At 63.1% G+C, this 56110-nt stretch carries 58 protein-coding genes and 1 pseudogene (1 of these 59 cut by a window edge); 37 read left to right on the forward strand and 22 right to left on the reverse strand.

Translation table 11 applies throughout. The features are described from left to right. Both CN311_RS05415 and CN311_RS05420 read left to right on the forward strand, forming a co-directional pair. Nucleotides 1-1497: DUF4159 domain-containing protein (locus CN311_RS05415; protein ID WP_133117138.1), on the forward strand; the 1497-nt coding region annotated here is incomplete at its 5' end. A gap of 63 nt (nt 1498-1560) precedes the next feature. Then, entirely contained in the window at nt 1561-3648 is a 2088-nt protein-coding gene (locus tag CN311_RS05420) for a hypothetical protein (protein WP_097572356.1), read from the forward strand. A 25-nt stretch (nt 3649-3673) separates the two neighbouring features. On the opposite strand, the gene CN311_RS33825 is transcribed toward CN311_RS05420, so the two are convergent. The 5 genes from CN311_RS33825 to CN311_RS05445 form a co-directional block, all read right to left on the reverse strand. Next, the gene (locus CN311_RS33825; protein ID WP_425351050.1) at nt 3674-4123 is read right to left on the reverse strand and encodes a GNAT family N-acetyltransferase; all 450 of its coding nucleotides are present in this window, start codon (nt 4121-4123) and stop codon (nt 3674-3676) included. A gap of 195 nt (nt 4124-4318) precedes the next feature. After that, nucleotides 4319-4624 (reverse strand): ATP-dependent Clp protease adapter ClpS, encoded by a 306-nt coding sequence (clpS, locus tag CN311_RS05430; protein WP_097572358.1) that lies wholly within the window; start codon nt 4622-4624, stop codon nt 4319-4321. Between the two features lie 146 nt (nt 4625-4770). Beyond that, nucleotides 4771-5130 carry a hypothetical protein gene (locus CN311_RS05435; protein ID WP_097572359.1) on the reverse strand — a complete coding sequence of 120 codons (360 nt, stop codon included), beginning with the start codon at nt 5128-5130 and terminating at the stop codon, nt 4771-4773. Between the two features lie 178 nt (nt 5131-5308). Beyond that, on the reverse strand, nt 5309-5536 hold the full coding sequence (locus tag CN311_RS05440) for a hypothetical protein (protein WP_097572412.1): 228 nt from the start codon (nt 5534-5536) through the stop codon (nt 5309-5311). A gap of 38 nt (nt 5537-5574) precedes the next feature. After that, nucleotides 5575-5889 (reverse strand): hypothetical protein, encoded by a 315-nt coding sequence (locus CN311_RS05445; protein WP_097572360.1) that lies wholly within the window; start codon nt 5887-5889, stop codon nt 5575-5577. A gap of 237 nt (nt 5890-6126) precedes the next feature. Between CN311_RS05445 and CN311_RS05450 the strand changes: the two genes are divergently transcribed. Together CN311_RS05450 and CN311_RS05455 are read left to right on the forward strand one after the other, a co-directional pair. Continuing rightward, nucleotides 6127-6849 (forward strand): response regulator, encoded by a 723-nt coding sequence (locus CN311_RS05450; RefSeq protein ID WP_097572413.1) that lies wholly within the window; start codon nt 6127-6129, stop codon nt 6847-6849. Beyond that, nucleotides 6846-8255, forward strand: coding sequence for an ATP-binding protein (locus CN311_RS05455; protein ID WP_097572361.1), 1410 nt, complete (start codon nt 6846-6848; stop codon nt 8253-8255). The genes CN311_RS05450 and CN311_RS05455 overlap by 4 nt, the downstream gene beginning before the upstream one ends. A 17-nt stretch (nt 8256-8272) precedes the next feature. Here the strand turns inward: CN311_RS05455 and choV are convergent, their stop codons facing one another. The 4 genes from choV to CN311_RS32460 form a co-directional block, all read right to left on the reverse strand. After that, nucleotides 8273-9454, reverse strand: coding sequence for a choline ABC transporter ATP-binding protein (gene choV / locus CN311_RS05460; RefSeq protein WP_097572362.1), 1182 nt, complete (start codon nt 9452-9454; stop codon nt 8273-8275). Beyond that, nucleotides 9451-10305, reverse strand: a complete 855-nt coding sequence (choW, locus tag CN311_RS05465; protein WP_097572363.1) for a choline ABC transporter permease subunit — start codon at nt 10303-10305, stop codon at nt 9451-9453. The genes choV and choW overlap by 4 nt, the downstream gene beginning before the upstream one ends. Before the next feature lie 122 nt (nt 10306-10427). Continuing rightward, a complete protein-coding gene (locus CN311_RS05470; RefSeq protein ID WP_097572364.1) occupies nt 10428-11363 on the reverse strand; it encodes a choline ABC transporter substrate-binding protein in 936 nt (311 codons plus the stop codon). A 2-nt stretch (nt 11364-11365) separates the two neighbouring features. Further along, a complete protein-coding gene (locus tag CN311_RS32460; protein ID WP_165779598.1) occupies nt 11366-11503 on the reverse strand; it encodes a hypothetical protein in 138 nt (45 codons plus the stop codon). A gap of 249 nt (nt 11504-11752) precedes the next feature. On the opposite strand from CN311_RS32460, the gene CN311_RS05475 reads away from it, so the two are divergent. The 9 genes from CN311_RS05475 to CN311_RS05515 all read left to right on the forward strand — a co-directional run bounded on the left by CN311_RS05475 (nt 11753) and on the right by CN311_RS05515 (nt 22965). After that, complete coding sequence (locus CN311_RS05475; RefSeq protein ID WP_097572365.1) at nt 11753-12364, forward strand: thymidine kinase; 612 nt, start codon at nt 11753-11755, stop codon at nt 12362-12364. Nucleotides 12365-12427: 63 nt separating this feature from the next. Further along, entirely contained in the window at nt 12428-13630 is a 1203-nt protein-coding gene (locus tag CN311_RS05480; RefSeq protein ID WP_097572366.1) for a glycosyltransferase family 4 protein, read from the forward strand. Between the two features lie 73 nt (nt 13631-13703). Further along, nucleotides 13704-14093, forward strand: coding sequence for a c-type cytochrome (locus tag CN311_RS05485; RefSeq protein ID WP_097572367.1), 390 nt, complete (start codon nt 13704-13706; stop codon nt 14091-14093). Nucleotides 14094-14258: 165 nt separating this feature from the next. After that, on the forward strand, nt 14259-15347 hold the full coding sequence (locus tag CN311_RS05490; protein WP_097572414.1) for a hypothetical protein: 1089 nt from the start codon (nt 14259-14261) through the stop codon (nt 15345-15347). A gap of 35 nt (nt 15348-15382) precedes the next feature. Continuing rightward, a complete protein-coding gene (locus CN311_RS05495; protein WP_097572368.1) occupies nt 15383-16528 on the forward strand; it encodes a hypothetical protein in 1146 nt (381 codons plus the stop codon). 24 nt (nt 16529-16552) lie between these two features. After that, nucleotides 16553-18463, forward strand: a complete 1911-nt coding sequence (locus tag CN311_RS05500; RefSeq protein ID WP_097572369.1) for an AAA family ATPase — start codon at nt 16553-16555, stop codon at nt 18461-18463. Nucleotides 18464-18508: 45 nt separating this feature from the next. Further along, nucleotides 18509-19807, forward strand: a complete 1299-nt coding sequence (locus CN311_RS05505) for a DUF6638 family protein (protein WP_165779599.1) — start codon at nt 18509-18511, stop codon at nt 19805-19807. A gap of 34 nt (nt 19808-19841) precedes the next feature. Continuing rightward, on the forward strand, nt 19842-20966 hold the full coding sequence (locus CN311_RS05510; RefSeq protein ID WP_097572371.1) for a DUF2333 family protein: 1125 nt from the start codon (nt 19842-19844) through the stop codon (nt 20964-20966). A gap of 319 nt (nt 20967-21285) precedes the next feature. Further along, nucleotides 21286-22965: a formate--tetrahydrofolate ligase gene (locus tag CN311_RS05515; RefSeq protein ID WP_097572372.1), complete on the forward strand. Its 1680-nt coding sequence runs from the start codon at nt 21286-21288 to the stop codon at nt 22963-22965. 215 nt (nt 22966-23180) lie between these two features. On the opposite strand, the gene CN311_RS05520 is transcribed toward CN311_RS05515, so the two are convergent. Continuing rightward, complete coding sequence (locus CN311_RS05520) at nt 23181-23741, reverse strand: cytochrome b/b6 domain-containing protein (RefSeq protein WP_097572373.1); 561 nt, start codon at nt 23739-23741, stop codon at nt 23181-23183. A gap of 5 nt (nt 23742-23746) precedes the next feature. Beyond that, nucleotides 23747-24013 (reverse strand): PepSY domain-containing protein, encoded by a 267-nt coding sequence (locus CN311_RS05525; protein WP_097572374.1) that lies wholly within the window; start codon nt 24011-24013, stop codon nt 23747-23749. Between the two features lie 161 nt (nt 24014-24174). Between CN311_RS05525 and CN311_RS05530 the strand changes: the two genes are divergently transcribed. Both CN311_RS05530 and CN311_RS05535 read left to right on the forward strand, forming a co-directional pair. Further along, nucleotides 24175-24834, forward strand: coding sequence for a response regulator (locus tag CN311_RS05530; RefSeq protein WP_097572375.1), 660 nt, complete (start codon nt 24175-24177; stop codon nt 24832-24834). Next, the gene (locus CN311_RS05535; RefSeq protein ID WP_097572376.1) at nt 24831-26165 is read left to right on the forward strand and encodes a sensor histidine kinase; all 1335 of its coding nucleotides are present in this window, start codon (nt 24831-24833) and stop codon (nt 26163-26165) included. Before CN311_RS05530 ends, CN311_RS05535 begins: the two co-directional genes overlap by 4 nt. A 3-nt stretch (nt 26166-26168) precedes the next feature. Here CN311_RS05535 and CN311_RS05540 read toward each other — a convergent pair whose 3' ends face one another. Further along, nucleotides 26169-26726, reverse strand: coding sequence for a sugar O-acetyltransferase (locus CN311_RS05540; protein ID WP_097572415.1), 558 nt, complete (start codon nt 26724-26726; stop codon nt 26169-26171). A gap of 144 nt (nt 26727-26870) precedes the next feature. On the opposite strand from CN311_RS05540, the gene CN311_RS05545 reads away from it, so the two are divergent. From CN311_RS05545 to CN311_RS05590, 10 genes and pseudogenes are all read left to right on the forward strand, one after another. Continuing rightward, on the forward strand, nt 26871-27332 hold the full coding sequence (locus CN311_RS05545; RefSeq protein WP_097572377.1) for a DUF4126 domain-containing protein: 462 nt from the start codon (nt 26871-26873) through the stop codon (nt 27330-27332). Then, nucleotides 27329-28705 (forward strand): FAD-containing oxidoreductase, encoded by a 1377-nt coding sequence (locus CN311_RS05550; protein WP_097572378.1) that lies wholly within the window; start codon nt 27329-27331, stop codon nt 28703-28705. The genes CN311_RS05545 and CN311_RS05550 overlap by 4 nt, the downstream gene beginning before the upstream one ends. 161 nt (nt 28706-28866) lie before the next feature. After that, the gene (locus CN311_RS05555; protein WP_097572379.1) at nt 28867-30087 is read left to right on the forward strand and encodes a COG1470 family protein; all 1221 of its coding nucleotides are present in this window, start codon (nt 28867-28869) and stop codon (nt 30085-30087) included. After that, nucleotides 30084-31025 carry an ABC transporter ATP-binding protein gene (locus CN311_RS05560; protein ID WP_097572380.1) on the forward strand — a complete coding sequence of 314 codons (942 nt, stop codon included), beginning with the start codon at nt 30084-30086 and terminating at the stop codon, nt 31023-31025. The genes CN311_RS05555 and CN311_RS05560 overlap by 4 nt, the downstream gene beginning before the upstream one ends. After that, complete coding sequence (locus tag CN311_RS05565) at nt 31009-31968, forward strand: ABC transporter permease (protein ID WP_097572381.1); 960 nt, start codon at nt 31009-31011, stop codon at nt 31966-31968. Before CN311_RS05560 ends, CN311_RS05565 begins: the two co-directional genes overlap by 17 nt. Before the next feature lie 119 nt (nt 31969-32087). After that, nucleotides 32088-32307: pseudogene (locus CN311_RS33300) on the forward strand (hypothetical protein); the annotation flags it as partial. A 125-nt stretch (nt 32308-32432) separates the two neighbouring features. Further along, on the forward strand, nt 32433-33611 hold the full coding sequence (locus CN311_RS05575; RefSeq protein ID WP_097572382.1) for an MFS transporter: 1179 nt from the start codon (nt 32433-32435) through the stop codon (nt 33609-33611). An 86-nt stretch (nt 33612-33697) separates the two neighbouring features. After that, nucleotides 33698-34753, forward strand: a complete 1056-nt coding sequence (locus tag CN311_RS05580) for a M14 family metallopeptidase (RefSeq protein ID WP_097572416.1) — start codon at nt 33698-33700, stop codon at nt 34751-34753. A gap of 229 nt (nt 34754-34982) precedes the next feature. Further along, the gene (locus tag CN311_RS05585) at nt 34983-37172 is read left to right on the forward strand and encodes an anthranilate synthase (RefSeq protein ID WP_097572417.1); all 2190 of its coding nucleotides are present in this window, start codon (nt 34983-34985) and stop codon (nt 37170-37172) included. A gap of 23 nt (nt 37173-37195) precedes the next feature. After that, entirely contained in the window at nt 37196-38125 is a 930-nt protein-coding gene (locus CN311_RS05590; protein WP_208866435.1) for a cation diffusion facilitator family transporter, read from the forward strand. Between the two features lie 47 nt (nt 38126-38172). On the opposite strand, the gene CN311_RS32465 is transcribed toward CN311_RS05590, so the two are convergent. Both CN311_RS32465 and CN311_RS05595 read right to left on the reverse strand, forming a co-directional pair. Continuing rightward, nucleotides 38173-38310, reverse strand: a complete 138-nt coding sequence (locus CN311_RS32465) for a hypothetical protein (protein WP_165779600.1) — start codon at nt 38308-38310, stop codon at nt 38173-38175. Between the two features lie 9 nt (nt 38311-38319). Next, the gene (locus CN311_RS05595) at nt 38320-39399 is read right to left on the reverse strand and encodes a hypothetical protein (protein WP_097572384.1); all 1080 of its coding nucleotides are present in this window, start codon (nt 39397-39399) and stop codon (nt 38320-38322) included. Nucleotides 39400-39495: 96 nt separating this feature from the next. Here CN311_RS05595 and CN311_RS05600 point away from each other — a divergent pair, with 96 nt between their 5' ends. From CN311_RS05600 to CN311_RS05620, 5 genes are all read left to right on the forward strand, one after another. Next, nucleotides 39496-39933 (forward strand): DsrE family protein, encoded by a 438-nt coding sequence (locus tag CN311_RS05600; protein WP_097572385.1) that lies wholly within the window; start codon nt 39496-39498, stop codon nt 39931-39933. Between the two features lie 62 nt (nt 39934-39995). Beyond that, nucleotides 39996-40796 carry an SDR family NAD(P)-dependent oxidoreductase gene (locus CN311_RS05605; RefSeq protein WP_097572386.1) on the forward strand — a complete coding sequence of 267 codons (801 nt, stop codon included), beginning with the start codon at nt 39996-39998 and terminating at the stop codon, nt 40794-40796. Nucleotides 40797-40845: 49 nt separating this feature from the next. Beyond that, complete coding sequence (locus CN311_RS05610; protein WP_097572418.1) at nt 40846-41154, forward strand: putative quinol monooxygenase; 309 nt, start codon at nt 40846-40848, stop codon at nt 41152-41154. Nucleotides 41155-41254: 100 nt separating this feature from the next. Next, the gene (locus CN311_RS05615; protein ID WP_097572387.1) at nt 41255-41500 is read left to right on the forward strand and encodes a type II toxin-antitoxin system Phd/YefM family antitoxin; all 246 of its coding nucleotides are present in this window, start codon (nt 41255-41257) and stop codon (nt 41498-41500) included. Beyond that, nucleotides 41497-41883, forward strand: coding sequence for a type II toxin-antitoxin system VapC family toxin (locus tag CN311_RS05620; protein WP_097572388.1), 387 nt, complete (start codon nt 41497-41499; stop codon nt 41881-41883). The genes CN311_RS05615 and CN311_RS05620 overlap by 4 nt, the downstream gene beginning before the upstream one ends. 56 nt (nt 41884-41939) lie before the next feature. Here CN311_RS05620 and CN311_RS05625 read toward each other — a convergent pair whose 3' ends face one another. The 3 genes from CN311_RS05625 to CN311_RS05635 are packed head-to-tail and all read right to left on the reverse strand — an operon-like array spanning nt 41940 to nt 43591. Beyond that, entirely contained in the window at nt 41940-42647 is a 708-nt protein-coding gene (locus CN311_RS05625) for a GIN domain-containing protein (protein ID WP_097572389.1), read from the reverse strand. Between the two features lie 48 nt (nt 42648-42695). Then, a complete protein-coding gene (locus CN311_RS05630) occupies nt 42696-43268 on the reverse strand; it encodes a DUF1700 domain-containing protein (RefSeq protein WP_097572390.1) in 573 nt (190 codons plus the stop codon). Continuing rightward, nucleotides 43265-43591: a PadR family transcriptional regulator gene (locus tag CN311_RS05635; protein WP_097572391.1), complete on the reverse strand. Its 327-nt coding sequence runs from the start codon at nt 43589-43591 to the stop codon at nt 43265-43267. Before CN311_RS05635 ends, CN311_RS05630 begins: the two co-directional genes overlap by 4 nt. 190 nt (nt 43592-43781) lie before the next feature. Here CN311_RS05635 and CN311_RS05640 point away from each other — a divergent pair, with 190 nt between their 5' ends. Beyond that, entirely contained in the window at nt 43782-44870 is a 1089-nt protein-coding gene (locus CN311_RS05640) for an AbrB family transcriptional regulator (RefSeq protein WP_097572392.1), read from the forward strand. A 43-nt stretch (nt 44871-44913) separates the two neighbouring features. Here CN311_RS05640 and CN311_RS05645 read toward each other — a convergent pair whose 3' ends face one another. The 3 genes from CN311_RS05645 to CN311_RS05655 form a co-directional block, all read right to left on the reverse strand. Next, nucleotides 44914-45228, reverse strand: a complete 315-nt coding sequence (locus CN311_RS05645) for a nuclear transport factor 2 family protein (protein ID WP_097572393.1) — start codon at nt 45226-45228, stop codon at nt 44914-44916. A gap of 156 nt (nt 45229-45384) precedes the next feature. Then, complete coding sequence (locus tag CN311_RS05650; RefSeq protein WP_097572419.1) at nt 45385-46161, reverse strand: esterase family protein; 777 nt, start codon at nt 46159-46161, stop codon at nt 45385-45387. Between the two features lie 5 nt (nt 46162-46166). Further along, nucleotides 46167-47333, reverse strand: a complete 1167-nt coding sequence (locus CN311_RS05655; RefSeq protein ID WP_097572394.1) for an ATP-grasp domain-containing protein — start codon at nt 47331-47333, stop codon at nt 46167-46169. 492 nt (nt 47334-47825) lie between these two features. Here CN311_RS05655 and leuA point away from each other — a divergent pair, with 492 nt between their 5' ends. The 4 genes from leuA (at nt 47826) to CN311_RS05680 (ending at nt 53164) form a co-directional block, all read left to right on the forward strand. Continuing rightward, complete coding sequence (leuA, locus tag CN311_RS05665) at nt 47826-49502, forward strand: 2-isopropylmalate synthase (protein WP_165779603.1); 1677 nt, start codon at nt 47826-47828, stop codon at nt 49500-49502. Between the two features lie 182 nt (nt 49503-49684). After that, nucleotides 49685-51463, forward strand: coding sequence for a tetratricopeptide repeat protein (locus tag CN311_RS05670; RefSeq protein WP_097572396.1), 1779 nt, complete (start codon nt 49685-49687; stop codon nt 51461-51463). Nucleotides 51464-51601: 138 nt separating this feature from the next. Then, nucleotides 51602-52405 carry an alpha/beta fold hydrolase gene (locus tag CN311_RS05675; RefSeq protein ID WP_097572397.1) on the forward strand — a complete coding sequence of 268 codons (804 nt, stop codon included), beginning with the start codon at nt 51602-51604 and terminating at the stop codon, nt 52403-52405. Between the two features lie 135 nt (nt 52406-52540). Then, entirely contained in the window at nt 52541-53164 is a 624-nt protein-coding gene (locus tag CN311_RS05680; RefSeq protein ID WP_097572398.1) for a hypothetical protein, read from the forward strand. Here the strand turns inward: CN311_RS05680 and CN311_RS05685 are convergent. Continuing rightward, entirely contained in the window at nt 53154-54074 is a 921-nt protein-coding gene (locus CN311_RS05685) for a metallophosphoesterase family protein (RefSeq protein WP_097572399.1), read from the reverse strand. The genes CN311_RS05680 and CN311_RS05685 overlap by 11 nt on opposite strands. Nucleotides 54075-54127: 53 nt before the next feature. Here CN311_RS05685 and CN311_RS05690 point away from each other — a divergent pair, with 53 nt between their 5' ends. Continuing rightward, on the forward strand, nt 54128-54628 hold the full coding sequence (locus CN311_RS05690) for an NUDIX domain-containing protein (protein WP_097572400.1): 501 nt from the start codon (nt 54128-54130) through the stop codon (nt 54626-54628). A gap of 1 nt (nt 54629) precedes the next feature. Here CN311_RS05690 and CN311_RS05695 read toward each other — a convergent pair whose 3' ends face one another. Next, on the reverse strand, nt 54630-55619 hold the full coding sequence (locus tag CN311_RS05695) for a glutathione S-transferase family protein (protein ID WP_097572401.1): 990 nt from the start codon (nt 55617-55619) through the stop codon (nt 54630-54632). 273 nt (nt 55620-55892) lie between these two features. On the opposite strand from CN311_RS05695, the gene CN311_RS05700 reads away from it, so the two are divergent. Continuing rightward, a protein-coding gene (locus CN311_RS05700; RefSeq protein ID WP_097572402.1) for a GNAT family N-acetyltransferase crosses the window boundary here: on the forward strand, nt 55893-56110 show its start. 319 nt of this gene lie beyond the right edge of the window; 218 of the gene's 537 nt are visible here — the first part of the coding sequence; it begins with the start codon at nt 55893-55895; its stop codon lies beyond the right edge, outside the window.

A 56110-nucleotide genomic window follows, 5' to 3' on the forward strand; every position in this document is an offset into this window, starting at 1 on the left:
CCGAAGACCGGCCCCTTCGCCGCCCTCGCGCCGCCCGCCGATGTCACCGTCACCAGGCAGGTCCTGGCCGAACCGACGCCCGACATCGTCGAGCGCAGCTGGGCGACGCTTGCCGACGGCACGCCGCTGGTGACCGGGCTGAAAAAGGGCAAGGGCACGCTGGTGCTGTTCCATGTCACGCCCGAAGCGACGTGGTCGAGCCTGCCGATCTCCGGCAGCTTCGTGGAAATGCTGCGGCGCATCGTGCAACTGTCGCGCAACCAGGGTGCAGCGGTCGCCAATGCCGAAGCAGCCGCCACCTCGCTGGCGCCTTACCGCATGATATCGGCCGACGGCACGCTGGTGCCGCCGACGCCGGATGCAAGGCCGCTGGTGCCGGGCTCCGGCCCGCTGCCGGTGACGTTCGAGAACCCGCCCGGGCTCTACGGTTCCGAAACCGGCGTATTCGCCCACAATCTGCTCGAAGCCGGCAGCACCTTCGCACCGCTGGTCCGCCCCGAGATCACCGTGCCGGTCACCACCGTCCAGTACGCTTTCGACGAATCGCACGATTTGAAAGGTCCGCTGGTGGCGGCGGCTCTCGCCTTGATGGTGCTCGACACGCTAGCCGTGTTCTGGATGGGCGGCCTGTTCTCGCGCCGGCCGCGCCGTGCCCGGACCGCGGCAAGCGCGGCCGCCCTGCTGATTGCGCTCGGCGCCATGCTCGGCCACGCCGACATCGCCCGCGCCGACGATGCCAAGCCCGGCGACAGCCAGGCGATCGAGGACATTTCGAAGACTAGGATCGCCTATGTGATGACCGGCGAGCCGGGCGTTGATTCGATCAGCCGCGCCGGGCTCGAAGGCCTGACCCGCTTCCTGATCGAGAAGACCGCGCTCGAACCCGGTGCGCCGGCCGGCGTCGACATCTCCAGGGACGAACTGTCCTTCTACCCGTTGATCTACTGGCCGATCGACCCCACAGCCGCGATGCCGAGCCAGGCGGCGATTGCCCGCATCGACGCCTATATGCAGCAGGGCGGCACGGTTCTGTTCGACACGCGCGACCAATTCGCCAACGGCATCGGCGCCGATTCGACCAGCCCGGCGACGGAGCGGCTGCGCGACATCCTCGGCAATCTCAACGTGCCACCACTGGAACCGGTGCCGTCGGACCACGTGCTGACCAAATCGTTCTACATCCTGCCCGAGTTTCCCGGCCGTTTCGCCGGCAGCCCGCTGTGGGTCGAGGCCTCGCTCGAAGCCAGCAACACCGAGAACCGCCCGGTGCGCACCGGCGACGGCGTCTCGCCGATCATGATCACCGCCAATGATTTCGCCGGCGCCTGGGCGGTCGACGAGAATGGCGACCCGCTTTTGCCGACCGTGCCGTCGGACCCGATGCAGCGCATCTATGCGCTGCGCGCCGGCGTCAACATCATGATGTACATGCTGACCGGCAACTATAAATCCGACCAGGTGCATGTGCCGGTGCTGCTCGAGCGGCTGGGGCAGTAAGATGACGCTCTTTGTTGCGCTCCCTATGCGGATCAACCCTCCCCACAAGGGGGAGTGTAAGCCATGAACTGGTCCCTCTCCTTCGAACCGCTCATCTACTGGCCGCTGCTACTTGCCGTGCTGGCGCCACTGCTCCTGCTGGCGCTGGTCGGCCTGTGGTTTCGCCAGCGTGGCTCGGTCTTCCGTTTCGCCGCCCTGCTCGCATTGGGCGCCGCCCTCGTCAATCCGGTGTTCCTTGACGAGGAGCGCGAGGCGCTGAAGAGCGTCGTCGCCGTCGTCGTCGACCGCAGCCAGAGCCAGGACATCGGCGAGCGCACCAAGCAGACCGACGAGGCGCTTGCCGGGCTTCAACAGCGCCTCGCCCGCTTCAAGCAGTTCGACGTGCGCGTCGTCGAGGCCGGCAAGTCGGAAGCCGCCGACGAGCGCACCGAAACCAGGCTGTTCACAGCACTTGAGGGAGCTTTCCGCGACGTGCCGCCTTCGCGCATCGGCGGCGCCATCATGATCACCGATGGCGAGGTGCACGATGCGCCCGCCGGCACTCCCGACTTCAACGCTCCGCTACACGCGCTGATCACCGGCAACGACCACGAGAAGGATCGCCGCATCCGCTTCGAGAACGCCCCGCGCTTCGGCCTGGTCGGCAAGCCGCTCGACATGACCTATCGCGTCATCGCAACCGGTAACGAGGCCGGCCAGGTCGATGTCCGCGTCTCGGTCAATGGCGAGCAGGTTGCGGTCGAGCAAGCCACCATCGGCAAGGCCATGCCGTTGCAGGTGACCATCCCCGGCGCCGGCCGCAACATCATCGAACTCGCCATCGACCCGGAGCCGGGTGAACTGACCGACACCAACAACCGCGCCATCGCGCTGGTCGACGGCATTCGCGAGAATTTGCGTGTGCTGCTCGTCTCCGGCGAGCCGCATGCCGGCGAGCGCACCTGGCGCAACCTCTTGAAATCCGACGCCTCGGTCGATCTCGTTCACTTCACCATTCTGCGGCCGCCGGAAAAACAGGACGGCACGCCGATCAACGAACTGTCGCTGATCGCCTTTCCAACGCGCGAACTTTTCGTTGAAAGGATCAAGGATTTCGACCTGATCATCTTCGACCGCTACCAGCACCGCGACGTGCTGCCGATCCTCTACTACGACTACATCGCCGAATATGTCGAAAAGGGCGGAGCGCTGCTGATCGCTGCCGGACCTGAATATGCCGGCGAAAGCTCCATTGCCCGCACACCCCTGATGGCGGCGCTGCCGGCGATGCCGACCGGCGAAGTCGTCGACAAGGCCTTTTATCCGCGCCTCACCGACCTTGGCCAGCGCCATCCGGTGACGCGCGGGCTCGACGGCTCGGCAACCGACCCGCCGCACTGGAGCCGCTGGTTCCGCACCATCGGCGTCGAGAATCCCGAGGGCGAAGTGGTGATGAAGGGCGCCGACAACCGGCCGCTGCTTTTGCTCGACCGCAAGGGCGAAGGCCGCGTCGGCATGCTTCTGTCCGATCAGGGCTGGCTGTGGGCGCGCGGCTACGAAGGCGGCGGCCCGCATGTCCAGCTCTACCGGCGCATCGCCCACTGGCTGATGAAGGAGCCCGAACTCGAGGAGGAGCGGCTGACCGCCGAAGGCCGCGGCATGATGCTGGAAATCCGCCGCCAGACGATGAGCGACGACCCTGGCTCGGCGCAGGTCATCACGCCGTCCGGCAAGGCGCTGATCGTCAAGCTCGAGAAATCCGAGCCCGGCGTTTTCCTCGGCAGCATCGAAACCAATGAGATCGGCCTCTACCAGGTCGGCAACGGCAATTTGACCGCGCTTGCCCATGTCGGCCCGGTCAACGCGCCTGAATTCTCCGACGTCATCTCCACCGAGAACCGGCTGAAAGCACCAGTGGAAGCCACCGGCGGCAGCGTGCGCCGGCTGGCTCAGCCATCGACGCTCGGCGACCTCGCCAGCGGCGTGACGCTGCCTTCGATCGTCCCGGTGCGCTCGTCGGGCGCGGCGGCCGGCAACGACTGGATCGGACTGCGCACCACTGACGACAGCGTGCTGAAGGCGGTCTCGCGCGTGCCGCTGTTCGGCGGTTTCCTCGGCCTCGGCCTGCTGCTGCTTGCGATGGGCTCGATGTGGTACCGCGAGGGGCGGTAGCGCTGCGTCCTTGCCTTCTCTCTTGCTATAGCTGCCTCTTCATCACGTCGAACGTATTCCCAGACACGTCTATCCTGTCGACCGAACGCCAACCAAACTTGGTGTAGTACGCAGTCAGCCATCCGGTGGCGGCGTAGAGGTACAACTCTGACCACCCGCCATCCCTCGCCGCCTCGCATATGGCGCTTATCAAGGCTTCGCCAATTCTTTTGCCCCGATGCTCCACAGGCACGTAAAGACTTGACAGCCAAGGTCGCCAATAGTCATGGGATTGCAGGTCGCACTCAACCAGCAATGCAACGCCAACTGGGTACTCATTCAGAAAGGCGCATGCCAACAGTTCATTTTCGCTGTTTGCAACCTCATTGCACCACGAAACGGTGTCATCATAGCAATAGCCCTGTACGCGTCCCCACTCGGCACTAAGCCATCTGGCTACCAATGGGATAGCGGCCGAGTCTCTAGCGAGTGACATCACTCGTATGGGCTGAAGACCACCTTCAATCGGAGTCAAGGTATTGATGGCGCCCTCCTTAAACTGCCTTCTTATCAATCGCTTGGGATTGAAATATACATACCTCAGCTTCCGCTTCGCATAGGGCGACGCCTAATCCACCTCCTGAATCCGGCTGCTCACCCCACAAGGGGAGAAGGAAAAAGCGCCCCGGCGCTACTCTTCCGGCTCCGTCGTGAACATCAGCGGATAACCCTTGGCCTTGCCGGCATCGGTCGCCCGCGCCGCCTTGGTCTCGGCGACGTCCCTGGTGAAGACGGCGACGACACAGACGCCGCGCTGGTGCGCGGTGATCATCACCCGCCGCGCCTGGTCTTCGTTCAGCTTGAACTCGCCCTTCAGCACCGTCACCACGAATTCGCGTGGCGTGAAATCGTCATTGACCAGAATGACCTTGTAGAGTTTCGGCCGTTCGGTCTTCGGTTGCGTCTTGGTGCGGGGTTTTGTCGTGATTTCAGGCATCGGAACCGGCAGTAGCGTGCGAGAACGTCGCTGTCACTCTGGCACGGGCGATAGCGATCGTCCATTTTGAACGGCGCAAACCGCCCTCCCGGCGCGGCGCGGCCATTCACAAGTCCGTGGTCTATGTGGGGACTGTCGCCTGCGGTTCAACGGCCCTGACGGCCGAAGCTCCGGCGAGCCGGAAATTGCCGCGCAGTCGGGACGGATGAGGCGCTTTTTCCAGGCCCGGCCGCATCCATCCGCCGTTCCAGCCAGGCAACGACCGGCCATGCGACAAATGAGATCAGCACCGTACTGGTGAGCACGATGAGCAGCACGGTCTGCCAGGAGGTGACGTAGTCCCAATCGGTGGAAATCGCTGGCGCGAACAAGGCCGGCTCAATGCGCCCGCTGGCCGGATCGAGGACCGAGCTGGCGGTCAACTGGATCAGCACCTTGGCCAGCGCGGTGACGACCAGGCCGCCAATGACCATCGAGCGCAGAATGGACGAAGGCCGCTTCTTCATGGGGATGCCTTACCGGGCCGGCATTGCGATCGGCTTAAGATTAATGGTTGCCAATGGCCGGTGCGGAGGGCCGATGCTCGACTCGGACCTTGGCTCCTCACGCAAAAAAGACGACCGCTCCAGGCAAATCGCAACTGGAGCGGTCCTCTCATGGGACAAGAGATGTCGCCGGCCTGGATCAGGCCTTCGGAGCCGCCTTCGGGGCAACCTTCTTGTGCTTCTTGTGCTTCTTGACGGTCTTCTTGGCAGCGACCTTCTTCACGGCCTTGGTGGGCGCAGCTGTCGTGGTCGTGGTCGTCGCAGCCGCGGTCGTGGCAGCAGCGTTGGCGCTGGTCGTGCCGAGAACCGGCATCGAGAAGGCGAGCGCGATGGCGAGACCGAGAGCGGAGAGGAGGGACTTTTTCATGGCTTCACTTCCTTTTTCTTGCAGATCGAATTTGAGCGTCACTGAACGGGGTCGATCGGTGTCACTCCAAGCAGCTTCAAAGCATTCGCGAGCATCCGGATTCCCTGTGCCTGTTTCCTGTTGGCGCAGTACCGGTTTCCCTTTCTTTGAAGTGCCTTCGCCGCGGTGACCTGCGTTGCCGTGGCATGGGTTTCGAGGGCTTGGTCGAATTGACGGCTCAGATAGCTGCAACGCTCGCTGCGGGTGATCGGCGCCTTTGTTTCGGCCACCTTTGCATCGGATTGTTCGATCGCGGCCGTGACGAGCGAAATGCCGAGCAACGCACCCATCAGGCTGATCGAGAACCTTTGCATTGGTTTGTCCGTAATCCCGTAACGCGTGTCGCAGCCGGTGACCTGACCGCCACGGCACCACTTATGCCCTTGATTTTTTTCGGGAGTTTTTCCGAACTGTAGAATTTTGTTTCTGGATTGTTTCTGACGAACCCGCGTCTGGACCTGACATCGCCACTGGCCAACATATGGCCTGAATTCTATCGTGTGGGTGACGAGCGAATGAGCGCTTGGGCGATCCACCATGGCAGGTTTTCCGTGAAATCCGACGCACACATACTGATCGTCGACGACGACAAGGGCATCCGCGACCTGCTTCAGGAGTTTTTCCAGAAGCGGGGGCTGCACACCTCCGTCGCCGCCGACGGCACCGAGATGGAAACCGTCCTGCGCCGGACCCAGGTGGACCTTATCGTTCTCGACGTCATGCTGCCCGGAAAGAGCGGGCTCGAACTCTGCCGCGAGCTTCGCGCCAATTATGCGACCCCCATCATCATGCTGACCGCGGTCAACGACACGACCGACCGGGTGGTGGGGCTGGAGATGGGCGCCGACGATTATGTGCCCAAACCCTTCGATCCGCGTGAGCTGCTGGCGCGGATCCGCGCCGTGCTGAGGCGCAACGGCGCCGCGGCCGCCGAGCCGCGCCGGCCCAGCTCGAAGCAGATCTATCATTTCGCCGGCTGGACGATGGACTGTTCGCGCCGCCGGCTGATGGCGCCGGGCGACGTCAGGGTCGAGCTGACGATGGCCGAGTTCAACCTCCTGCAGACCTTCGTCCGGAGCGCGCAGCGCGTGCTGAGCCGCGAGCAGCTCATCGAATTGTCGGGCGGCGACAGCGGCTACAGCTTCGATCGCAGCGTCGACATTCTGGTCAGCCGGCTGCGGCGCAAGATGGAGGACGACCCGAAAACGCCGAAGCTGATCCTGACCGTGCGCAGCGGCGGTTATCAGTTCCTGCCCGAGACGACGTCCGAATGAGACGCATCCTGCCGCAAACCCTGCCGGTCTGGGTTCTGCTCATTGTCATTGCCGGCCTGCTGATCAGCCAGGTCGCGACCCTCTCTATCGTCTCGCGCGACCGCGCCGCCGCCAATGACGTAGTCGATCTCTACCGGCTCAACGACCGTGCCTTCTCGCTTGTCCAGTTGATGCATGACGCGGCGCCCGAGCAGCGCAAGGCCATCGCGTCGGGCCTGTCCAACGCGACCTACGCCCTCACCGTATCGAACACGCCCGCCGTCACCTCGTCGATCGCCGGAGATGACGAACTGGCCGAACTGGAAGACATACTGGTCGGCCGGCTGTCGAAATTCGGCGTCACGGACGCGCGGGTGCGGCGCGACCCGGCGACGCGCGAAGCCGACGATGCCGCAGGCCAGGTCGAGCCCCGCGATATCGGCCAGGTCGAGCGCGACCTCCTGGTGCTGGCGGCCGATTTCGCCCAGAGTGAAAAGCTGACGGCTTCGCTGCGCTTTGCCGACGGCCAATGGCTTAACTTCACCGAGCCGAACACGCCGGTCGGCCCGATATTGAGCGTCGACAGCCTGCCGCTCTATGCCCTGATCGCCGGACTGGTGGTGATCTCCTCGATCTGGTCGTTGCGCCGGCTGACCGCGCCCTATCGGATGATGGAAACCGCGGTGAAGCGGATCGGCTACGACCTCAAGAGCCCGCCGATCGCCGAGGCCGGCAGCCGCGAGGTCCGTACCGCCGCCAGGGCGGTCAATGCCATGCAGGCAAGGCTGCGCGACTATGTCGAGGATCGCGAACATCTAGCCGCGGCGCTGGCGCATGATTTGCGCACGCCGCTGACCAGGATGCGGTTGCGCCTCGAACTGCTGAGGAAATCGACGGTTCGCGAGGCGCTGGCGCACGACCTTGCCGACATTGAAGAGATTGCCAGCTCCGTCATCGACTTCGCCACTTTCGAGGTGACCGAGGAAAAGAGTGAGAGGATCGATTTCTGGTCGCTGGTGGAATCTATCGCCGACGGCTTCGAGGATGTCTCCTTCGACAATGAGGACACGCGCTCGCGCGGCCTGATCTGCATCGCGCGCCCGGTCGCGCTGCGGCGTTGCGTCACCAATCTCGTCCAGAACGCCGTCACCTATGGCAAGAAGGCGCATCTCAGCCTGCAGCAATCAGGCAAGATTATCACGCTGGCCATCCGCGACGAGGGCCCGGGCATACCGCAGGCCGAGCTCGATGCCGTATTCGGCTCGTTCGTGCGCCTGGAACAGTCGCGCAATCGCCAGACCGGCGGCCTCGGTCTCGGCCTGACCATCGCCCGCAACATAGCCCGCGCCGCCGGCGGCGAAGTCAGCCTGTCCAACCATCCTGGCGGCGGCCTGCTGACCGAGCTGAGATTGCCGCTGGCGGCGTAGGCCGAGCTGGTGGAAAACTACCTTCTCAACACCGCGCTCAGCACGTCCCTGATGCCGATGGCGCCGACGAAGCGCGACTGGTCGTCGAACAAGGCCACCGGCGCCGTCTGCGAGCGGTGCATGGCCAGCATCACCGTCTTCAGCGAGGTACCGGGGTTGGCCCAGAATACCTGGGCGGCCTCTTCCGGCTGGCCCTCGACATCGGCGCAGGAGACCCATACCGCCGGCTTGCCGTCGCGTTCTGCCGCCGCCACCAGCCCGTGCTCGTCGATCTTGAAGCGCGTCGTCTTGCGCCGGTCGAGCCACACCCAGCCATCCTTGCCGTGCTCGAGATCGCGGCGATCGCGCATCACGTTCCAGGCCGTCAGGACGGAGAGCGGATTCACATTGGCGATGAAGTCGCGGACATAATCGTTGGCGGGCCTGAGCACGATGTCTTCCGGCGCGCCGGTCTGCACGATGCGCCCGCCCTCCATGATGGTGATGTGGCTGCCGATCTTCAGCGCCTCCTCGAGGTCGTGGCTGACGAAGATGATGGTCTTCTTCAGCTCGGCCTGGAGCTGCAGCAATTCGTCCTGCAGCTTGGTGCGGATCAGCGGGTCGAGCGCCGAGAACGGTTCGTCCATCAACAGGATCGGCGCTTCGGTGGCGAAGGCGCGCGCCAGCCCGACACGTTGCTGCATGCCGCCGGAGAGCTCATGGGCGTATTTCTTCGACCACTGGTCGAGATGGACGAGCTCCAGTTGCTTCTTGACCCGCGCCTTGCGCTCGGCTTCAGGCATGCCGGCGAGTTCGAGGCCGAGCCCGACATTCTCCTCCACCGTCCGCCATGGCAAAAGGCCGAATTGCTGGAACACCATCGCCACCTGCTTCTGCCGCAGCCTTCTCAACGTCGCCTCGTCGCAGGTGACGACATCGACCGTGCCGTCGCCGTCCTTGACCAGGACCTGGCCGCGCGAAACCACGTTCAGCCGGTTGACGGCCCTGAGCAGCGTCGACTTGCCCGAGCCGGACAGGCCCATGAGTACGGAGATCTCGCCTTCATGCACGGTGAGGCTGGCGCCTGCGCAACCCAGCACATTGCCGGTCTTTTCGAGGATCTCGGCGCGGGTGGCGCCGCTGTCGATGAGCGCCAGCGACCCGGCCTGGTCGGCGCCGAAGACGATATCGACATTCCTGAAATCGACGGCGACGGTCATTTCTTGCCTCCAACGCCAATACGGGTCATCCGGTCGAGCACGATGGCGAGCACGACGATGGCCAGACCGGCCTCGAGCCCGAGATCGATCCGGCGCGAGCCGAGCGCGCGGTTGATTTCGGTGCCGAGGCCACCGGCACCGATAAGCGCAGCGAACACCACCATCGACAGCGACAGCATGATCGACTGCGTGAGCCCCGCCATGATGGTGGGCAGCGCCGAAGGCAGTTCGACCTTCCACAGAAGCTGTCTTTTGGTGGCGCCGAAGGCCTCGCCGGCCTCGACGATCGATTTCGGCACCGACGTGACGCCGAGATGGGTGAGCCGGACCGACGTCGGGATGACGAAGATGATGGTGACGATGAGGCCGGGCGCGTTGCCCAGCCCGAACAGGGTCAGCACCGGGATCAGGTAGACGAAGGTCGGCAGCGTCTGCATCAGGTCGAGCACCGGCAGCATGAAGCGGTAGACCTTCGGCTTGTGTGCGGCCCAGATGCCGAGCGGCACGCCGATGGCCATCGAGGCGGCGGCGGCGGCAACCACCAGCACCAGCGTCTCCACCGTCTGTTTCCAGAGGTTCTGGTTGAGGATGAACAGCAGGCCGAGGAAGACGGCGAGCGCTAGGCCCTTCGAGCGTTGCAGGAGATAGGCTAGCAGAGCGATCAGAGCGATAAGCAGGACAGGCGGCAGCAGCAGCAGCCCGTCGACGATCCCGTCGAGCAGGAAGTTGAGGCTGTTGGAAAAAGCCCTGAAGACGGTGTTGAAATTGTCGGTGAGGAAGGTGAAGAAGGCCTTTCCCCAGGCGCCTATGGGGATCTTGTAACTGACCAGGAATTTAGAAATCGGATCCATCTCACCCCTCTTCTGCCGGCGCCGTCCTTGTCGGACGATCATCTTGTCACACGATATGAAAAAGGGCAGCCTTTTCTAAGATGGCTGCCCTTTCTGGTTCGGCCTGGCCGAATTCAGTCGGCTCAGCTCCCGAGCGCGGTCTTGATGGCTGCGGCCGCGTCGCCGCCGTCGAAGGTGGTCACGCCGGCAATCCAGGGCGTGACGGCGTCCGGGTGCTTCTTCAGCCAGTCGGTCGCAACCGTGTTGGCGTCGCCACCCTTGAGGATCGCGTCCATCATCTCGCCTTCCATGTCCAGGTTGAACTTCAGGTTGGCGATGAACTTGCCGGCATTCGGGCATTCGGTCATGTAGCCCTTGCGCACATTGGTATGGACGGTGGCGGCGCCGAAGCCGCTGTCGCCCATGCCGTCGAGATAGGTGATCTTCATGGCGCCCATCACCGGATGCGGCGTCCAGCCGAGGAAGGCGATCCATTCATTGTTCTTCATCGACTGCTCCGCCTGGGTGAGCATGCCGGCCTCCGAGGATTCGACCAGTTCAAAGCCTTCGAGATTGTCGGCCGGGTTCTTGATCATATCGAGGATGATCCGGTTGCCGTCATTGCCGGCCTCGATGCCGTAGATCTTGCCGTCGAACTTGTCCTTGAACTTGCCGAGGTCGGTCAGCGTCTTGACGCCGGCGTCCGCCACATAGGTCGGCACGACGATGCCGTAACCGGCGCCGCTGAGGTTTTCGCTGACGGTCTCGACCGAGCCATCGGCGGTGTAGTCCTTGATGTCATTGGTCATCGACGGCATCCAGTTGCCGAGGAAGACGTCAAGGTCCTTGTTCTTCAGCGACGCATAGGTCACCGGCACCGAAAGTTGGATCACCTGCGGCTCGTAACCGAGGGCCGTGAGCAGCACCGAAGCGACGCCGGTCGTCGCCTGGATGTCGGTCCAGCCGACATCGGAAAGACGTACCGCCTTGCAGCTTTCCGGATCGCCGGCGAAAGCGGCACTCGTGGACAGGAAAGCCGCCAGGCCAAGACCGGCGACGAAGGAATTCATGCGCGACATGTTTATTTCTCCCATTTCGATTCTTTGGCAATGCGGATTTCTTGCGCCCGCCTTTGTTTATCAGCCAAACACCATTCTGGTGCAGTTTCAAGCACTAAGACAATCACGATCAACGGCGCGGGCTGGCCGATCAGCGACACGCTTGCCGCTTTTTTGGCAGGGTTCCTCCGATGGAATGCCCTTTTCCGGTGGAATGTAGGGACGCCCCCTCCCCGCGTCAGGACAAGTCGGCTTAAGGTGTGCCGAGATTTAGGTCAGGCCGAGCCGAAAACGGCGGGTTCCGAGAACCGGAGCGGAGCGTACTTTTGGTACGTGAGCACCGGAAGCGCAGGAAGCCGCCGTTTGCAGGCCGGCATCACCTGAATATCGATACACCTTAAAAGGGCGGCATGGCCAAGCTGTACTTCCATTATGCGACGATGAATGCCGGCAAGACGACAATGCTCTTGCAGGCGTCGTACAATTACCGTGAGCGCGGCATGACGACGATGCTGTTCGTCGCCGGCCATTACCGCAAGGGCGATACCGGGCTGATCTCGTCGCGCATCGGCCTGGAGACGGAAGCCGAGATGTTCCGCGAGGGCGACGATCTGTCCGCTCGCGTCGCCGAGCATAATGACCATACGACAGTGCATTGCGTCTTCGTCGACGAGGCGCAATTCCTCGAGGAGGAGCAGGTGTGGCAGCTCGCCCGCATCACCGACCGGTTGAACATACCGGTCATGTGCTACGGCCTGCGCACCGACTTCCAGGGCAAGCTGTTTTCCGGTTCGCGCGCGCTGCTCGCCATCGCCGACGAATTGCGCGAGGTGCGCACCATCTGCCGCTGCGGCCGCAAGGCGACGATGGTGGTGCGCCTCGGCCCGGACGGCAAGGTGGCGAGGCAGGGCGAACAGGTGGCGATCGGCAAGGACGTCTACGTCTCGCTCTGCCGCCGCCATTGGGAGGAGGAAATGGGCCGCGCCGCGCCCGACGACTTCATCGGTTTCACCAAGGGCTGAAAGACCGGGCCGCCACCTATTCCGGTTTCATTCGCCTCCGATTACGATGCGTGCGGGGGCGGCATGAAAATTCTGCAATTCACGGTCGATTGTCCGTTTCCGCCGGTCTCCGGCGGCGAGATCCGAAACGCCGCCAATGCGCGGGCGCTGGCGACACTGGGCGAGGTCCTGACCGTGAGCTTCACCGGCGCGCCGGCGCCCGCGACGCCGCCAAACATTCGGCACCGGATCATCGAGGCGGCCCGTGGCCGCGGCCCCTGGCACAGACGCAGCCCACACCCGACCGTGCATGTAGTCCCGGCCGATGAACTGACCGAAGCGGCATCGATCTGGAAAGCGTTCGCGCCCGACCTCGTGGTGATCGAGGACATCGCGCTTTCGCAGTTGCTGACGCTGGCCCATGAGCACGGCGGACAGACCGTCATCGACCTGCACAATGTCGATTCGCGCACGGTGGCGGATCGCATCGGATCGCTGTCCCTGTGGCAGCGCTGGGGGCGCATTCGCCAGCACCGCCGCAAGATGGCCCAGGCACGCGAAGCGGATATCTTGGCCGCAAGCACCGCCGACCAGGTCTGGGTCTGCTCGGAAGCGGACCGGGCGACGCTGCTGGCGCTGGGACCGGCCGGCAGCAACAAGCCGCCGGGCAACAAGATGATCGACATCAAGGTGATCGCCAATCCCATCCCCGACGAAACAGTACTTTCCCTGCCGATTTCCACCCGGCGCTACGAAGAGCTCCGCCTCTGCTTCATCGGCCATCTCGGCTATTTCCCCAACATCGACGCGGTCAAGCAGATCGGCCGCGAGATGGCGCCGCGCCTGGCGGCATCCGGTCAGCCATGGTCGATCATCGTAGCCGGCAGGAATCCGCGCGATATCGTGCGCCATGTCTGCGCAACGCACGGGCTGCATCTCATCGAAAACCCGCCGCACGTGCCGGATCTGCTTGGCCGTGCCGGTTATGCGCCGATGCCGCTCAGGTTCGGCGGCGGAACCCGCATCAAGGTGCTGGAAGCGATGGCCGCGGGACTGGTCGTCTGCGCAACGGAAAAGGCTGTCGAGGGGCTCGGCCTCGAAGCCGGCACGCACTTCCTGTCCGGCCGCCACACCGGCGAGTTGGCCGCGAAGATCACGGCACTCGCCGCGGAGCCGCAACGGGGCGCCGCGATGGCCGACGCCGGCCGGGCCTTCGTACGCGACAGGCATTCGCTGGCGGCGATCGAACAGACGATCCAGCAGGCCGTCAAAGGTCTACCGGGTTGAGCCTGTCTACCGCAATCCCGCCATCATGCGGCGTTTGTTAAGGGTCTTCAGCCAGAACTTGTCGGGGTCAGCGATGTTTCGAGCCATTTCGTCCGCCGGTGTCTTTCTCCTTGCCGGCATTCTTGCCGCGCATGCCGGCGGCGACGCCGTTCTCGGCAAGAAGGTTTTCAACCGGTGCCTGGCCTGCCACGAGGCGACGACCGATCGCGACAAGGTCGGCCCGCATCTGATGGGCGTCGTCGGCCGCACCGCCGGCACGGCGCAGAGCTTCCTCAGCCGCTATTCGCAAGCGATGAAGGATGCCGGCGCCGCCGGCCTGGTCTGGGACGAGGCGAACCTTGCCGAATATCTGCGCGCGCCACGGCAAAAGGTCCCCGGCAACAAGATGGGCTTCACCGGCCTGACCAGCGACGACGATATCGCCAATGTCATTGCCTATCTCAAGGCCGATCCCAAGCCCTGATCCGTCCTGAAACACGCGATGGTCGCCTTTGACGATCAAGCAATCGCCGGCCCACTACTTTGAATTTCCTGACGTCTTGTCTCTTGCGCCTTCCCTTCCCCCCATGCCGCACATATATTCGCGGCGGGTTGCGACACGAAACTGATGCCGAAGCGGGAGGCCTCCATGGCGACATTGCAGAATTTCGATGCCGAAATTGCCAAGACCAAGCAGGTCGTGCAGGACATGCGCACCAAGATCGAGCAATCCGGCACCGTGCTCGACACGCTCGCCAAGGCCGACAAGAAGATCGGCGACGCCGATTTCGACATCGAGAATGCCCGCATCGAGGATGTGCTGAAGCAGCAGAAGGTGATGGAAGGCAACATTGCCGACCTGATCATCGGGCTGGAGGACGCCACCAACGTCTTCGGCGCCGAATTCGAGAGCATGAAGAACTACACCGGCTGGGAGAACTTCATCGGCATCTTTTCCAGCCAGAGCAAGCAGCGCATGCGCACCGACCGTGTCCGCAACATGTCGCTGGCCGGCAATCTGCAGGAGCTGTTGGCGAAATCCGACACCATCGTTGGCATCCTCAAGGCGCAGAAGGACGTTCTCGACCAGCGCTACAAGACCTCCGAGGCCAGCCTCGCGCAGGTGATCGAGCGCCGCAAGACCACCATGTCCAATCTCGAGAACGTCCAGAAGCGCATCGAGGAATTGAACCCGATGCTGCTCGACATCGAAAACAAGATCGCCGCCTCGACCAGCCAGAAGGAGCGCACGCAGCTTGAAGGCGAGCGCTCGAAAATGGCTACGGAATACAATGAGAAGCAGGCCAAGGAGCAGGAGCTGCTGGCCGAAAGCCAGACGCTGGAACGCTACACCTCGATGTTCCAGACCTTCGTCGATTCGCTCAACAACCAGATCGCGGCGCAGTCGACGCTGATCAACAAGCTGACCATCGATACCGAGCAGCGCATCGTGCTCTACAAGGCGCTGGAAGATTCGCTGAAGACCGCCGCCCAGCAGGACGTCGCCCACAAGATCAACACGCTGGGCAGCCAGGTCGACAACACCGCCGAAGAAACAATGGCCGGCATCGGGGCTGCCTCACAGAAGCACATTGGCGATCTCCTCGAAATGCACGAGAAGAATATGGTGGCGACCGCCGACATCCAGCGCCGCAAGAAGCTCGCCGACGATGCCTTCGCCCGCCGCTTCGACGACGTGATGAAGAAGCACAATTCGGCCAATTACGTGCAGTCCTAATTGCTGCACGCGCATCGCACTCTAAGGCTGGCTGCATGACCCCCGAAAACGAAGCCGCGGCGCGCTATTTCTCGGCGATCACGGCGGCGCTCAGCGGCCTCGAAGTGTTCATGCGCGACGACCGCTCGCCGCTCTACCGGCACGGCATCGTCGCCAGGATCGTCGCCGAGTACATTGCGCGGCTCGACAAGTCCTTTTCCTGCTGGCGCAACCGGCTGGGCTTCATGGACACGTTCCGCATTTCGCGTGCCGAAAGCGGCTTTCCGGTCTTCCAGAACCTGCTTGAGCTGGAGAACGACCGTCGCCAGGCCGATGCGCGGCTTGCCAACATCCCGCTGGCCGGCGAGTTGCGCGAGGAAATGGCCGACTTCATCTTGCGCCACAAGGAATTCCCCGCAGCACTGCAGAAATCGATGGCCGAGCGGCTCTATCTCGAGGACGTGAAGAGCGAAACCACCTTCGGCCCGTTCACATTGGCGCAGACAGCCAAGGTGTCGGTCAATCCGAAGACGGGGCGGCCCTATTATCTCGTCCATTGGGCTGCCTTCGACGGCAGCGCCAACCTGCCGCTGGTCTATATGGTGACGGTCGAGGATTCCTCCGAGGCGATGATCCGCCAGCTCGTCGACGACAGCGGCAAGCTCAACGACAAGGTGGACATCCCGCTGCCGGTCGACGGCCTGCTCAACCCCGAGTTGGCCCATCGCTTCGACGACTTCACCGAGAAGAACTCGGCCTATACGCTGTCGCCGGCGACGATCGCGGTGAACCTCGACAAGGATTTCGAGACGCTGCACCCCAAGCAACTGCGTCGCGTCGTGCTCGGCCCGTTCTATTCAGCCGGCATCACCGACAACAATTCGACGGTGAGCGACGTTCTGGCCAAGGTGCGCAAGCCGGAAAACGCCTGGCTGCTGACCTGGACCATCCAGGAGGTCTTCTCGAAGGCCGAGAAGTCCGGCCGCAAGGGCCTGTGGTCGAGCGAACCGGCGTCAGAGGAATTCTTCATCAACACCGACGATCTGGAGGCCGCGCGCCAGGGCGTGTCGAGCTACGAGAACCATGCGCTGATCCCGCACGAGGCTTATCAGGCGCTCTACGCCGCCGGCGAGGCGCAGAAGATCTTTTCCGGCTACAAGGTCCACATCCTGTCCAAGGGACAGGTCATCAGCGACGTCTGACCGTCGAACCGCGGAGCATCCTTCATGGACACCGGCCTGACCACGATTTCGGAAGCGGCGATCGAAAAGCACCGCGCCACCGCGCAGAGCTTCATCACCCGCATCGTCGTGCTGGAGGATCCGTCGCGCGAATCCGGCACCGCGCTGGCCGGCACCAACCGCCGTTTCGTCTCGACCGTTTCGGTCGGCTCTGTGCGGCGCACGCGCGAGGTCGAGCTTGCCAAGACCGTCGCCGCCGTCCATCCCGACGACCAGTTGCTGAGTATTGCGCAGCACACGCTCTTGTTTCGCGCCCGGCGCGGCACAGCCGTAGCGCTGGCCATATCGGACGTCTTCGCCGAAGGTTCCGACCTCGAAAGCCTGCAGGCGAAAAACGCCCGCGCCCCGCTCGAAGGCGACGAAGCCGCCACTTTCAAGAGACTTCTGTCAGCCTCGGCCTATATTTCCGCCTTCAGCCTCGCTTCCTATCTGTTCCAGCTCATCGACAGCGACGGCGAAGCGCCCAACGACACACCCGAGCCGGACTTCCTGTTCGACACGCCGCAGGATGCGGTGAAGTCGATCCTGGCCGGCCTCGACAGAGCGGTTGCGGGCGCGAAGGACGACGCCGACCTGATGACCCGCGCGCGTGCCTTTGCCCGCGTCGCCATCGACGGGCTTTTGGCGCGAAAGGGCCGTTTCGACGGCATCGGCCCGTTCGAAAACGCGCATATCCGCATCGACGTCGACGACTTCACCCTCGACGGCTTTGACGTAGCGCCCGGCAAGCGTTCGAAACCGCTGGTGATGACCTTCAAGAAACCGGAAGAGGTCGTCGGCAACCACATCGCCAAATACCAGTCGGTCAAGCTCGCCAAGATGCTGATGGCCTATGATTTCGAGCGCGAGCTGAACCCCTTCGTCGAGCTTGGCGGCTTCCTCTTCACCTTCATCGGCGACGGCGCGCCCGGCACCGGCAAGACGACGCTGATCCAGATGATCGCCGGGCTCGTCAGCGGTTATTGCCAGGTCGCCGGCTACCCCTTCGCCTACGAGAATTTCGGCGTCGACCAGATCTCCTCCTATCAGGGCAAGTCGGGCCAGAATTGCCGCCAGTTCATCAACAACGTGCTGAACCCGCGCGTCATCGGCTTCGGCACCATCGACGACATCGACCAGGTGGCGGCGCGCCGCTCCGACGACCGCGCCTCGGCCGGCCAGCAGGAAATCACCGGTGTCCTGATGGACGCCTTTGCCGGTGCGTCGACGGTCGTGCGCGGCAACTGCTCCTTCGGCATGTTTTCCAACTATCCCGAAAACGTCGACGATGCGCTGCGTCAGCGCGCCGGCGCCCGCTGGCTGGTCGACGGGCCGCAGAGCCGCGACGACTACATCGACATCTTCGTCCTGCTCGCCGGGAAGAACCATAAAATACCGCTCGGCGACCACAAGCTCTATGCCGCCCAGGAGATCCAGCGCGCTGTGATGGAAGCCTATGAGGAGCATGAAAAGCCGCAGGAAGACGGCCTGATGAAGGTCTATGAGCGCTACATGAAGGAGAATGGCGCGCCGAAGTCGATGGCCGACATCGGCACCTATCTGCACATGATCAAGGACGCCGAACCGCGCTTCACCGGCCGCGCCATCAAGAACGTCACCGATGCGATCAAGATGCGCGCCATGGACATCGAACTGCCGGACGAGTGGTTCGAAAAGCCGGAAGCCTTCATGCACAAGGGCTATGACGACAAGAAAGCGATGATCGAGGAACTGCGCGGCCCGTTCTCGATGGACATGGTCATGCAGGAGATCAACCGCTACGCCGATAGCGAGTTCCGCTATTCCGACAAGTCCGACGATGCCGCGGTGACCAAGATGATTCGCGACACCCGTCTGCGCGACCGCGCGCTGCGCGAAATCGAGGAGATGAAGAAGAAGGGAAGTTGGAATGCGTAATTCGCGCCAGCGCCCCCTTCTCTCCGTGAACGGGGAGAAGGAATAGTGAGCAAGAAACCCGACCTTCTCCGTGACAACGAGCTGATCTATGGCCGGCTGCTGACGGTCGACGAACCGCACCTCATCCAGCGCTACAACAAGGCGCTTGCTGCCTTCGGCCTGAAGCCGACCAAGCTCCAAAGCTTCGACATCGACCGCACCGGTTTCTCGCCTGAAGTGGCCGAGGAATGCGGCGATTACAGCTACCTCGATCCCAACGAGATCAACCGCCGCTTCATCATCCTGACGCCGTCGCAGATCGACCTGCCGGTGGTCCACACCGCGTTTTCCAACACCTCGCAACTGATGTTCGAGTTCATGTCGAAGAACCAGCGCGCCATCGACGCGCTGACCATCAAGGATGTCATCTATGGCGAGATCGAGGACTCGGTCCCCAAGGTCCACGACATCGAGGATCTGCTGTCGATCAACCAGGTCGAGTTCAAGGTGCTGTCGGCCGAGGACGTGCTGGGCAAGGCGGCCGAGCTCGGTAAGCTCGTCGACCGGCTGAAACAGGAGCCGGAGGCCTGGCGCGACGATGCCATGCTCACCCGCATGGTCGAGCTGGCCAAGATCTGCGGCGACATCCGCGAGAACGCACTGGTGCCCGACCAGGTGATCTTCCGCCACAACGCCTACTGGACCAGCCATTTTGGCGGGCTCTATGTGTTCGTCGATCCGGACATGACCACTGTTATCAGCGACCCGGCCGCACCCGGTTTCCGCCGCTCGCGGCCGTGGCAGGTGAGCTATCTGTCGATCAACGATGCCGACAAGGTGTTCAAATTCCTTGCCGCGACCGGCCGCATCGAACTGCCCCGCGCCTCATGGATCGAAACCTCGGGTTACCTCGAACATCGTGCCGAAATGGTGGTGCGCGCGCTGATCCGCGATACCGAGCCTGACCGCAATCTGAGCGACGTCGACAAGGTCTGGCTGCAGACCTGGATCCACGGCCACACCGATCTGATCACCAGGGACGGCAATTTTCCCTTCCTCAACGCCGCCAAGCGCGAAATTGCCCATCTCGGCCACCTCAAGATCGAGGACGTGTTCCCGCAGCAGCGTTTCCTGGTGGTCCGGGCCAAGCCCGACCATCCCGACGCCTGGCTGACCAACCAGCTGATCTCCGACTTCGTGCCGCAGGACTTCGTCTCGCGCTACGTCTTCAACAAGCCGGGCTTCTACAAGGACTTTGACGGCTACACCGACGCCTGGCGATCGCATGTTGTGGACGTTTTGAAAACCACATATCTGAAAGACAAGGTGGCGTTTCGCGCACGCCTCTACGGCCTGACTGATTGATTGAACGTTTGACAGACTGAGGGGTGACATCGCCATGCTTGATCCGATCGTGAACTTCTTCACCTGGATTTTCCAGTGGATCGGCCGTGGCATCGGCGTCGTCATCGGCGTGATCCTGTGGCCGTTCCTGTGGGCCGGACGCTGGTACACGCAGCGCGGCTGGATCCTGAAGGCGGTGCTCGGCCTCGCTCTGCTGGTGCTGATCGGCCTCTATGCCAATTTCTTCTACGCTACCCAGTGGTGGAACAACTTCAACCCGAACTATCCCGACACCTATACGTTCGAGAAGCGCAACATCTCGGCCGGCGAGCAGACGACGGCGGGCGCCGGCACCGACACCGCCAGAACCTGCGGAAACTCGGGCATAGCCCAGGTGGCGGCCGACCTCACCGATTTCAACGTCAACCAGAATGCCTGGATCTCGTCGATGATCCTCTACAAGCTCGGCCTGTTCGGCATCGACTGGGACCACACGCCGTGGATGGACAACAAGGCCTCGTTCCAGCGTGGCATCAACCAGGCCGTGCGCCGCACGGCGACCGAGCTTGCCGACAATCTCGGCCGCGTCCGCACCACATCGCAGATCGACGCCGACCTGCAGGACGCGCGCGGCAATCTGCAGTTCGATGAAGAGACCTGGTATTTCGGCATCAGTCCGTTCGGCCCCAAGACACCGACGCCGAGCTATTATCGCGATGCGGTGCGCAAGCTGCGCGCTTTTAACGCCCGGCTGGCCACCTGCCAGGCGACCTTTGACGCCCGCGCCGACAATCTGAAGCAGTATATCGACCGCATTGCCAGCGACATCGGCTCGACCTCGGCCATCCTCAAGGAGCGTTCCGAAAACCACAACAATGGCTGGTTCGACTTCCGTGCCGACGATCGCTACTGGTTCGCCTATGGCCAGCTTTATGCCTACTACGGCCTGATGAAAGGCGCCGAGGCCGACTTCGAGGACGTGATCAAGGAAAAGCACCTGCAGAACCTGTGGGACACGATGGATGCGCAATTCGTCTCGGCGCTGCGCATCCAGCCCTTCATCATCGCCAATGGCCGTGAGGACGGCTGGCTGTTGCCGACGCATCTGACGACGATGGGGTTTTACATCCTGCGGGTACGTTCGAACATGGTCGAGATCAGCAACGTCCTGACGCAGTAGCAGGTTTGTCCCCGGCGATGGCGATGGCGAATTTGCGCCGTCGCCTCTGTCGCATTCCGTGCATTGCGCGGCTGTTTTGAGACGGCAGAACGGCGCGTCCTCTGGCTTCTATACGGCGCGACAACCGGGGCGCAAAGGCCTGACATAAGGTCGACCCGGAAGTGGAAGCACTTTCTTCATAGGAAATATAGTTGCATGAAAGTTGACGCCGCGGCAGCGACAGGGTTAGAACAAGCCCCCACGCGCCTGCGGGCCGTTTCGAACATGCAACAATGATCGAACCCGTTCCCTCCACCGTCCAATCCAGAGGAAAGCCGTCATGGCCGAAGTGAAGTCCGACATCGAGATCGCGCGCGCCGCCAAGAAGAAGCAGATCCAGGAGATCGGCCAGAAGATCGGCATCCCGAGCGAGCATCTTTTGCCCTACGGCCACGACAAGGCGAAGATTTCGGCCGATTTCATCAAATCGGTGAAGGGCAACAAGGACGGCAAGCTGATCCTCGTCACCGCCATCAACCCGACCCCGGCCGGCGAAGGCAAGACGACGACCACGGTCGGCCTTGGCGACGGTTTGAACCGCATCGGCAAGAAGGCCATCGTCTGCATCCGCGAGGCCTCGCTCGGACCGAATTTCGGCGTCAAGGGCGGTGCCGCCGGCGGCGGCTATGCCCAGGTCGTGCCGATGGAGGACATGAACCTCCACTTCACCGGCGATTTCCATGCCATCACCACGGCGCACAACCTGCTTTCGGCGCTGATCGACAACCACATCTACTGGGGCAACGAACTCGGCATCGACACCCGCCGCGTCGTCTGGCGCCGTGTCATGGACATGAACGACCGGGCGCTGCGCGAAATCATCTGTTCGCTCGGCGGCGTCGCCAACGGTTTTCCGCGCGAGGGCGGCTTTGACATCACGGTGGCTTCCGAAGTCATGGCCATCCTGTGCCTCGCCACCGACCTGAAGGACCTGGAGAAGCGCCTCGGCGACATCATCGTCGCCTATCGCCGCGACAAGTCGCCGGTCTATGCCCGCGACCTCAAGGCTGACGGCGCCATGGCCGTGCTCTTGAAGGATGCCATGCAGCCCAACCTCGTGCAGACGCTGGAGAACAACCCGGCCTTCGTCCATGGCGGCCCGTTCGCCAACATCGCCCATGGCTGCAACTCGGTCGTCGCCACCACGACGGCGCTGAAACTTGCCGACTACGTCGTCACCGAAGCCGGTTTCGGCGCCGATCTCGGCGCGGAAAAGTTCTTCGACATCAAGTGCCGCAAGGCCGGCCTCAAGCCGGCGGCGGCTGTCATCGTCGCCACGGTGCGCGCCATGAAGATGAATGGCGGCGTCAAGAAGGAAGACCTTGGCAAGGAGAATGTCGAAGCCGTCAGGAAGGGCTGCGCCAATCTCGGCCGCCATATCGAGAATATCCGCCAGTTCGGCGTGCCGGCGGTGGTCGCCATCAACCATTTCTATTCCGACACCGACGCCGAGATCCAGGCGATGAAGGACTATGTCGCCTCGATGGGCGAGGAAGCGATTCTCTGCAAGCACTGGGCTCACGGTTCGGCCGGCATCGAGGACCTCGCCAACAAGGTGGTGGCGCTGGCCGAATCCGGCGCGTCGCAGTTCGCGCCGCTCTATCCCGACGCCATGCCGCTGTTCGAGAAGATCAACACCATCGTCCAGCGCATCTATCGCGGCTCCGAAGCGATCGCCGACAAGTCGGTGCGCGACCAGCTCCACGCCTGGGAGAAGGCCGGCTACGGCAATCTGCCGGTCTGCATGGCCAAGACCCAATACTCCTTCTCCACCGACCCGAACCTGCGCGGCGCGCCGACCGGCCACACCGTGCCGGTGCGCGAGGTCAGGCTTTCGGCAGGTGCGGGCTTCGTCGTCATCATCTGCGGCGAGGTCATGACCATGCCCGGCCTGCCCAAGGCGCCGTCCTCGGAAAAGATCTTCCTCAATGAAGCGGGCCAGATCGAGGGCTTGTTCTAAAGCATCCAAACCACAGACTACTAAGGGCGCCGTATCATGCGGCGCCCTTTCTGTTTCAGGATCTTCCTACGAATCGACGGCGCAGCCGATGGATGCGGTTGCCTTCGAGGCGGGTTTCGGCAGCCCCACGCCCCGTCGGCATGAGCCTGTCGGTCCAAATGAGATCAGATGGCAAGGGCGCCGCAGCGATGCGACGCCCCTGATGTTTGAGGTAATCAGGTCACATCGTCCGCCGATGGCGCGCGCTTGCGACCATTGACCATCGCGCGGACAAGGTTCTCATGATGGCGCAGACCCGCCAGCATTACGCCCCCAACGTGGAGTCCGATGAGCAACAATAGGCTGTTGCCCAGTATCTCGTGTACATCCTCCAGCCACTCCACGCCCCACCAGGCGTCAGTGGTCTGCATCCAACCGGTAAGCGCAATTGCCGCCACACAAAACAGCAACGCCAGCACCATGGCGCCCCCAGCGGGGTTGTGGCCGAGATAGCGTCTCTCGCGATTGCGCATCACGTCGGCAAGATACTTGGTGACGGCGCCAGGGCTGCGCACGAACTGCCGGAAGCGCGCGTATTTCGATCCGGCCAATCCGGCGATCAGCCGCGAGGCGATCAGGCCTCCCGCACAGTAGCCGGCCAGCTCATGCACTTTCATGATTTCCCCGGAGGACAGCCATGCCACCGCTACGCACAGGGCCAACGACCAGTGAAAGAGGCGGATGTACGGGCTCCAGACCTTGACCGAGGTTTCTCGTGTCGAAACGGTGGCGTTCATGATGTTCAGCCGTCGTCGGAATCGGCGCCGACCGATTCGAGCGTCTTGGGATTGAACACGGCCTCCAGCCTCTTGCCGTTGGCGTCGAGCGCCTTGGCTTCGTAGCAGCCGTTTTCCGTCTTGATGCTGCGAACCTTCCAGCCCTGGCTTTCAAGCTTCTTTTGCAGCGCTTCGCGCGGCTGCCACTGGTCGGTTGGCACATTGCATGTGTCGTCGGCGAAGGCCGGGCCGGCTACGGCCAGGACCAATGCGGTCAGGATCAAAGTCTTCATGTCGTTTCTCCATCGGCCAATTCCGATGCCGCCGACCCTGACCGTGAAACCTGACAGCAGCCTGAACGCAGCTCACGCCGCCCAAATGCCGCAGTTGGCTTGCATTCAGGCTACTGTCAGCCTCGTGCCGTATGGCGTGGTCACCAGTTGGCGGAGACAAAATGCGGGTTCTGTTGATCGAAGACGATCAGGTGCTGGGCGAGGCGGTGCGCGATCATGTCGCCGCCGACGGCCATGCCGTGGACTGGAGCAGCACCTTCGCTGAGGCTCGCGATCACCTTGATGTTGCATCCTATGAACTGTTGCTGCTCGACCTGCATCTGCCTGACGGCAAGGGCCTCGAGTTCTTGAAGACGCTTCGCCGTGAAGGCAGCGATACGCCGGTCATTATCCTGACCGCGCGCGACCAGCTCTCCGATCGGATAGAAGGACTGAATTCCGGAGCCGACGACTATCTGGTCAAGCCATTTGATCTCGGCGAATTGTCCGCGCGCCTCGCTGCGGTCGCGCGCCGCTACGCTGGAAGTCCCAATCCCCTGATCCGTATCGGACCGGTCGAAATCGACCAGGCCGCTCGCCGTGTTGTCGTGGACGGCATGGAAACCATGCTGACGGCACGCGAATGGGCGGTGCTGGAGCAGTTCCTGCGCCGGCCCGGCGTAACAGTTGGCAAAGGCCAGATCGAGGACGCGCTTTATGCCTTCGGTTCCGAGATCGAAAGCAACACAGTCGAGGTCTATGTGAGCCGCTTGCGCAGGAAGATCGGACGCGAGGTGATCTCGACCGTGAGAGGGCTGGGCTACCGGCTGGCATCCCAATGAGGGCGCTCGACAGCCTTGTCGGCCGGGTCGTCCTGTCGCTGGTTGCGCTTACGGTCGCATTCGGATTGGTTGCCGCGGCTACCGGCAGCTACACTCTGCATCGCGAAATCAACGAAGCCATGGACAGCTCGATGCGAGAGGCCGCGCGCAGGCTGCTGCCGCTTGTCATCGACGACCTCTTCGCGCGCGACACATTGCAGTCGCCGAGAAGGCTGGCGGAAGCCGTTTCCGAAGACGATGGCGGCCGGCTGGTCTTCCAGGTGCGTGATGGCCACGGGCGCATCCTCATGGGCTCCCACAACGCCCCGGTCGAACCGCTGACAGCCAGGCTGGCACAGGGATTCACGGAAGAGGCCGGTTGGCGCATCTACACCGAACCGGCAGTCAGCGGCTCGGTTTTCATCCAGGTTGCCGAACTCGATGCACGGCGCAATGAGGAAACAATCGAGGCCGCTATCGGTTTCCTGGTGCCGATGATCATCCTTATCCCGTTGAGTGCCATCGTCGCCTGGCTGACCATGGCACGCTCGCTCAAGCCGATTGCTTCCCTGCGCAGGCAGATCAGCGCCCGGCACGGCGACAACCTCGCTTCCATTCGAACCGAGGAATTCCCTGCCGAGCTTGCCGCCATCGCCAAGTCGGTCAACAGTCTGATGCAGCGCCTGCACATGGCGCTTGATGCCGAAAAGGAATTCACTGCGAATGCGGCTCACGAGTTGCGCACGCCAATTGCCGGCGCGCTGGCACAGACCGAGCGCATGATAGCCGAAGCGGCGAATGAGGCGGCAAGGAAGCGGCCACTCCAGATCAAGGCAGCCCTGTCCGGCCTCGCCAACGTGTCCGAGAAGCTGATGCAGCTGGCCCGCGCCGACGCCGGCATCGCGGTTGCCGCCAAGCCTCTCGATCTCGCCACGGTCGCGGCTTTGGTGGTCGCGGACTTCGAACAGCACGGCGAGAGCAAAGGCCGCATCCGCCTCGAAGCGCCGGCAAAAGGCACGGCGTTCGCCACGATAGACACCGATGCACTGGCCATCGTCCTGCGCAATCTTGTCGAGAATGCCTTGCGGCATGGTGCAAAGAGCGGCCCGGTGCTCGTACGCGTCGGCGATGATGCCAGACTGAGCGTGATCAACACGGGTCCGGTCGTCCCAGCCCCGGGCGGCCTGGTCAAGCGGTTCGAGCGCGGCGCAACGCGCGCCGAAGGCTCGGGTCTCGGGTTGGCGATTGTCGCCCGGATCCTGCAACAAACGGGAGCAACGCTTGTTCTGAATTCACCGGCGACCAACCGGCCGGACGGTTTCGAGGCGACGATCCAGTTTCCCGCCGCATGAACGTCAACCGCGCGCGGCCGGCCGGGCCGGGTTGCCCATCACGGTCGTGTTCGCGGCCACGTCGCGCGTCACCACGCTACCGGCGCCGACGATTGCCCCCTCGCCGATGCTGACGCCGCCGAGGATGATGGCGCTGCCGCCGATCCAGACATTGGCGCCGATCTCGACCGGCCTGGCGATTTCCAGACCTGCCTGCCGACCCGCGACCTCCTTGTGATGCTCGGCGCAATAGATCTGCACGTTGGGGCCGAGCAACGTCCGCTTGCCGATGCGGACCGTTGCCGTATCGAGGATGGTGCAGCCGGCGTTGAGAAAGACGCTGTCGCCGAGGAAGACGTTAAAGCCATAGGCGCAGTGGAAAGGCGCCTCGATACGGGCGCCCTCGCCCGTCGCGCCGAGCAGTGATTTCAGGGCGGGTCCGATGTTGCCGCGGCGGCCAGGCGGCAGGCTGTTATGTTCGAAAACCGCATCGCGCGCGATGACACGCAACGCCTCCAGTTCGTCATCGAGGCATGTGTACCACTCGCCGGCCGCCATTCTTGTACGTTCGCTTCCAGCCATGGCAGTGCCTCCTGTCTCGAGATCGTTCCAAAACACAGTCGATCCAAACTGGAAAGCACCAGCGTCGCCACTGGTCAAATGCCAAGCCTATGCTAGCCTGCGCTTGCCGGACTGGTCCTGGCCCGGTGATCGAGGGGATCAATCATGCTGTACATTCTCGCACTGCTGATCGGTGTCATCGCCGGCCTGCGCGCCATGACCGCACCTGCAGCGGTCGCCTGGGGCGCCTATCTCGGCTGGCTGCCGGTTGCCGGCACCTGGGCCAGCTTCATGAGCCATTGGGCCGCCGTCGGCATCTTCACCATCCTGGCTATCGTCGAGCTGGTCACCGACCAGTTGCCGTCGACGCCGAGCCGGAAAGTGCCGCAGCAGTTCGGCGCGCGCATCATCCTGGGCGCCTTCACTGGCGCGGTCATCGGCGCGACCGGCGGCGCCACCATCGGTGGGCTCATCGCCGGCGCCATCGGCGCGGTCATCGGCACTTATGGCGGCGCCGAAATGCGTGGCCGGCTTGCAGCCGCTTTCGGCAAGGACCCGCCCGCCGCCTTCATCGAGGACGCCGTGGCGATCATCGGCGGCCTGCTGATCGTGGCGGCCGTGGCATGACGGCAAAAAGCTTCGACGCCATCATCATCGGCGCCGGACAGGCCGGCACTCCGCTCGCCGGCCGGCTGAACGCAGCCGGCATGAGCGTGGCGCTGATCGAGCGCAAGCTGGTCGGCGGCACCTGCGTCAACACCGGCTGCATCCCGACCAAGACCATGGTGGCGAGCGCCTATGCCGCGCATCTCGCCCGCCGCGCCGCCGACTATGGCGTGACGCTCGGCGGTCCCGTCGGCGTCGACTATAAAGCGATCAAGGCGCGCAAGGACAAGGTGTCGGGCGCCTCCCGCACCGGGCTGGAAGACTGGATCGCCGGCATGGACAAATGCACGCTCTATCGCGGCCATGCGCGCTTCGTAACCGCCAACACGGTACGCATAGGCGACGACCTGCTGAGCGCCGAAAAAATCTTCCTCAACACCGGCGGCCGCGCCTCGGTGCCGGACCTGCCCGGCATCCATGACATCGACTACCTGACCAATTCGTCGATGATGGATCTCGATGTGCTGCCGCGCCATCTGGTGGTGGTCGGCGGCAGCTATATCTCGCTCGAATTCGCGCAGATGTTCCGCCGTTTCGGCTCCGATGTCACCGTCATCGAAAAGGGCCCGCGGCTGATCGGCCGCGAGGATGAGGATGTCTCGGCCGCCATTCTGTCCATCCTCGAAAACGAAGGCATCACCGTTCACGTCGGCGCCGACGACATCGGCTTTGCAAGGAAGGGCAGCGACATTGCCGTGACTTTTTCGGCCGGCAAGGCGCCGGCGGTCGGTTCGCATGTCCTCTTGGCGCTGGGCCGGACGCCCAACACCGACGATCTCGGCCTCGACAAGGCCGGCGTCGAGGTCGACAAACGCGGCTTCGTCGTCGTCGATGACCAGCTCCGCACCAGCGTGCCCGGCATCTGGGCGATGGGCGATTGCAACGGCAAGGGCGCCTTCACCCACACCTCCTACAACGATTATGAAATCGTCGCCGCCAATCTCCTGGACAACGACCCGCGTAAGGTCAGCGATCGCATCGAGGCCTATGCGCTCTACATCGACCCGCCGCTCGGCCGCTGCGGCATGACCGAGACGGCGGTGAAAAAGTCCGGCCGGCGCGCGCTGGTCGGCCAGCGGCCGATGACCCGCGTCGGCCGCGCCGTCGAAAAGGGCGAGACGCAAGGCTTCATGAAGATCCTCGTCGATGCCGACAGCAGGGAGATCCTCGGCTGCTCGGTGCTCGGCCCGGGCGGCGACGAGGCCGTGCACTGCGTACTCGACCTGATGTACGCCAAGGCGCCGGTCGACACGCTCGCGCGGGCAACCCATATCCATCCCAACGTCTCGGAGTTGCTGCCCACCATTGCCCAGGAGCTGAAGCCGCTGGTGTAGTGGACGCTACCCGCACACGGTGCGGGAACAATTTTGTGATCGGGCGCACAAGTCCGGAATTGCCCAACTCACGCCACAAACCGGGCGATCCTTCCCCTTGCATAAAGTCGCCAAGGCTTTGCAAGGCAACGATTAATTCCAACTTCGAGCGGGAGGCATCCATGAGTCCTGTGGGCATTCGCGCGCCCTTTTTCAACCCGACGGCGAGCCTCGCCACAGCCCTGGTTGTGGTCGGTCTCTTCGCCGTCGCACCGCAGGCGCATGCGCAAACGGCGGCCGCGGACGCCGCGAGCCAGGCGCCCACCGGCTTGTGGTTGACCACACCCTATCCGGAATTTTCCGCCCAGGCCGGCAAGGATGTGAGCGTGCCTTTGCGCCTGGCCAATCGTGGACTGCCGCCGCAGCGCGTCGAACTCGCTGTCGACGGCTTGCCTGACGGATGGAAGTGGGAGATCGACGGCGGCGGCAAACCCGTCAGCGCCGCAATAGCCGGATCGGACGGCGCGGTCGACCTGACGCTGAGATTGACGCCGCCGGCAGGCGACGTCGGCAAGGCACTGAACTTTACCGTGACCGGCAAGGCCGCCACCGAGGCGTTGAAACTGCCGATGGAGATGACGCTGGCCAAGACCGAACCGGCGAAACTGACGCTGGAACCAAAACTTCCGGCGCTGCGCGGCACCGCCAAATCGGCCTTCGATTTCCAGGTCGACATCAAGAACGAGGGCCAGGAGGATTCGACCGTCAACCTTCTCTCGAAGGCGCCGTCCGGCTTCCAGGTGACCTTCAAGCAAGGCTATGGATCGCAGGAGCTGACCAGCCTGCCATTGAAAGCCGGGGAATCCAAAACACTCTCCGTCAGCGTCCAGCCGCCAGAGAACGCCCAGGCCGGCCAGTATCCGGTGGCCGTCGCCGCCAGCGGCGACAATGTCAGCGCCGACACCAAACTGCTGCTCGACATCACCGGCAGGCCGTCGATCTCGCTTTCCGGTCCGGAGGGCCGGCTTTCCGGCGACGCCACGGCGGGTCAGGAACGCACGTTCAACTTCTCGCTGTCAAACAACGGATCGGCGCCGGCTCGCGACCTGAAGCTGTCGGCGAGCCCTCCTTCCGGCTGGAAGGTCACCTTCAATCCCGAAAAGGTGGATGAGATCGCGCCCGGCGGAACATCCGATGTCGGCGTTTCGATGACGCCTGCGACGCAGGCGATCGCCGGCGACTATATGGTCTCCGTCCGTGCCAATGGCGATGGCGCGTCCGACAGCGCCAATTTCCGGGTCACGGTGCGGACATCCACGCTATGGGGAGTTACCGGTCTCGGCGTTATCGGCGCTTCCGCCTTGATGCTTGCCTTCGCCGTCACGCGGTATGGACGGCGATGAGCCCGGTTCTGGAAGCGCGCGGTCTCATCAAGCGCTACGGTCGGTTTCCGGCGGTGGATGGCGTCGATCTCGCCGTCGAAAAGGGCGAGGTCTTCGGCCTGCTCGGCCCGAACGGCTCGGGAAAGACCACCACGATCCTGTTGCTTCTCGGCCTCACCGAGCCGACTGCCGGTTCGATCCGCGTTCTCGGGCTCGACCCGCTGCGCCAGCCGCTGACGGTCAAACGGCGAGTTGGCTACCTGCCGGACCAGATCGGCTTCTACGATCATCTGACGGCGCAGGAAAATCTCGTCTATTCGGCGAGGCTCACGGGCCTCGTATCCGAAGAGGCCGGCAAGCGCATCGCCGGGGCATTGGAGCGGGTGCGGCTGGCCGATGTTACCCATCGCCGCGTCGCCACCTTCTCGCGCGGCATGCGCCAGCGGCTGGGACTTGCCGAGGTGCTGGTCAAGCAGGCCGAGATCGCCATTCTCGACGAACCGACATCAGGCCTCGACCCTCAATCGACGCAGGAACTGCTGGAACTGATCCGTGAGCTTGCCGCAGAGGGCGTGACGTTCGTGCTATCCTCGCATCTGCTTGCGATGATGCAAACGATCTGCAGCCGGGTAGCACTTTTCCGAAAGGGCCGTATCGGCCTCATTGGCAAGGTCGAGGACATTACCTCGGACATCCTCGGCGGCACGCATATGGTGGAGGTCGAGGCTCAAAACACCGATCTGGTGAAAGTGCTTGCCGGCGCGCCGCATGTTTCCGGCGTAACGCCATTGAAGACGGGGCGCTGGCGCGTCGATGCCGACGCCGATGTCAGGGCGGACATCGCCCGGCGCATCGTCGGTGCAGGTGGCGCGCTCCACTCCATGACCATCCGTCAGTCCACTCTCGACGAGGTCTATGTCCGCTTTTTCGAGGGAGAAAGCCATGATGTCGCGGCGTGAAGGGTCGCCGTTTGCCGGCTTGTCGACAATCGCGCTCAAGGAAGCCGCCGATCACATGAACAGCATCCGCATCCACCTGGTGATGCTGCTGGTGCTGCTTACGGCGATCGGTTCTGTCTATGCCGCCATCGGCCAGATCAAGGCCACCATCGGCGAGGACCAGTTCCTGTTCCTGCGCCTGTTCACCACCGCGCAGCAGCCGTTGCCGTCCTTCGTCTCCTTCCTTGGCTTCCTCGTGCCCCTGGTGGCGATCGCGCTGGGCTTCGACGCCATCAACGGCGAATACAGCCGCCGCACGCTGTCGCGCATCCTGTCGCAGCCGATCTACCGCGATGCGCTGCTTACCGGCAAATTCCTGGGCGGGCTGCTGGTCATCGCCATCTGCCTGCTGGCTCTGTGGCTGCTGGTGACCGGCCTTGGCATGCTCCTGCTCGGACTGCCGCCCAGCGGCGAGGAGATCGCGCGCGGTCTTGCCTTCCTGTTTGCTTCCTTCGTCTATGCCGGAGTCTGGCTGGCGGTGGCCATGGCCTTCTCCACAATCGTCAAATCGCCGGCGACGGCGGCGCTGTGCGCGCTCACCGCATGGCTGCTGTTCACGGTGTTCTGGCCGATGCTGGCGCCGCTAATTGCCGGCGCCGTCGCGCCGATCGACCCGCTCGATCCGATGACCGCGATTCATCAGATCGACATCCAGCAGGCCATTGCCCGCATCTCGCCCAACACGCTCTACGGCGAAGCAACGCTTGCCCTGCTCAATCCGGCAACGCGCTCGCTCGGCCTTCTCTTCGCCGACCAGATGAGTGGCGCCCTGATGGGAGCGCCCTTGCCATTCTCGTTGAGCGTGGCCCTGATCTGGCCGCAGCTTGCCGGCATGATCGCGGCTCTTCTGGTGCTGTTCACGATCGCCTATGTCTCGTTCCAGAGGCAGGAGATAAGGGCGTAGAGTATTCCTCAGCCGCGCGGCGGAGATTCCCGGCTGCCCGGTGCCTGGATCGGGCAGTCGAGGTCGAAGTCGCTGGTGTGAGGTCTATTCTCCCTTCGCACTGGCAGGCCGCATGTGCCGGCCGCATCGTCGTGACCACGATCGACGCGCGGCTGATCGAGATACCAAGATCGGCCAGCCTTGCGCGGATTTCGGCAATGGCGGCACGTTCGACCTCAAGCAGGGCATGGGCGAGGTCAAGGCTGGCTTCTATTTCCAGACCTCGGCCCCCAACCATCATGCGCGATCTCGTCATGGTCGGCGGCTGGGGTTTGGGACAGTGTCGAGACCGGCGAACCCTGCCTCCACGCCCGTTCTTCGTCCGGCTCTCCGCTTTCTGCATTGCTGCATTGCAGCAATGACGCTTGTGCGTTGCGTGTCTCTCCGGACAATCTCAATTTGAACCGATTCATTCCGGACGCCCCATGCCCTTGCCCATCCTAGCGCTTGCCATTGCGTCCTTCTGCATCGGCACCACCGAATTCGTCATCATGGGCCTGTTGCCCGAGGTCGCCGCCGACCTCGGCGTTTCAATCCCCTCGGCCGGCCTTCTGGTCACCGGCTATGCGCTGGGCGTCGTCTTCGGCGCGCCGGTGATCGCATTGGCCACCGCCCATCTGCCGCGCAAGCCGGTGCTGGTCGGACTGGCGACGCTGTTCGTGATCGGCAATTTCTTCTGCGCCATCGCCCCCAACTACTGGACGCTGATGGCCGCGCGCGTCTTCACCGCTTTCGGTCACGGTGCTTTCTTCGGCATCGGTTCGGTTGTTGCCGCGAGCCTTGTGCCGCGCAACAAGCGGGCGAGCGCCATCGCGCTGATGTTTGCCGGGCTGACGCTCTCCAACATCCTCGGCGTTCCCGGCGGCACCGCGCTTGGCGAGGCCTTCGGTTGGCGCGCCACTTTCGTGGCCGTCGTCGGTATCGGCCCCATCTCGGTTGCGGCCATCGCCTGGCTGGTGCCATCAAATGTCGCCGAATCGAGCGGCGGCGGCCTGCTTGGCGAAGTGCGCGTGCTCGGCAAGCTGCAGGTGTGGCTCTCCATGCTGATCTCGGCGCTGGCTTCCGCCAGCCTGTTTGCCGTCTTCACCTACATCAAGCCCTATCTCACCGACGTATCCGGCCTTTCAACGGGGGCGGTCACCTGGGTGCTGCTCTTGTTCGGCGGCGGCATGACCATCGGCAACATCGTCGGCGGCAGGCTGGCCGACTGGAAACTGATGCCGACGGTGATCGGCACGCTGTTGATGCTGGCGTTGCTATTGCTTGGCTTCGCCCAATTCGGCGCCGTCGCAGTAGTAGCCATCTCCATGGTTTTCCTGTGGGGCCTGCTCGTCTTCGTCGTCGTGCCGCCATTGCAGATCCGCGTTGTCGAGGCGGCGTCCGAGGCGCCCAACCTTGCCGCCACGCTGAACCAGGGCGCCTTCAATGTCGGCAATGCGGGCGGTGCCTGGATTGGCGGGCTGGCGCTCTCCTTCGGCGTATCCTATGCTAATCTTCCGCTGGTCGGCGCGGCACTCGCGCTGCTGGCCGTCGCCGTCGCGGTGATGTCGCAGACGATGGATCGGCCTGCACCTGTCGTCTCTCTCGGGGCGCCTGCGGAATAGCCCTTGCGCCCATAGCGCGGCAGGCTGGACCAATCGACATCGACACCTCCCATGGGCATGTCTTCTCGTTCTTGATGGAGGAAGTCATGCGGAAATCGATCGAGCGCATCGCAGGCGACAGCGAGGGGGTTTCCTACGAATTCCCGGTCTTCCGCTTCGAAGGCAGCGACAAGTCTGCACCTTCGGCCTATCTGCAGGCGGCACTCCATGCCGGCGAGCTGCCGGGCGTGGTTGCCGTCGATGCACTGATGCCGATGCTGGCCAAGGCCGAGGCTGAAGGGCGCGTCAACGGCGACATCACCATCGTGCCGCAAGCCAATCCGATCGGTCGCGCCCAGTATCATTTCGGCGAGCACCAGGGCCGCTTCCATCTGGGCACCCGCAACAACTTCAACCGCGGCTTTCCGCTACTGGCGGCGCCCGACACCAAATTGCTGCCGGACACAGCGCCCGGCACCGCCGATCAGCGGCTGAAGACGTGTCTGCTCAAGCTTTCCATCGGCCACGACATCGTGCTCGACCTGCACTGCGACGACGAGGGCCTCGCCTATCTCTATGTCCACACCTGCCTGTGGCCTGACATGGCCGATTGCGCGGCCGCCATGGGCGTCGATGCGGTAGTGTTGTGGGACGAGGACACTGACGGCACTTTCGAAGGCGCCTCGATCATGCCCTATCAGAACGTTCCCGCCGATGTGGCGCGCTTCGACCGGCGCGTCGCCACCACGGTCGAATATCGCGGCATACTCGATGTCGATGGCGCTCTCGCCGCCTCCGATGCCGAAGGGCTCTATCGGCTGCTGGTGGCGCGCGGTGTGATCGCCGATCCGGCCCTGCCCGCGCCCGGTCCTTTCACCGGTACTGTCGTGCCGCTCGAAAACATCGACATGATGCCGGCACCCCGGGCCGGCGCGGTGCTCTATGACGTGAAGCCCGGCGACCGCGTCGCCAAGGGCGCACGGCTCGCCACCATCGTCCATGCCCCGGGCGAAGCCGACGGCCGCACCGAGGTGTTCGCGCCGCAAGCTGGTCTCATACTGACCCGCCGCTCGCGCCGCATCATCCGCGCCGGCGAAGACCTGCTGAAGCTGGTCGGCGACAACAAGAGCGCCGACGCCAGGTCGGGAACGCTGGAGGATTGAGGGCTGACGCTCTCCACTGAATCCAGTTGCACGGCCGTTCATTCGCCGCTATGGGACTCTCATGGACATGCGTTCGATCAAGACCGTTTGGTGGTGGGCTCGCTGACAGCGGCCTGTTCGAACGCGTTCGCGTGAAAATAGAGGGTGGCCGCAACGGAATGTCCGGGCGGCCATTTGTTTTTCCAGGCATTCCCGGGTCCGTTGCCCCAATACGCTGATGGAGACGGCAATGACGACGAAAATTCTGGAAAACGGGGCCGAGCGCTTCGTCACCGCGGGTGGCGTGACCATCACCCGCGAGCGCCACGACCGGCCCTATGAAGGCGCGATCGACGCCTATGTCGACGGGCTGAATGCGCGCCGCGGCGCGGTGTTTTCCTCGAACTACGAATATCCCGGCCGCTACACGCGCTGGGATACCGCCATCATCGATCCGCCGCTGGTGATTTCGGCGCGCGGCCGCGCTATCCGCATCGAGGCGCTGAACAGCCGTGGCGAGGTGCTTTTGCCTGTCATCGGCAAGGCGCTTGCCGGCCTTGCCGAGGTGACCATCGCCGAGACTTCGAAGAAGCTGATCCGCCTTGACGTGGCCAAGCCCGGCCGCGTCTTCACCGAAGAAGAACGCAGCCGCGTACCCTCGGTGTTTACGGTCCTGCGCGCCATCACCGCTCTGTTCAAGACGGAGGAAGACGCCAATCTCGGCCTTTACGGCGCCTTCGGCTACGATCTCGCCTTCCAGTTCGATCCGGTGGATTACAAGCTCGAGCGCAAGCCGAGCCAGCGCGACCTGGTGTTGTTCCTGCCCGACGAGATCCTCGTCGTCGACCACTACTCGACCAAGGCCTGGACCGACCGCTACGACTATTCCGGCGAGGGATTTTCGACGGAGGGCCTGCCGCGCGAGGCCGTCGTCGAGCCGTTCCAGACCGCCGACCGCATCCCGCCGCGCGGCGACCACGAGCCCGGCGAATATGCCGATCTGGTGCGCAAGGCGATGGAGAGCTTCAAGCGCGGCGACCTGTTCGAAGTGGTGCCCGGCCAGATGTTCTACGAACGCTGCGAAACGCCGCCCTCCGACATTTCGCGCAAGCTGAAGTCGATCAACCCTTCGCCCTATTCCTTCTTCATCAATCTCGGTGAAGGCGAATATTTGATCGGCGCCTCGCCCGAAATGTTCGTGCGCGTCAATGGCCGCCGCGTCGAGACCTGCCCGATCTCAGGTACGATCAAGCGCGGCGACGACGCCATTTCCGATAGCGAGCAGATCCTGAAATTGCTCAATTCGAAGAAGGACGAATCCGAGCTGACCATGTGCTCGGACGTCGACCGCAACGACAAGTCCAGGGTCTGTGAACCCGGCTCGGTGCGCGTCATCGGCCGCCGCCAGATCGAGATGTATTCGCGCCTGATTCACACCGTCGACCACATCGAGGGGCGGCTGCGCGAAGGCATGGACGCCTTTGACGCCTTCCTGTCGCATGCCTGGGCGGTCACCGTCACCGGCGCGCCGAAATTATGGGCCATGCGCTTCATCGAGCAGAACGAGAAGAGCCCGCGCGCCTGGTATGGCGGGGCGATCGGCATGGTCAATTTCAACGGTGACATGAACACCGGGCTGACGCTGCGCACCATCCGCATCAAGGACGGCATCGCCGAGGTGCGCGCCGGCGCCACGCTGCTCTTCGACAGCATCCCCGAGGAAGAAGAAGCCGAAACCGAACTGAAGGCATCCGCCATGCTCTCCGCCATCCGCGACGCCAAATCAGGCAATGCCGCCAGCACCGAGCGCAGCACCGCGCGCGTCGGCGACGGGGTCAACATCCTGCTCGTCGACCACGAGGACTCGTTTGTCCACACGCTGGCCAATTATTTCCGCCAGACCGGCGCCAACGTCTCGACCGTGCGCACGCCGGTGCCGGACGAGGTCTTCGACCGGCTGAAGCCCAACCTGGTCGTGCTGTCGCCCGGCCCAGGCACGCCCAAGGACTTCGACTGCGCCGCCACCATCAAACGGGCGCGCGCGCGCGAGTTGCCGATCTTCGGCGTCTGTCTCGGCCTGCAGGCGCTGGCCGAAGCCTATGGCGGCGAGTTGCGGCAACTGCATGTGCCGATGCACGGCAAGCCGTCGCGCATCCGCGTGTCGAAGCCGGGCATCATCTTCTCCGGACTGCCCAAGGAGGTGACGGTCGGCCGTTATCACTCGATCTTCGCCGACCCAGTGCGCCTGCCCGACGGCTTCATCGTCACGGCCGAGACGGAGGACGGCGTCATCATGGCGTTCGAACATCGCAAGGAACCGATCGCCGCGGTCCAATTCCACCCCGAATCGATCATGACGCTCGGCCACAATGCCGGCATGCGCATCATCGAGAACATCGTTGCGCATCTGCCGCGCAAGGCCCGGGAAAAGGCCGCCTAGGGACGATGGCCAAGACGGAGACCATGACGGCAATCGCGGCAAAAGCCGCCGCCAAGCGCAAGGTTGCCGCCCTCGCCTTCTGGTCGATCGTCATCGCTTTCCTGGTGATGGGGCTGAAGTTTGTCGCTTGGCGGATCACCGGCTCTGTCGCGCTCTATTCCGACGCACTGGAATCCGTCGTCAACGTCATCACCGCGACCGCCGCTCTCTGGGCGATCCGTATCAGCCATAAACCAGCCGACAGCGACCACCCGTTCGGTCATCACAAGGCTGAGTATTTTTCCGCCGTTCTGGAGGGCGTGCTGATCGTTGTGGCTGCGCTTCTGATCATCGCCAAGGTGTGGCAGTCGCTGCAGAATCCCGCATCGCTCGAACAGCCTTGGGAGGGCATGGCGATCAACGCCGGCGCGGCTGGGGTCAACGCCATATGGGCCCTGATACTGATCCGTAGCGGCCGCGCCGAACGATCGCCGGCGCTGGTCGCCGACGGCCAGCACATCATGACCGACGTGTTGACTTCCGCTGGTGTCATCGTGGGTCTTGTCGGCGCAGTCATGACCGGCTGGCATATTCTCGACCCGCTGCTAGCGCTGCTCGTGGCGTTGAACATTCTCTACCAGGGCTGGAAGCTTACCGGAGAATCGCTGAGCGGCCTCATGGATCGTGCGGTGGATACGCAGGAGCATATGCGCATCCGTGACGTCATTTCGGCCAACTCGAAGGGGGCGCTGGAGGTCCATGACCTGAAGACCCGTATTGCTGGCCGCGCCACCTTCATCGAGTTTCACATGGTCGTCGATGCCGACATGACAGTGGGCGACAGCCATGTCATCTGCGACCGCATCGAGGACGCTCTGAGGGCGGAAATCCCTTCAGTGCGCGTCACCATCCATGTCGAGCCGGACGACGAGGCAAAGCTGCCCAAGGGCACGACAGCCGTGCCTTTCGCGTGAGGTGGTTCACCAAATCCAGGCAGTGATGGCGGCTGCCTACCAGGATCTCACTTGAATGCGTCGTCGAGAGAGGGGCGCACCTGTTCCGCCGACCTTTCCAGCACCGCCTCGACAAAATCGTCATCAACCATCCCGACGACCTGGTCGAGCCAGTCCCAATCCTGCGGAAGAGGTTCATCAATCATTAACGGCCCTCAAGGCGTACAAGCAGATTGCAGCATCGGCTCCAGGCGATAGACCTTGTCGTCGGACATGGTCTTGCCGTCGGCCACCTTCGAGCACAAATCGACGATCGGCAGGCTGTTGTTGGGATTGGCCAACATCATCGTGCCGTTGACGCCGCGGCGCAGGTAGATCTCCTTGGCAGCGATATCGCAGGAAAAGGCGCTCATCTTCGCGCTTGCGGTGCAGCGCCACTGGTCCGCTTCGCCTTCGCAGCTATAGATCTGCGTCACCTCAGCCGATTTCTGTCGCGTGGTGACGGACACGGCAATGTCGGCCCCGCTAGGCCAATTGGCCGGATCGCCATCCCTGGCGAAGGAGGCGAGTTCCACCGGCCCCCGGAAAACCCGGATGGTCCGGGTGGACTGATCGGGATGCGAGGCAAGATGCGCGGCATCGTAGTCGCGCCCGTAGCAGAAGGGCTGGTCCGGCTTCAGCCGCTCGCGCAGCGGCGGCCCGAGTGCCGGATCGACCGGATCGATGCGCGCGAACTCGGCCTTGCAGGTCTCTGTCGGCATGCGGTCGAGCCGGAAGCCGTCGTCCTCGGTGCCGAGCGCCTGCCTGGCGTATTCCTTTTCGCCCAGTTCGTCCTCGGCGCCGACATCGAGATAGAGGTCGCGGCCCACGTCGGAGATGGTCAACCGGCCTTTTTCATCGACCTTGAGCGTGGCCATGGTGCGGTCGCATTCCATGCCGCAGTGAATTTCGCCCGATTGCGGATCGTCCTTGCCGCACCAGCCGCCGACCCATTCGGGCTTCTTGGCGTCGCGCACCGTCGTCGCCATGAAGCCGGTGTAGTCGGACGGACCGCTGCTCGGCTCTTCGTTCGGATGGCTGACCGGGTCATGGCCATAGTGGAAGAAGATCCGCTCCACCTTCTGGTTCGGATGCGCCTTGAGATGCGCGGCATCGTAGATACGCCCGAAACAGGCATCCTTGCCGTCCGGAGTGAGATCGGTGAGCTTGGGTGCATCCTCGGCGAAGGCCGCACCGGCCAATATCGCGATCAGGGCAGCACCAAAGCCGGCGCGCGCCAGTGTCTTCGACGTCATGTGACCCCCTCCTTGCCCGACAGGACGTGGCTTCAATTTATGCTAGGATCGAGGCCGAAGCCACGCAATTTGCGAGGCCGGCAACAGGAGGAAATCATGCGCCGCCGCGACATGTTCCGCGTGGGTCTGGCCGGAACCGCTGGCCTTTTCGGGCTGCGCCAGGTCAAGGCGGGGGCCGTGGAAGAAGAAAGGCCAAAGGTCGCGTATCACCTCAGCGATCTCGACAAGGTCGGCTTCGTGCTCGGCAACATCAAAAACCACTATGACGGCACCGGTGGCAAAGTCGATATCGTGCTGGTCGTGCATGGACCGGCACTCGCCGCTTTCAAATCGAAGAGCGCATCCGCCGCGGTTTCCAGCCGTTTTTCGGGTCTGGTTCGCGACGGGCTTTCCCCGCATGCCTGCGCCAACACCATGCAAGGCATGGATATTGCGCTCTCCGACCTGCTCGAGGGCTTCCACGCCGCCGAAACCGGCGGTGTCGTCAAGCTCGCGGAACTGCAGCGCCAGGGCTACGCCTATCTCAGGCCTTGAAGGGCTTGAACACAGAGGCGGCAAGGGCCTACGAAGGACGGGCAGAAATCCGGAGGATAGACGTGGCAGGCACCGTGACCGCACCAATCATTCCCGGCCTGGCCATCCCCGATATCGCCGGCAAGGCGGTGCTGGTCACCGGTGCGTCGACTGGCATCGGGGCAGCACTCGCGCTGGCCTATGCCGCGCAGAAATGCCTTGTGGCGCTCCATTACAATTCGAGCAGGCAAGCGGCCGAAAAGCTTGGCCGGACAATCAAGGACGGCGGCGGGAAGATGTTCCTCGTCCAGGGCGATTTCTCGATCCCCGCCGATGTCGAGCGCGTGGTTGAGGACAGCGCACAACATTTCGGCCGGCTTGACGGACTGGTCAACAATGCCGGTGGCATGCTCGGCCGCGTGCCCTACGCCGAGCTGACCGAGGCGCATTACGACGCGGTGATGGACCTCAACGCACGTTCCGTGCTCACCGCCTCGCGCAAGGCGATCCCGTGGCTGAAGCGCCAGGGCGGCTTCATCATCAACACCTCGTCGATCGCCGCGCGCAATGGCGCCGGCGGCGGCGCCGGGCTCTACGGCTCGTCCAAGGCCTTCGTTTCCAATGTGACGCGCGGCATGGCCAAGGAACTGATCGGCTTCGGCATCCGCGTCAACGCCGTGGCGCCCGGCACCATCGCGACGGCCTTCCATGAGCGCTATTCGACCGACGAGCAGATGAAGGGCATGGTGGCCACCATCCCTCAGGGACGCGCCGGCACGCCGCAGGATTGCATCGGCGCCTATCTGTTCCTCTCCTCCGATCTGCTGAGCGGCTACATCACCGGCCAGGTGATCGAGGTGAATGGCGGCCAGTTGATGCCTTGATGCGCGATCTGCATACTTCAGTCGCGAAATCCAAATGGAGACGAAGGCGATGTATGGACTGATCGGCAAGATGCGGGCGGCGCGCGGTCAACGTGACGCGGTCATGGACGTTCTGCGCGCCAGCACCGGCGCCCTGCCCGGCTGTCTGAGCTACATCATCGCCACCGACCCGGCCGACGCCGACGCGATCTGGGTGACCGAGGTGTGGACCGATCAAGCAAGCCACAAGGCATCCCTGCAACTGCCGGAAGTCCAGGCGGCGATTACCAAGGCGCGCCCCTTCATCGCCGGCTTCGAATTCCAGGTCGAAACCCACCCCGTCGGCGGCTTCGGCCTGACCGACGGCAAAACCGGCTGATCTCAGCGGCTGGCTCGTCGCGCTTCCTAATTGCACATACTTGCAAAGCCGCGAGAAAGGACTAAGTTCGATGGACTAAGTCCGATTGGAGCACCCTGCAATGCAAACCGTGAACATTCACAATGCGAAAACCAATCTTTCGCGTCTCGTCGACCAAGCCGCCAAAGGTGAGCCATTCATCATAGCCAAGGCGGGCAAGCCCATGGTTAAAGTCGTGCCCATCGATCAGCCGGCCTCGGCGCAGATGCGGCGGATCGGCTTTATGGTCGGCCAGTTTTCTGTCCCCGATGATTTCGACCACATGGGTAGAGAGGAGATCGAGCAACTGTTCGGCGCCAACGCATGAACCTGTTGCTCGACACCCATCTGCTGCTATGGGCGGCCGGCGAACCGGATCGGCTACCGCTCGCCGCCCTCGCCGAGATCGAGAACCCGTTGAACGAATTGCTGTTCAGTCCTGCGAGCCTTTGGGAGGTCGCAATCAAACGCGGACTTGGGCGGGACGACTTCACCGTCGACCCGCGTTTGCTGCGGCGGGGCCTGCTCGACAACGGCTATCACGAGTTGCCGATCACCAGCGAGCACGCGGTCACCGTCGACGGACTTCCAGCGATCCATAAGGACCCCTTCGATCGAATGCTGGTCGCTCAGGCGCTCGTGGAGGGCATTACCTTGCTGACGATGGACGATCTTGTCGCCCGCTATCCTGGACCCATCCGAAAACTCTGACCGGGACATCCCCGGGTAAAAGCGGGATCAGGCGCTGTCCTCGCAGGCGGCCAGGGCTACGGCACTTGCACTATACTGCCGCTGCCCCTCACCTGCGAACGTCGCATGGTCGGGTGCCCGTACAGCTCGATGTCACCACTGCCGGAAATCGAAACATCCGCATCCGCCTGTGCGGTAACTTGCGCATCGCCACTGCCGCGAATTTCGATCCGTGCGGATTGAGCGATCAGGTCCTTGAGCCTTCCCGAGCCCGAACCGGAGATGTCCAGGCCGACCGTCTGGGTGGTCCCGGTGGCGGTAACGCTGCCGCTTCCCCGGATGCTCAGCCGCAGCTCAGGCTGATTGATCTGCGACAGAGCAAGATCACCGCTGCCGAGCACTTTCCATTCTGAAATCGCCGGTCCCGACAGGCTGACATCGAGCCGGGACGCAAACCAGCCTGGCTCGCAATCGAGACTGAGCCTGCCGCCTTCCATCCGCACATGGTCAAGCAGGGCTGAATCACCGCTAACGACAGCGTCGGCCTTGTCTCCCGGCTGGTAGTGGACCGAAGCCGGCAGATCGATCGTCAGACTGTCGCCGGCGCTGAAGGGCAAGGTAACCTCTCGTCTGGTGGACGTGGCCGCTCCGCAGGTAGACTGCCCGGCAATCCACCACCCTCCGGCATTGGCCCAACCTGGCCCGGAAAGTCCAATGCCCAGAGCCAGAAAGACGACCGCGCCGATCAACCCCATCGTTGCGATGAATGCCAGTTTTCCAGTCATTGTCCGTTTCCTTCAACGTGATGACGAATTGCTCGAGCTTGGCAACGCTCAAACCCGGTCATGGTCCGGTTGAGCCAGACGGGAATGCAGCCGGGCATAGCGCCCGAGCACGCGTATCCCGGCGCTCAGCGCCAGCAGCAGCAAGGCTCCGCCGCCGAGGAAGAAGCTTACCAATCCAGCGCCGATGAACAGATGGCCTAAAGTCACCGTGATGGCACCACCGATGTCGAACAGCAGTGTGGTGAGAATGATCTTGATGCCGAGGGCGCCGATGGCGACAAGCGCGATGCCGAGGCCGAGCGCGAGGACGATCGCAGTGATCAGCAGCGGCAGCAGGAAGACGATGTCGACGAAAGCAAGCCCGGCAAGCGCCAGCATCGCCGCCAACATGTTCGACACGCTCCAATGGGCCTCAAAACGACGCAAGCCCGCCTCGGCCCGCAACTCGCGGGCAAGCCTGGCCGGATCACCCAAGGCAGCCGCGACCTCGGCCTCGCCACGACCCGACGCGTCGGATTCGGCGAAATGGGCGGCATAGTCGCCAACGATGTCCTCGATCTCTTGAGGCGGCAGACCGGCAAGCCCCAGTCTCAGCGTGCGCAAGAAAGCATCCCTGGTCATGGCAAATCCTCAAGAAGTTTATCGACTGCACCCGCGAAGGAGCGCCAGTCGCGGCGGTGGGCTTCGAAAGCCTGCTGGCCGAGCGGCGTGAGCCGGTAATATTTGCGCGGCGGCCCGCTGCTGGACTCGACGATGCGGGTGGCGACCAGGCCGTCATTCTGCATCCGGCGCATCAGCGGATAGATCGTACCCTCCCCCATGCTCACCGCGGCAACCAGCGTGCTGGCGATTTCATAGCCGTAGCTTTCACCTCGCGACAGCACGGCCAGGACGCACAGATCGAGGGCGCCTTTTCGCAACTGCACCTGGATTGAGTCGGTCATGCAAACCTCGAATTCGAGATCTGTATATAGCACGCTACCTGTTTATGCAAGGTAGTGAATTGCAGTGGCTCTGAAGCAATCCTGTCGCGGTAGCTGCGCGTCGCGGAATCCCAAAACCAGCGACGAGCGAGCCTTAGAATTTCTCCCGCAACGGGCTTCGCATTCTTCCTGCATGGGTCTAAGAGCGAATATGGATTTCTCGCCCGACCAACCGCCCGTCGAACGCATGGCGCGCATGCACAAGGGCTGGCAGTGGCTGGTCCTCCTGGTGCTCTCGATCCTGTTCGCCGGCGCGCTGGAACTCGCCGCCTTGCCGGCGGCGCTGCTGATCGGACCCATGCTGGCGGCGATCCTGGCCGGCACCAATGGCGCCACGGTACGCGTCCCGCGCCCCCTGTTCGGCTCCGCGCAGGCGATCGTCGGTTGCCTTGTCGCCAGTTCGATCTCGACCGACATCTTCGCGGTCTTCTACAGGGAATGGCCGCTCTTCCTCGGCGTCGTGGTGGCGACCGTCGCGGCCTCCAGCTTGCTCGGCTGGCTGATCAGCCGCTGGCGCATCCTGCCCGGCACCACCGCCGTTTGGGGTTCGTCGCCGGGCGCGGCCACCGCCATGGTGCTGATGGCCGGTGCCTTCGGCGCCGATCAGCGCCTCGTCGCCTTCATGCAGTATCTGCGCGTCATCTTCGTCTCGATGACGGCTGCCCTGATCGCACGCATGTGGGTCGACACATCGGGTATCGAGATCCCGCCCATCGTCTGGTTTCCGCCGATCGATCCGCAAGCCTTCACTGCCACCATCGGCATCGCACTCGTCGGCGGCCTGATGGGAAAGCTGTTCAGGCTGCCGTCGCCCTTCTTTCTCGGCACCTTCATCTTCGGCGCGGTGATTCATCTCGGCCTTGGCGTGCCGATGCAATTGCCGAACTGGCTGCTGGCCCTCAGCTACGCGATGGTGGGATGGTCGATCGGACTGAACTTCACCCGTCAGATCCTGCGTCACGCGGCGCGGGCGCTGCCGCAGATCGTCGGCTCCATCATCGCGCTGATCGCCTTCTGCGGCGGTCTCGGCTTCATGATCAGCCATCTGCTCGGGGTCGATCCGCTGACCGCCTATCTGGCGACCAGTCCCGGCGGCATGGACAGTGTCGCCATCATCGCCGCCGCGGCGCAGAACGTCGACATCTCCTTCGTCATGGCGCTGCAATCGGCCCGTTTCCTGGTCGTGCTGCTGGTCGGGCCGAGCGTGGCGCGGCTGGTGGCGAGAAGCCTGAAAGAATGACCTGCTCGCGACAGGTTCCACCGCACCGTTACGGTGCGGACCGTCAGGCGATCACCAAGCTCGAAATGCGATCGCCGTCCAGCGTGAAGGTCATATCGCCCTCGCCGTTGAAGCCGTTGCCCTTCACGGCAATGCGGACCTGATAGGTGCCGTCCACAGCTGCGACGCGGACGATGCTGAAATGAGACTGCACGCCGATATTGTCCGACTGGTTCCAGCGCGCGATCTCATCGCGCCCCCTGAACGACCGGCCCCAGTCGCTCAGAAAAGCGTCGGCCGTGAAATTATCCAGAAAGGCTTCGGTGTCGCCGGCATTGGTGGCCTCGACAAAGCGGCGGATGGGATTGGGCGTGATCATTCGTCTGTGCGCTAAGGTGTGTTGAGATTCAGGTCAGGCCGAGTCGAAAACGAAAGTTTTCCGAGAACCGGAGCGGAGCGTACTTGAAGTACGTGAGCACCGGAAGCGCAGGAAACTTTCGTTTGCAGGCCGGCATCACCTGAATATCGACACACCTTAATCCAGCCTGTGCATCAAATCGTCATCCAGCCAGCGGGCGAAGAAATAGACCAGCTGCTTGTGCCACCATGGCCAGTCGTGGCTGACATCGCCGCCCCAATAATCGACCCAGGCGGGAATGGACTTTTCGCGCAGCACCTGTTCCAGCGCCCGCGTCTCGGCCAGCATCCGTTCTTCCCATGCCCCCTGCCCGCAGCAGAAGATCAGCCTCAGCGCCTTCAGCCGGCCGAGCAGTTTCTGGTCGACGATGCCGGGCAGGTAGTCGAGCGGCGAGTTGAAGAAGATGTTGCCGTCGAGCGCCTCTCCGAAGAAGTCGTGGGTCGAATAGACCCCGGACAGCGCGATGACGCCGCTGCTCAGTTCCGGAAAGCGGAAGACGAAGTTCGATGCGTGATAGCCGCCCATCGAACAGCCTGAAAACAGCGGCTTCAGGGTGCGTCCGCCATTGGCCCCGGCAGCGACCGCCGACAGTTCGGGCAGCGCCTCCTCGCGCACATAGCGGAAATAGGCCTCGTGGCGGGCGATGCGATCGGCCGGGTCGGCATGCTTGGCGAAGAAGGATTCCGAATCGATGCCATCGAGCGTGAACAGCTGGATGCGGCCGGTGTCGATGAACTCCGAAAGCGCTGCGACCCCGCCGGAATCCTCGAACTGGTAGAACCGTCCTTGCGAGGTCGGGAACACCACCACCGGCCGCCCGGCATGGCCGTAGCGCTTGTATTCCATGTCGCGGCCAAGGTTGCGGGCAAAACCCTTGTGATAAGAGATGTCCATCGGCCTCATGCCTTTTCCGCGTGGATGTAGCCAACCGCCCGGCGCAGCGCCTGGGCGTCTTTGGACCGCATCTGATAGGCGTAGTGTCCCATGGCGCGGCTGAAAACCTCTTCTATGGCCTGATGGTGGACGATCTTGTCGCCATGGGCGGCTAGCACGTCGGCATGGCTGTGCAAATAGTCGAGGTGCCGCTTGCGGCTGGCATAGGCGGTGAAGTACTTGCCCTTGTAGGGCCCGCCGGCGGCATCCCTGACCACCATCTCGGCCCACGCCGCATAGACGTCGATGTCGAACGTGTAATTGATGGCGTCGGTCATCCAGGCGCCGGGCGGACGCATGTTGACCTCGAGCGCAATAATGCGGTCGTCCTTGGTCTCGAACAGCTCGATATGGAAGAAACGCTCGCGCACGTCGAATGCCCGCAGGATCTTCCGGCCTGCCTCTTCCACCGCCGGGCTGATCTCGGGAAAGCAGGTGTAGCTCATATGGCGGTCGTGGTTGACCACCTCCATGACGCTCTGGTCGTAGCGGTGGCTGGCGGCAAGCACCACCTCGCCGTCGCGGTTGACCAGCCCGTCGAAGGTCACCACCAGCCCCTCGATGAACTGCTCCATGACGAAGCTGACATCTTCCGGCTTGTCCTTGAAAAACTGGTCGAGTTCCCTCGTATTGGAAATCTTGAATGTGTTCGACGCGCCGGAGCCGGAATCCGGCTTCACCACCACGGGATAGCCGACACGGCGGATGAAGGTCATGGCGCCGGCCCGGTCGGAGCATTTGCGCTGCGGGATGGTCTCGACGCCGCTCTTGCGGAAGAAGGCGCGCATACGGCTCTTGCGCTTCAAATTCTTCACGAAATCGAGTTTGGTGCCAAAGATGTTGAAGTCGGTACGGATGTTGGCTTCCAGCTCCAGCCAATGCTCGTTGAGCGACTCGAAGCGGTCGATGCGGCCCCATTTGTGGATGAAATGGCCCATCGCCCGGAACACCGGCTCGTAATCCTCCATGTCGGCGACGCGGTAATATTCCGACAACGCCGCCTTCAGTTTTCCGTTCAGCGCTTCGTAGGGCGCGTCGCCGATGCCGAGCACAGTGGCGCCGGCCTTCTTCAGCCGGTCGCAAAAGTCGGCGCCATTGGCCGGAAAATGCGGCGAGAAGAACACGAAATTCACGGACGACCTCCCCCGGCGTTGTCGCCTAGTCGACAGCCCAGTCTGGCGCATTTGCACCGTGTGGGGAAGAGCGCGCGCGCAGCGCCGCCATGCAGCCCACTTGCCTCCCACAGCCTGCTCCTGTATGAGAACCGCCATGAACACGCGCGTTCCCTTTGTCGCTTCCCGTCCAACCGGCTTTGCCGGCGAGACCGTGCGCGCGCTTGCGTCGACCCTGCTGCTTCTCGGCCTTATCGGCGATCGCCGGGTTCGCTGAAGGAGCGCCCGGCGGTCGAACCGCCGCTCACGCGCACGCTCCTTGGCCAATCAAATTGGCAAGTCACATCAAGCGAACGAAACTTTGGTAAGGCGCCGCTCGGCACCAATTCCGCCTGAAGGCGGATCCGCGAGCCGCCGGGAGAAACGACGATGAACGCACGAGAAGATATCCGCGATGGCGGGGAACCCATGGCAAAGGACGCAGCCCGGGACATGCCAGAGCCAGCCCGGGGCATGCCGGACGCAGCCCGCAAATATCAGCCCTATCCGACGGTCGGCCTCACCGATCGCACCTGGCCTTCCAAGGTGATCGACAAGGCTCCGATCTGGTGCTCGGTCGACCTGCGTGACGGCAACCAGGCGCTGATCGACCCGATGGGCCACGAGCGCAAGGCGCGCATGTTCGGCCTGTTGCTCGATATGGGTTTCAAGGAGATCGAGATCGGTTTTCCCTCGGCTTCGCAGACCGACTTCGACTTCGCCCGCTGGTGCATCGAGGAAGGCAATGTGCCGGCCGATGTCTCGCTGCAGGTGCTGGTACAGTGCCGGCCGGAACTGATCACTCGCACCTTCGAGGCGCTGAAGGGCGCCACCAACCCGATCGTGCATTTCTACAACTCGACCAGCGAATTGCAGCGCCGCGTCGTCTTCGAGAAAGACGTTGCCGGCATCAAGCGCATCGCCACCGACGCAGCCAAGATGATCACCGACATGGCGGCCAAGGCCGGCGGCGGCTACCGGTTCGAATACTCGCCTGAGAGCTTTACGGGCACCGAGCTCGACGTTGCGCTGGAAATCTGCAATGCCGTCACCGAGATCGTGAAGCCGACCGCGGACAACAAGCTGATCATCAACCTGCCGTCCACGGTCGAGATGTCGACGCCCAACATCTATGCCGACCGCATCGAATGGATGTGCCGTAACCTGGATATCAGAGAGAACCTGCTCATTTCATTGCACCCGCACAATGATCGCGGCACCGGCATCGCCACCACCGAACTCGGCCTGATGGCAGGTGCCGATCGCGTCGAAGGCACGCTGTTCGGCAATGGCGAGCGCACCGGCAATGTCGACATCGTCACCCTGGCGCTCAACATGTACACGCAAGGCGTCGATCCCGAACTCGATTGCTCCGACATCAATCGGATGAAGGACGTCTACGAATATTCGAACCAGTTGAAGATCCCGGAGCGCCATCCCTATGTCGGTGAACTCGTCTACACCGCCTTTTCGGGCTCGCACCAGGACGCCATCAACAAGGGTATGAAGGCGTTGCGCAAGGCCAACACGTCGCACTGGGAAGTGCCTTATCTGCCGATCGATCCGGCCGATGTCGGCCGCAACTACGAGGCGATCATCCGCATCAATTCGCAATCCGGCAAAGGCGGCATTGCCTATGTGCTGCAGGCGGACTACGGCCTCCATTTGCCGCGCAACCTGCAGATCGAATTCAGCCAGGCGATCCAGGCGATCACCGATGCCGAAGGCAAGGAGGTGCCGGCCAAGCGCATCCACGAACGCTTTCTCGACACCTATATCGACCAGCCCGGCGCGCGGCTGAAATTCCTCGATCATCAGACCTATCCGGATACCGAAACCAAGGGCCGGCGCGTGGTGGAGGCGATCATCCTCGACAGGGGCAAGGAGGTGACGATATCCGGTACCGGCACCGGCCCGATCGACGGCTTCGTCGACGCGCTGTCGCGCCATATCGGCATCGAGATGTCGGTGCTCGACTATTCCGAGCATTCGATGCAGCGCGGCTCCAATGCCTCGGCCATCTCCTATGTCGAGATGGAACATCCAGGCGGCAAGCTGTTCGGCGCCGGCATCAACACCAACATCGTGGCCGCTTCGCTGGAAGCCGTGGTTTCCGCCGCCAACCGCATCATCGGCCGCAAGGCGGGCTGAAAAACCCGACAAGAGCAAGATGGGCCCGAACGGGACCATCTTGCTCCAATCGTTAACGCCATTAACCACCGGGGGATTATCCAGTGGGGTACGCGATCGCATAATGGATGCATGCTTGTGTGGCAGTGTAGGCGCTATATGATCGCGCGCATAACCTGTGCCGACTTCGAAAGGATCGACACTTGCAGCATGCCACGCCTGCCGCCCCCGCAGTGCGCGAGACGTTGGAGCGATTGCTAGCCAGCGAGACGTTCGGGCGATCCGAGCGCGCGCGTAAATTGCTTCGCTATCTGGTCGAGCGCGAGCAGGCTGGCGAAGCCGACAAGCTCAAGGGCTTTTCCATCGCGATGGATGTTTTCGGCAAGGACGGCGATTTCGATCCGTCGACCGATGCCGTAGTGCGGGTCCAGGCAGGCAGGCTGCGCGAGCTTCTGCAGCACTACTTCGCCAATGAGGGCCTTACCGAACCTATCCGCATCGCCATTCCGCGTGGCGGCTATGTCCCATCCTATGAACTCAACGCGATCCGCCTCCCGGTCGGATCCGAACCGGCAGAACATGTCGAGACGGTCGCCCCCTTGCCGGAACCGCTCGAAGGCGCCGGCATGGTCGCGCGCCCTGCATCGTTCATGTCCTCCGCCGTCCCCGAGCCGGGACACGCGCTGCGACGCCATCTCCAGTTCTTCTGGGCGGCGATCGCTCTGGTCATCGTCATGCTGGGCGTGTTGATCCTACGTCAGGGAAGCAGCGCGTTGCTGGCCGGAGGCGATGCCGCATCGACGGTGGAGAATGCAGTGGCGACCGGCAGCATCGCGCCATTGCCCCCGATCGAAGCCCTTCCGCTCGTCTACATTGCCGTGAAAGCCAACAGCGCCGAGGCGGCGCGCGTTGCCGCGTCGCTGCGCGCCGGCCTCAGCAGCTTCGATACGGTCAACTTCATCGGTCGCGACGTCGACAGCCCGCCTGATCCGGTCGCGGACGCAACCAGTTTCATATTCGATGTCTTGCCGGGACCGACGACGGGCGATGTCACTCTCGAATTGCAAAGCGTGGCGACCGGGCGGGTCCTGTTGTCACGCAGCCTCCCTGCCGCCGACAACACCCCCTCCGCCGTCGAGGATAGTGTCGCCGATATTTTGAGCTCGGCCGTTCCGGCCTCGGGCACGATCTACAACTATATCGAACAGAGCGGCATCCAAAACGGCCTGACGGAATGTCTGCGGCTCAACGACAAATACTATCTCGACCAGAGCGCCAGGACGCACGAGGCTGCGTATCGTTGTCTCGAAAACCTGGCCAATCTGGATGCGAAGTCGTCGCTCGTCTATTCCGAACTTGCCTCCTTGCACCTCGAGGCGGTCACCGATCACTACGCCTATCCCCCTAGTGCAACCATCGAACAGGCGATGTTGTTTGCCCATCGCGCCGCGCAGATGGGGCCGACCAGCCCCTATGCGCACCGCGCCTATGGCTACCTCTATTCGCGCCTCGGCAATTCGGAGGAATCGATCCGCTGGATGCGCAAGGCCCACGAGCTCAACCCCTATGACCTCAGTATGGCGGCCGCCTATGGCTACGGGCTGATCTTCGCCGGCAAGTACGGCCAGGGTACGCCAATTCTTGCTCACGCCGTCGAAATCTCCAGCGCTCATCCGACCTGGTGGGACTACGGGCTTTTCGTCGGTGCGTTCATGCTGGGCGACATGAACAGGGCCACGATCGCCAGCGATGCGCTGCGGCCGACGGCGACGAAATCGCACTATCTGGCGGCGCGGCTGATCGGGGCGAAGGCCGCCGGCCGCGATCAGCTGGCGCTAAAGCTCGCGGACGAACTGGCCGCCAAGTTCCCGAAATTCGCAGCCGATCCGCGCACGACGTTCGCCGACAGACGATATCCCCCAGATCTAACCGACCGGCTGGTCGAGGCCCTGCATGCCGCCGGGATCGGCAGCGGTAGCTGACCATTTCCAGACTGGCGCCTGATCGCGAAAATTTTACTGGCCATGGACCTGGACAAAGAGCAATCAACCACAATCTCAGATTGTCTGTCCGGCCCGTTTTGTTGTCCCGCCCGTCTTGCAAAAACACCATAAATTTTCATGATTTCATCCCTTTACGCTGTCGAACGGGGCGCCGGCTCGAAGACGATCGTCTTCCTGCATGGCTTCGGCGGTTGCCACGATGATTGGCGCGAGGTGATTTCGACACTGGCACCCGAAGCACGCACACTGGCCTATGATCTTCCGGGCCACGGACTGTCGCTCGATTTCCCCGAGGGCGGTACGGCCAAGACGGCCTCTCGCGCCGTTCTTGCCGATCTCGCCGCACGCAAAATCACGAGAATGCATCTCGTTGGCCATTCGATGGGCGGAGCGGTAGCAGTGCTGATTGCATTGGCCGACCCCGGAAAAATAGCGTCGCTCACACTTCTGGCCCCGGGCGGCTTTGGCACGGAGATCAACGGGCCGCTGTTGCGTCGCTACGCCGCTGCTGTCGACAGAAATGAAATTCGTGCCTGCCTCGCCGCCATGTCCGGACCGCAAAGTCTGCCCTCGGAGCGTATCGTGGATGTCCATGGCGATATGCGTGCGCGTCCTGGCCAGTTGCAGAAACTGGTCGAGATCGCGGCTGCCATGACCAGGGATGATCGGCAAGGTGCCATCCCGCGCGAACGGCTCGAGACACTGACCATGCCGGTGATGGTGGTTTGGGGAACCGGCGACACGGTGCTGCCCTTTACCCAGGCCGATGGCTTGCCGGCGCATTTCCACCTGCACCATGTGCTGGAGACCGGCCATATGCTGGTCGAGGAGGCGCCCGGCCTGGTCGCGGAGATAATTCGCCGCAACATGAAACGCCGTAGCCGCCCTCTTCGGCAAAAATTTGCCGCCGCGGCCAACTGATCCCTTCACTGCAAAGATGTGCGGCCGCTTGGACGCGCCAGGCAACCTCCGGCACCTACGCGAAGGTCGGTCCAGCGTGCAATTTGCCGGCGATTGTGTTAACTCGCTGTTAACCAAACCACGAGGCGAACGTCGATGAAGGACGCAGGCGAGAACATCACCCAGATCGATCAGTCGCGAAAATTGTCCGATGCCATTCGCGACGTGAAAAACGCCTTCGCCGACCGCGATGACGTCGTGGTCGACATGCGCGAGGCGCATCGCATGCGGCTCGACTTGCTTGCCGCCGAACTGGCACCTGTCTTCGCCGACGTGCCCGCCGACATGGACAATTTCGACTTCGCCGTATCGTCCGGGCTGCAGCCGCGTCTGTGGATCGATGCCGTCAGCCACATCGCCATGGGGCGCGACCGCCGCACCTATCGTTTCCTCAGGGATACGCGCATCGGTCGTGTGGTGCTCGCCGAATCGACCGACATGAAACCCATAGCCGACCAGGTGACGCGCTACGTGGCGGAACGCGTCGTTGAACGCCAGAGAATGCTGGAAGGTGGCGTCGAGCAGGCTATCGCTGGCCTGAAACGCGCTGCCGTGGCGGAAGCCGAGCCACCGTTGCAGGCCGCCCCGCGCAGCAAGGGCTGGTCGGCCTTCCTTTCCGGCCTTGGGTTGATCGCGGCGGGCGCCCTGGTCGGGCTGGTTGTCTCGGTCGTATTATTCTGGGACCGCATCGTTGCGATGGGCGTGAACTTCAAGCCATAGCTTCGGCGTTCGCGCCAAGCTCCAGCGTCTCCAGGTCGGATGGCGCTATGGCTGGCCCGGTCAGGCCGCGCCGTGTCAGCTTGATGCGCCAATTGCCCTTTTCGCCATCAATATCGAGCAGATTATACTGTGCGGCCGGGCGCCTGCCGCCGGGCGACTGCCCCGCGGCAGCCACGCCAACCACGGGAATCCTGCTGCCTCGCCCGCCAATGAAGAACAGCGACGGCTCATGCGAATGGCCGTGCAGGATGAGTTCGGCGCCATGCCGATGAACGACCTTGTTGAAGCGGGCGATGCCGAACAGCCGCTTGGGCTGCGAAACCGCGCCGCGCACCGGCGGGTGGTGGATCATGATCACCCGGAACAGCCCGCGCCTGGCGGTCGCATCGAGAATACCGCGCAGCCTTTCGGCCTGGCCTTCCAGAAAGAAGCCGTTGGCCATGAACGGAGCCGTGGCGCGCGCCGTCGTGACACCGATCAGCGCAATGTCGCCACGCACGCGCAGATAGGGAAAGGCGTTGCGGTCGACCGGCGTATCGACGCCATCACCGGTCATCCATGCTGCCCATGACCGGCAGGTCTTGTCGAAGGCGCCCGGCACGTAGGCGTCGTGGTTGCCGGGCACGACCGACACATCATCCGGCGAACCCAGCGTCTCCAGCCAATGCTTGGCCATCTCGATCTCGCCGTCGAGCGCCAGATTGACCAGATCGCCGGTGACGGAGATGTGATCCGCCCCGCTGGCCTTCATGTCGGTGACGATCGTGTCGATGACGGCATCGTGCATGTGGCGGCGGCGGTTGCGCTGCCAGTTGACGTAGCCGACCACGCGCTTGGAGGCGAGATCGCGATAGGTTACATCGGGGAGCGGTCCCAGATGGATATCGGAAATATGCGCGAGCCTGAACATCCTTCCTTCATATGCGACGCGCGCGCCGCTTTCCACCCACGGTTTCGTGGTTGATGAAGCGGTCCGATCCGCAACAGGCCTTTCGCCAGACCGGCTGGCCGGGTTTTAGGGCAAGGCTGTTCCACCTGTACTTCGTCCTGCGGCGGCCAATGACGCTCGGCGTGCGCGGCCTGGTCCACGATCGCGCCTCCGATTCCGTCTTTCTCATCCGCCACACCTATGTCCCGGGCTGGCAGCTTCCGGGCGGCGGCGTGGAGCTCGGCGAGACGCTGGTTGAAGCGCTTGTGCGCGAACTCGCCGAGGAGGGAAACATTGCGCTCAGCGCGCCGCCGCTGCTGAAGTCGATGCATTTCAACCACCGGGCCAGCCGCCGCGATCACGTCGGCTTGTATCTGATCGAAGGGTTCAGCCAGACCGCGCCGAAGCTGCCGGACCATGAGATCGCCGAAGCCGGTTTCTTTCCGCTTGACCGCCTGCCCGAGGGAACCACGCCGGCCACGTTGCGGCGCATCGCTGAGATTTTTGGCGGCGAACAGCCGTCGCCCTACTGGTAGGTCACGCCGCCTTCCTGAACCGCGCGCGATCATGCGGCGCGCCATGGTCGAGCTCCGGTCCGACCGGCACGATGCGCGTCGGATTGATGGTTTCATGGCTGCCGTAGTAGTGCGCCTTGATGTGGTGCAGGTTCACCGTGCCCGAGACGCCGGGCACCTGATAGAGGTCGCGCAGATAGTTCGACAGGTTCGGATAGTCGGCAATGCGGCGCAGATTGCACTTGAAATGGCCGACATACACCGGATCGAAGCGGACCAGCGTGGTGAACAGCCGCCAGTCGGCCTCGGTGATGCGGTCGCCGACGAGGTATCGCTGTTGCGACAGCCGGGCCTCCAGCGTGTCGAGCGCCGAGAACAGGTCGCCAAACGCTTCCTCATAGGCCGCTTGCGTGGTGGCAAAGCCGGCGCGGTAGACGCCGTTGTTGACGGCGGGATAGACCAGCGCATTGACCCTGTCGATCTCACCGCGCAGCGCCTGCGGATAGAAATCGAGGCTGGCGTCGCCCCATTCGTCGAAGGCGGAATTGAGCATGCGGATGATCTCGGAGGATTCATTGGAGACGATGGTCTGCTCTTTTTTGTCCCATAGCACCGGCACCGTCACCCGGCCGGAATAGGCTGGATCGGCCTTGGTATAGACTTGGTGCAGGAAATCGAGGCCGTAGAGCGTATCGCCGGTGGCATCGTCCTCGGCCAGGAACGTCCAGCCATTAGCGCCCATGAAGTGGTGGACGACCGAGACGGAAATCACGTCCTTGAGCCTCTTCAGCGCGCGAAAGATAAGCGTCCGGTGCGCCCAGGGACAGGCAAGCGAGACATAGAGATGATAGCGGCCGGGCTCGGCCTTGAAACCACGCTTGCGGCCCTCGGCCGGCGCGCCGTCGCGAGTGACCCAATCGCGCCATTGCGACTGCGCCCGCACGAACCTGCCGCCACTGCCCGCGGTGTCATACCCGCGATCATGCCATCTGCCTTCGACCAGCAATCCCATGCGAAATCTCCTTGCGTCCTCAACAACCATTTAGGCGCAAGGCGGCGGCGCCGAAGTCGTCATGTGCTGAACAGACCGTCACCTGGGCGAAGCGGTGGACGAAAACGGCAGATTGCAGCGGCCGAAAATTGATGCTAGCGGACAATCCGCATGTTCGACTTTGCTTTGATCCGGTCTGACCGACGACGAAAGGGCGCCCGCGCTTGATATAGCGCTGACTGGCGAACGCTGCCGTTTGCAGCAAACCTTTCCCCGTACCGGAACGCAAAGACCATGAGCCTTGCCGACGTAAGATACCTGCTGGAAACTCCGGCGCATGACCCCGAAATCGAAGCCATCAACGACGAGGCCTTCGGGCCCGGCCGTTTCGTGCTGGCCGCCTACAAAATCCGCGAGGGCGGCCCGCATGAGCGGGGGCTGTCCTTTGTCGCCGTCGAGGACAATACCGTTGTCGCCTCGGTGCGCATGACGCGCATCGCCGCCGGCGCCGG

The organism is Mesorhizobium sanjuanii, assembly GCF_002529485.1.
Classification (GTDB): Bacteria; Pseudomonadota; Alphaproteobacteria; order Rhizobiales; family Rhizobiaceae; genus Mesorhizobium; species Mesorhizobium sanjuanii.

What these genes read in the sequence shown, in the direction of transcription:
- CN311_RS05420 (WP_097572356.1), top strand. Translation starts at nt 1,561, where the DNA reads ATGAACTGGTCCCTCTCCTTCGAACCGCTCATCTACTGGCCGCTGCTA.
- CN311_RS33825 (WP_425351050.1), bottom strand. Translation starts at nt 4,123, where the DNA reads ATGTCACTCGCTAGAGACTCGGCCGCTATCCCATTGGTAGCCAGATGG.
- clpS (WP_097572358.1), bottom strand. Translation starts at nt 4,624, where the DNA reads ATGCCTGAAATCACGACAAAACCCCGCACCAAGACGCAACCGAAGACC.
- CN311_RS05435 (WP_097572359.1), bottom strand. Translation starts at nt 5,130, where the DNA reads ATGAAGAAGCGGCCTTCGTCCATTCTGCGCTCGATGGTCATTGGCGGC.
- CN311_RS05440 (WP_097572412.1), bottom strand. Translation starts at nt 5,536, where the DNA reads ATGAAAAAGTCCCTCCTCTCCGCTCTCGGTCTCGCCATCGCGCTCGCC.
- CN311_RS05445 (WP_097572360.1), bottom strand. Translation starts at nt 5,889, where the DNA reads ATGCAAAGGTTCTCGATCAGCCTGATGGGTGCGTTGCTCGGCATTTCG.
- CN311_RS05455 (WP_097572361.1), top strand. Translation starts at nt 6,846, where the DNA reads ATGAGACGCATCCTGCCGCAAACCCTGCCGGTCTGGGTTCTGCTCATT.
- choV (WP_097572362.1), bottom strand. Translation starts at nt 9,454, where the DNA reads ATGACCGTCGCCGTCGATTTCAGGAATGTCGATATCGTCTTCGGCGCC.
- choW (WP_097572363.1), bottom strand. Translation starts at nt 10,305, where the DNA reads ATGGATCCGATTTCTAAATTCCTGGTCAGTTACAAGATCCCCATAGGC.
- CN311_RS05470 (WP_097572364.1), bottom strand. Translation starts at nt 11,363, where the DNA reads ATGTCGCGCATGAATTCCTTCGTCGCCGGTCTTGGCCTGGCGGCTTTC.
- CN311_RS05475 (WP_097572365.1), top strand. Translation starts at nt 11,753, where the DNA reads ATGGCCAAGCTGTACTTCCATTATGCGACGATGAATGCCGGCAAGACG.
- CN311_RS05480 (WP_097572366.1), top strand. Translation starts at nt 12,428, where the DNA reads ATGAAAATTCTGCAATTCACGGTCGATTGTCCGTTTCCGCCGGTCTCC.
- CN311_RS05485 (WP_097572367.1), top strand. Translation starts at nt 13,704, where the DNA reads ATGTTTCGAGCCATTTCGTCCGCCGGTGTCTTTCTCCTTGCCGGCATT.
- CN311_RS05490 (WP_097572414.1), top strand. Translation starts at nt 14,259, where the DNA reads ATGGCGACATTGCAGAATTTCGATGCCGAAATTGCCAAGACCAAGCAG.
- CN311_RS05495 (WP_097572368.1), top strand. Translation starts at nt 15,383, where the DNA reads ATGACCCCCGAAAACGAAGCCGCGGCGCGCTATTTCTCGGCGATCACG.
- CN311_RS05500 (WP_097572369.1), top strand. Translation starts at nt 16,553, where the DNA reads ATGGACACCGGCCTGACCACGATTTCGGAAGCGGCGATCGAAAAGCAC.
- CN311_RS05510 (WP_097572371.1), top strand. Translation starts at nt 19,842, where the DNA reads ATGCTTGATCCGATCGTGAACTTCTTCACCTGGATTTTCCAGTGGATC.
- CN311_RS05515 (WP_097572372.1), top strand. Translation starts at nt 21,286, where the DNA reads ATGGCCGAAGTGAAGTCCGACATCGAGATCGCGCGCGCCGCCAAGAAG.
- CN311_RS05520 (WP_097572373.1), bottom strand. Translation starts at nt 23,741, where the DNA reads ATGAACGCCACCGTTTCGACACGAGAAACCTCGGTCAAGGTCTGGAGC.
- CN311_RS05525 (WP_097572374.1), bottom strand. Translation starts at nt 24,013, where the DNA reads ATGAAGACTTTGATCCTGACCGCATTGGTCCTGGCCGTAGCCGGCCCG.
- CN311_RS05530 (WP_097572375.1), top strand. Translation starts at nt 24,175, where the DNA reads ATGCGGGTTCTGTTGATCGAAGACGATCAGGTGCTGGGCGAGGCGGTG.
- CN311_RS05535 (WP_097572376.1), top strand. Translation starts at nt 24,831, where the DNA reads ATGAGGGCGCTCGACAGCCTTGTCGGCCGGGTCGTCCTGTCGCTGGTT.
- CN311_RS05540 (WP_097572415.1), bottom strand. Translation starts at nt 26,726, where the DNA reads ATGGCTGGAAGCGAACGTACAAGAATGGCGGCCGGCGAGTGGTACACA.
- CN311_RS05545 (WP_097572377.1), top strand. Translation starts at nt 26,871, where the DNA reads ATGCTGTACATTCTCGCACTGCTGATCGGTGTCATCGCCGGCCTGCGC.
- CN311_RS05550 (WP_097572378.1), top strand. Translation starts at nt 27,329, where the DNA reads ATGACGGCAAAAAGCTTCGACGCCATCATCATCGGCGCCGGACAGGCC.
- CN311_RS05555 (WP_097572379.1), top strand. Translation starts at nt 28,867, where the DNA reads ATGAGTCCTGTGGGCATTCGCGCGCCCTTTTTCAACCCGACGGCGAGC.
- CN311_RS05560 (WP_097572380.1), top strand. Translation starts at nt 30,084, where the DNA reads ATGAGCCCGGTTCTGGAAGCGCGCGGTCTCATCAAGCGCTACGGTCGG.
- CN311_RS05565 (WP_097572381.1), top strand. Translation starts at nt 31,009, where the DNA reads ATGATGTCGCGGCGTGAAGGGTCGCCGTTTGCCGGCTTGTCGACAATC.
- CN311_RS05575 (WP_097572382.1), top strand. Translation starts at nt 32,433, where the DNA reads ATGCCCTTGCCCATCCTAGCGCTTGCCATTGCGTCCTTCTGCATCGGC.
- CN311_RS05580 (WP_097572416.1), top strand. Translation starts at nt 33,698, where the DNA reads ATGCGGAAATCGATCGAGCGCATCGCAGGCGACAGCGAGGGGGTTTCC.
- CN311_RS05585 (WP_097572417.1), top strand. Translation starts at nt 34,983, where the DNA reads ATGACGACGAAAATTCTGGAAAACGGGGCCGAGCGCTTCGTCACCGCG.
- CN311_RS05590 (WP_208866435.1), top strand. Translation starts at nt 37,196, where the DNA reads ATGACGGCAATCGCGGCAAAAGCCGCCGCCAAGCGCAAGGTTGCCGCC.
- CN311_RS32465 (WP_165779600.1), bottom strand. Translation starts at nt 38,310, where the DNA reads ATGATTGATGAACCTCTTCCGCAGGATTGGGACTGGCTCGACCAGGTC.
- CN311_RS05595 (WP_097572384.1), bottom strand. Translation starts at nt 39,399, where the DNA reads ATGACGTCGAAGACACTGGCGCGCGCCGGCTTTGGTGCTGCCCTGATC.
- CN311_RS05600 (WP_097572385.1), top strand. Translation starts at nt 39,496, where the DNA reads ATGCGCCGCCGCGACATGTTCCGCGTGGGTCTGGCCGGAACCGCTGGC.
- CN311_RS05610 (WP_097572418.1), top strand. Translation starts at nt 40,846, where the DNA reads ATGTATGGACTGATCGGCAAGATGCGGGCGGCGCGCGGTCAACGTGAC.
- CN311_RS05615 (WP_097572387.1), top strand. Translation starts at nt 41,255, where the DNA reads ATGCAAACCGTGAACATTCACAATGCGAAAACCAATCTTTCGCGTCTC.
- CN311_RS05620 (WP_097572388.1), top strand. Translation starts at nt 41,497, where the DNA reads ATGAACCTGTTGCTCGACACCCATCTGCTGCTATGGGCGGCCGGCGAA.
- CN311_RS05625 (WP_097572389.1), bottom strand. Translation starts at nt 42,647, where the DNA reads ATGACTGGAAAACTGGCATTCATCGCAACGATGGGGTTGATCGGCGCG.
- CN311_RS05630 (WP_097572390.1), bottom strand. Translation starts at nt 43,268, where the DNA reads ATGACCAGGGATGCTTTCTTGCGCACGCTGAGACTGGGGCTTGCCGGT.
- CN311_RS05635 (WP_097572391.1), bottom strand. Translation starts at nt 43,591, where the DNA reads ATGACCGACTCAATCCAGGTGCAGTTGCGAAAAGGCGCCCTCGATCTG.
- CN311_RS05640 (WP_097572392.1), top strand. Translation starts at nt 43,782, where the DNA reads ATGGATTTCTCGCCCGACCAACCGCCCGTCGAACGCATGGCGCGCATG.
- CN311_RS05645 (WP_097572393.1), bottom strand. Translation starts at nt 45,228, where the DNA reads ATGATCACGCCCAATCCCATCCGCCGCTTTGTCGAGGCCACCAATGCC.
- CN311_RS05650 (WP_097572419.1), bottom strand. Translation starts at nt 46,161, where the DNA reads ATGGACATCTCTTATCACAAGGGTTTTGCCCGCAACCTTGGCCGCGAC.
- leuA (WP_165779603.1), top strand. Translation starts at nt 47,826, where the DNA reads ATGCCGGACGCAGCCCGCAAATATCAGCCCTATCCGACGGTCGGCCTC.
- CN311_RS05675 (WP_097572397.1), top strand. Translation starts at nt 51,602, where the DNA reads ATGATTTCATCCCTTTACGCTGTCGAACGGGGCGCCGGCTCGAAGACG.
- CN311_RS05680 (WP_097572398.1), top strand. Translation starts at nt 52,541, where the DNA reads ATGAAGGACGCAGGCGAGAACATCACCCAGATCGATCAGTCGCGAAAA.
- CN311_RS05685 (WP_097572399.1), bottom strand. Translation starts at nt 54,074, where the DNA reads ATGTTCAGGCTCGCGCATATTTCCGATATCCATCTGGGACCGCTCCCC.
- CN311_RS05690 (WP_097572400.1), top strand. Translation starts at nt 54,128, where the DNA reads ATGAAGCGGTCCGATCCGCAACAGGCCTTTCGCCAGACCGGCTGGCCG.
- CN311_RS05695 (WP_097572401.1), bottom strand. Translation starts at nt 55,619, where the DNA reads ATGGGATTGCTGGTCGAAGGCAGATGGCATGATCGCGGGTATGACACC.